We start from the raw sequence: 57,671 nt of genomic DNA, 5'->3' as shown, positions 1-57,671 counted from the left end.
TGGCTTCGATATGATCGATACTGCTATTGTCAGGCTCATCACGTAGATAGGTTTGGATATGGCTAATCGGTTGTTCTTTAATCCGTGCCCAACCGGTGACCAATAATCGCGCGACCTCTTCATTGGATAAATGCTCTTGCGCATTAGCTTCGGCTCGACGCGCCAAATCTTTAATATTGCGATGCAAGTACGTCTGCAATTTTTCATCAAGGTTTCTGTTCGTTGCTTTTTCAAATGAGCTGCGTCCAAGCTTCATCAGTTTGCCAACACCACCTGCTTTGTCTAGCGTATTTTCCATAAAATCGTTGATGGCGTGATATAGCGTCTGGGTCAACAAATCTGCAAATGTCTCGTTGCCAACCAATGTATGAATCAATATATTGCGCTGCTGCTCATGGCTGCCGACATAGTCCGCTAGCGTTGCAACTTGCGTATCATCGACAAGCTCTGATAACGGCACATTGTCATTGGCTGGGTGATAGATAAGGCTATGCAAGATATCGCGGATATCGGCACGCATTACCTCGCTGAGTGGATGGTCTAGTAGCCAATCGTTAAGCAGGCGTTGCAAATCATTGCTACTGATATATTTAGACAATGGCTGCGCACCAAGCCATTGCCAAGCCTCCATGCTGAGCGGTTCAGCTTGCTTACGTAACCAGTGCTGCACAAACGTGACTTGTGCCTCAATTAAGCTATCTATCGTTAGCATGGGCGTGTCTAGGTTTTGAATATCTTTTGGAGTCTGCATAAGTTTTGAGGTCATAGTAATCGACAATTTGTTATACTGTGTGGTTATGGGGCATAAAGTATTATGCCACGAACATCGTCTTTGTTTGTGATGAATATTGACTGCTGCTCAATAAATAATGAGAGGTTGTAATGACGGCTTTGAATATCGCCTTACTTACGCTTGATGAGCTGACGGTTCAGCGTGGTGAAACTCCTTTATGTGAAGGGCTTGCGCTCAATTTGTCTGAAGGTAGCATTTGCCATTTGATAGGTGCAAATGGTACTGGCAAGACGACGTTACTCATGCAGCTGGCTGGATTATTACCAGTGCTAACAGGTGAGGTTTATTATCAAGGGGTAGTCAGTTTACCGATGCAGCCTTTGTATGTCTCGCATCAATTGGGCATTCATCCCAATCTCACTGTCGCTCAAAACCTCACTTTTTTGCTTAATTTATATGGTATCACACCAAGCACTGCTGATATTGATGACGCCCTTGCTTGGGTAGGATTACAAGGATTTGAGACCATAAGCTCAAGCCATTTATCCGCTGGGCAAACCCGCCGTATCACTCTTGCACGATTATATTTATTGACGCCTGAAGTAACGCCATTATGGCTACTTGATGAGCCATTTACCGCGCTCGATGTCGATATGGTAGCGCGAATGGAAGACAGATTGCGCGATTTTGCCAATGAGGGCGGTGCGATATTAATGACCAGTCATCAAGCCGTTGAGGTTGCCAATCAGGTGCTCGATTTATCTGATTATATGGTATAAATAGCATCGATTTAAGTGCGATAAGCATCGATTTAAGTACGATAAGCATCAGGTGAAGAGCAAATAAATGATAGACACCAACAGTCCAGTACAAGCAGTGAATACACGCTCAAATGCTAATGCCTCTGCTGTGCGCGGTATCAGCTTTATGCAGCTGTGGCGCCGTGAATGGCAGGTTAAGCAGCAAGGGGCTGTGCAGTGGTTGTATCCGCTGGTGCTGTTTTTGGTGATTATTACCTTGTTTCCGCTAGCAGTTGGGAGTGAGCCTGCATTATTACAACGCCTTGGCGTATCAGCGGTATGGATTGCAGCTTTATTATCACTGGTGATGGGCGTCGATGGTTTATTTAAACCTGCCCTTGATAATGGCACCTTAGCACAATTGGTCGTCGCCAATGCCTCGCTACCGCTATGGGTGCTGATTCGTTTGGTGATTCACTGGATTTTTAGTAGTGGTATTGTGGCGGCATTAAGTTTGCTTGCTGTGCCTTTATTTCAGCTAAGTTGGTTTGAGGCTTGGATATTGATGGCGTCTATTGTCACTGGTAGTCCGATGCTGCTCATGCTATCAGCGGTTGCTAGCAGTTTGACGCTATCGCTCAAAAATGGCGCTGTACTGGTGCCTTTAATCGCTTTGCCGATGCAGTTGCCGGTATTGATTTTTGCCACCGGTGCGGTTGATTTATTTGCCACCGGTCTGAACGGGTTGCCTATTTTGGCGCTATTGCTGGCAGGTAGTATTATTTCAGTGTTGGTGATGCCATGGGTGATTGCCATGACGTTGAAAATGTCGTGGCTAAATTAAAAACTGATACTGGCAGGTTGTTCCTTCTGTTATTAAAGCGTTTTATATTAACAATTAAAGCGCTTTATATTAACAACATGATGAAAACGGGCAACTTTGCTATAATAGTCTATCAAACAAACACTCACGTGTAGATTCTATCCAGCGTTTAACGCCAGCAGGTTAGCGGGTAATTGTATGAATCATGCGTTTTACTCGATAATCACCAGCTGCGTAATAGGTTTATGTCCATGCCCAACCTAAATAATGTCTCATCTCCTAGCCTGTGGCAACGCATTTGGCAAATTTTCTTGACCACGGTAGGTACCAAGGAGTTCTTTCGCATCTTCTCGCCTTGGGTCAAGTGGCTTGCGATACTAGCAAGCCTTTGCCTGCTGATCGGCAGTATTTGGGGTCTTGCTTTTGCGCCGCCTGATTACTTGCAAGGCAATAGTTACCGTATTATCTTTATCCATGTACCAGCGGCCAGCCTTGCTATTTCCATCTATTTTTCCTTAGCGGTGCTCGGAGTGATTTATTTGGTCTGGAAAATTAAGACAGCAAGCCTTGTGGCGCAGGCACTTGCCCCTCTAGGGTTTTTATTATGCGTGATTAGTTTATTGACTGGCTCTATTTGGGCAAAACCCACGTGGGGCACCTACTGGGTTTGGGATGCACGCCTGACATCGATGCTGATTTTGGCGTTTTTATATGCAGGCGTGATGGCGTTATTTGCAGCCTTTGAACACACGGCAAATCGCGGTAAAGCGGCGGCTATTTTATCTATCGTTGGTGCGGTGAATCTACCGATTATCAAATATTCAGTACAGTGGTGGAATACCTTGCATCAAGGCTCGACCTTTACCTTGACTGCTGCACCTAAGATGTCAGCAGATATGTGGCTGCCATTATTATTGATGATTATCGGTAGTTATCTACTGGTTGCGACTTTAGCGATTTACCGTACTAATACCCTGATTTTGCATCGTGACCAAGGTAAAGCGTGGGTGAAAGAATACATTCGCGGACAAGCCAAATGAACGTCGTCAAACCAAATAACGACTAGGAAAATATGATGCAGCCTTACTTCTATAGTTTTTCTGAGTTTATCGCCATGGGTAAGCATGGGGTGTTTGTCTGGTCATGCTGGGCAATTACCGTTGGCATGATGCTGATTTTTGTCCTCTATAGCCGCCGGCAGCGACAAGCGCTTATCAAGCAACTGGCGATTCAGCAAGCTCGTCAGGCACAGCGCACGACCAAAATTCCAACACCTGTGACCAAAGATACTCATTAAAAATTATTTATATATTAGATCTTTAGTGTCTAAATTCGTCATATGTCACTGAGACATAATTGAGCCGATAAAAGGTTTTGGCCGTATTGAGTTATATGAAAAATGCTACCATATAGCTATTAGAAGAGTACGATTAGAAAGACATTTTTAGGACGTTTTTCTAATGGTAGTTTCTTTAATATTTTCTGTTTTACAGATAGATAGGATGTAAAACAGCGACTCATCAATGAGGTAGTAGTATGAACGCAGTTCGTCGCAAAAAACTAATGTGGGTTATGTTTACCCTTGCAGGAGCAGTGATAGCTGTGGCGTTGGTTATTTATGCTATTGGGAAACAAACCGATTACTATTTTGACGCGACCGCCATAGCGCAAGGTGAAGCACCACAAGACAAACGTATTCGTGCTGGTGGCATGGTGGTAGCAGGCAGTGTACAGCGCGCGCCAAACGACCCGTTGAGCGTTGAATTTGCCATCACAGACTTTCAATCGACCGTGCCGGTCACTTATCAAGGTATCTTGCCAGACTTATTCGCTGAAAACTCAGGGGTAGTGGCGACAGGTAAAATGCAAGGTGATATTTTTGTCGCAGGTGAGGTATTAGCAAAGCATGATGAAAATTATATGCCACCAGAGGTTGCAAAATCGATGAAAGAGAACAATCGCAGTGGCGCAGTACCGTCTTCTGAACAATATAATCCAGCTGAAAAGCTTCATGAGACTAAAACTTTGCAGCAGTAAGGATTGTTATATTTCAGGACGGGACAATTACTAAAATACAGACCAAAAAAAGCCCATTATTTAACAATAATGGGCTTTTTCTTCTCACTCAAAAAGATTCATTTAAATAAATGAATCGTATTAAAGCTATCAACTAGTAATGATTGTTTTTACTACTTAGCAGGCGCTTCTGCAGGTGTCGTATTTGCAGCATCAGTACCCCAAATTTTTGGATATTTGTAACCTGGGAAGCTGTCATGAGCATACTTTTTAAAGGCATCTGAGTTATAAGCGTTGGTCACGTCTTTCACCCATTTTTTGTCTTTATCAGCAGTCTTGATGGCTGACCAATTCACATAAGCAAAGCTTGGCTCTTGGAATAGTGCTTCAGTCAGTTTGATGCCAGAGTCTGTAGCGTAGTTACCATTGATAATGGCAAAATCTACTTCATCACGAGCACGCGGTAACTGCGCCGCTTCTAGTTCAACAATTTTGATGTCGTATTTGCTGTTATCAGCAATGTCAGTTTTTGAAGCGGTCAATGGATCGATATTGTCTTTTAGTGTAATCCAGCCAAGCTCATTCATCATTACTAATGCGCGAGCAAAGTTACTTGGATCATTAGGTGCAGAGACGCTCATGCCTTTATAGACTTCTTCGATTTTGGTTTTTTTACCTGCGTAAACACCTAATGGGGCAGTAGGTACTTGAAAGACTTCTACCAAATCAAGGTTGTTTTCTTTTTTGAAGGTATCTAGATATGGCTTATGTTGGAAGATGTTGATGTCTAAGTCGCCATCTGCCAAAGCAACGTTTGGACGCACGTAATCAGTAAAGGTTACCAGCTCAACTTCGTAGCCTTGTGCTTCTAACGAACCTTTTACTTGATTGCGAACCATATCGGCAAAGTCACCTTCGGTCGTACCGATGACGATTTTGCTGTGTTCAGGATCAATGTCACTGGTCGCAGTAGCTTCTGTATTCGTAGTTTCGGTTGCGCCTTCAGTGACTGGCTCTTTAGTGGCTTCTGGTGCTGATGAATTGTTGCAACCGACCAATACGAGACCTGATACGCCAACAGCAGCAAAGGCAGTCGCTACTTGACGGCTGATATCTGTTAATTTCATGGAATTTCCTTAATAAGGGTAGGGATCAAAGGATAAAATACTGAGACTAAAAACAGGATTAAAAAAACTGCATTAAAAAAGCAACATTATGAATAGTAATGCTGCTAAGTTAACGAGTGTTAAGATAGTATCAAAATTAACGGGAATCAGTTACAAAGTCAAGCATTTGCTTGGGGTGAATAAGCATTAGACCCTGAGCATTATTCATATCAAGCATTATTCAATCATCAATATCTCATTTCAATGAGCCAAGTGATCGCGGTTTTTTTAACGCTTATCCAATCGAGTCGCTACCCAATTGCCTAGGGCTTGAATACCGATGACCATGATTGATAGCATAATGACGATGAATACCATTACCTCAGTCTGATAACGGTAATAGCCATAACGAATCGCCAAATCGCCTAAACCGCCACCACCGATCATGCCAGCTGCTGCTGAAAAAGAGAGCAAGCTGATACAAAGGATGGTCACAGACAAGACCAAGCCAGATCGTGCTTCATTGAGCAGTACTTTGATGATGGTAAAGGGTCTTGCACCCATCGATTCGGTCGCTTCAATAATACCGCGAGGCACTTCACGCAAGTTTTGTTCAACCAAGCGCGCAAAGTAAAACGAGCCAGCAATCGCAAGCACCAATGAGGCTGCAATAGGACCAATACCAGTACCGACGATAGCTTTGGTAAAGGGACTCATGGCAATCATCAAAATCACGAATGGGAAAGCACGCATAAAGTTCGTGATGCCACCAAGTACAGCATAGAGCGTTTTATTTTGCAAAAACTGCCGATCACTGGATAAAAATAAGAAGATGCCAAACAGACCACCGATCAGGATGGCAACTGTCGTTGAAATACCAAGCATAATAAAAGTATCTAAAAACGCCTGCCAAATCTCTTTACGCAGCACGAGTAGCTTGTCTATCGAGGCGGATAATTCTGCACCGGTTATCATGTCTATTTCTCCTGCCTCATTAGTCTTCGTGGACTAAGCCTTTGCCAATTGGGGTGGTGGCCTGAATGAGACCGTCGCGGATGTCTGCGACCTCGAGCAATTGTCCTTGATGTAACAATGCAGCGCGGTCACATAGTCTGCGAATGACGCTCATCTCATGCGTCACAATGACGATAGTGACGCCAAGCTGCTCATTAATTTCACGTAAACAGGTTAATAAACTGCGTGTAGTTGCAGGGTCAAGCGCACTGGTCGGCTCATCAGCAAGGAGCACTTTGGGACTTGGTGCGATTGCACGGGCGATACCAACGCGCTGTTTTTGTCCGCCTGACAACTGCGCAGGATAGTGACCGGCGCGGTCAGTTAAGTCAACGATTTCTAGACAATCCATGACGCGCTTATGAATATCAGCGCGAGGGTAGCCTGCAACCGTTAAATTAAAGGCAACATTATCAAAGACGGTACGGTTAGACATCAGATTAAATTGCTGAAAAATCATACCGATATTGTGACGCGCAATACGCAAGTCACTGGCAGACAGAGAAGTCAGGTCTGTACCATCGATAATCACTTGACCTGAATCAGGACGCTCAAGCAAATTAATCAAGCGTAAAAGCGTTGACTTACCCGCACCTGAATAGCCCATCAAGCCAAAAATCTCACCTTGCTGGACAGTTAGTGACGTCGGCTCGACAGCAGTAAACCAATGTGGCTTGCCGTCTTTATCTTTTATAGACCGGTCACTTAAAAAACTTTTGGTCACATCGTTTAAGACAATCATGTCACTCATGGAAGGCTCAAAATTTAATAAATGTTTTAGTGGTTATGAAGTGGTCGTCGTCTCTCTGGCTGCTTAACAGCTGAGTTAAAAACAACATTCAATAACCCCATAATAAGGGGCGTTAATATAGCATATTATGCAAGATTTTGGATATGGTCATCCGTGATTGACTGACAACTCAGTTCAGTCGATATTAAGATGTGCAGAATGAAAATGGATAAGGCTTAAATTGTTAACACTAGCATGCGCTTTGCAGGGATACTATTTAAAAATAGCGTATAAAAGGTTATTCGCTACTCTTCGCTATAATATACCAATATTAGTTACAAGTTGTCATGATGATTATAGTGAGGATCAAGTTTGACAGGTAACACCACCAAAAATCGCGTATGACCATTAATAGTGTCAGTGGTGATTCTTCCTTGATGGGCGGTGACGATTTGTGAAACCAAGGACAAACCAAGACCTGAGCCTTTATTTTTTTGCTGTAAGCGTACAAAGGGGCTGAAAACTGCTTCACGTTTATTTTCAGGGATGCCATCACCCTCATCAATTACTACCAATACCACATACTTCGGAAGCGGACGTGTTGGCTCTGGTTTAGATTTTTTGATATGTTTGCTAAATAGGCTTTCTTTACGGGTAGTATTCGAAGTTTCAGGACTTTCTTTATTGATTTCTTTATTGATTGCTTTATCGCTTTCTTTTATCGCAACATCACTATTTTTATTAACTTTATTGGCATCCTCTTTATTACTATTTATAGCGTTGTTATCAAGAGTGTCTTCAGGAGTATAGTCGGAAGTTTCAGAGGACTGTTGCTTCTCAGGCACAGCTCGCCACATGACCTTCTTCAGCTTATCGGTTAAATCTGATGTAAAACTATGATAGTTAGCAAATAATGCGGAATTACTAACCTTTTCAAGTGTTTCGCTCGTATTGATAGGCTCTACTTGGTCTAAAGTGGCGCTATTGCTCTCTTGATTTACAATATTGTCAGAGTCATTATCAGGGCTAAGCTCAGCATCAACCACCACATTTTCACCATTTTGATAAATAGGCGGTGCCGGTAATGTAAATACAGAATCACTATTTGCTGCTTTTGGCTTTGGAGGCGCTGCGCTAATAGCATCATTTAGCTGTGATACCGTATCTTGCTTATGATCAAGCTGATTTAAGCGCTGAGATGCTTCATTAGAATAAAAGTCTGAGCTGTTATAGTCTACAAAGCTACTGCATAAAACTGTCTGCAATAAAAAATCAGGAATATCTTCAGCTTCTTCAAGGGTTTGCACGCCATATAGCAATACAGTTACCGGTGGTTTCCCATGCAGCATAGCATTGGTTAATAGGTTGCGAATTAAATGGGTGAGCATCGATGATTGACCGTCAATCACGATATGCTCGCCAATCAACGTTGCTTCAGGATAATGTTGGCGTTCTTGATTCACCAAATCGTATAAGTCTAAATGTTCAACTTGCTGTAACGCATGACCAGCATCCAAGCGGCTCACTAGTAAAATACTTTCGACCAAATCATTGAGCCCTGAGAGGTCACGATTGATGGCTTGAGCGCGCTTATCAAACTTGGCTTTGTTGTCACTTGGCAGTGGGCCTGTCAGCATGTCCATCATCTCAATCTGTAAGCGGATACGTGTGATGGGCGTACGCAGCTCATGAGAGGCATGTGCAAGTAATAAATTATTGGCATCAATAAGGTGCTCAATCTTTTGTGCCGCTTGGTTGAATCCACGTGCCAGTGAGGCGATTTCATCATTGCCACGCGCATTCACCCGTACTGTAAAGTCACCATCGCCGAGCTGAGTCATCTGTAGACTCATCTGATTGATACGCCAAGTAATAGTACGAGCAATCCACCAGAGGACGCCCGCCATAATGAGTAGCAATAAAAGCGTACCGGTAAATAAATTAAGCGCTGCAGAGAGTACCGGTTTTTTGGGTGGTAAGCGTGATTCATACAATAGCGTATAGCCGGTACTACTATAGACTTGTACTTGCTTGGTTGGCGACGTTTCTGCAAAAGACGGGAAAACACGCGAAAATAGAGAAGGCGGGGCAGGAAGCTCTAGCGGCAAATCGCTATTATCCGTTTGCATCAGCAGATGACCTTCGCTGTCATATAAGCCCATCTTTGCCTGCAATGACTCATCAAAAATTTCAAAGCTCTTTCTGATCACAGCCAACATAAAGCGTGATTGTAAGCGGTTTTCCTTGCTAACCGTGATATTTAGCTCATGCAAAAAAGGATCGATTTGTCCTAAAATTTGCGTTGCTAATACCTCTGAGCGAATGCCCGCATCCTTATCATGTACAAGCTGCGTCAATAATACCATCGCAACAGCAAACAAGATAAGTGCCAGCATGACACTGGCAAATAGCTTGGAAAATACGGAACGAAAACCCAATTGCTGCATCAAATTATCTCTATTATCAAATGCTTATGCCACTTTATATGGTCAAACATAAAAGGGGTTATCATACGTATGATACCCCTTTTAATGAACCGTTTTAAAGCATTTTGACGGTTTATTTACCAACAGTTTGCAACTGACTACACTTGGTCAGTGGCAAACTGATAACCAACGCCGCGCACTGTAATAATACGCTTTGGCTGACGTGGATTATCTTCAATTAAAGCACGCAGACGTGAAATGTGCACATCAATTGCGCGATCGATATTGTCTGAGCTGTCATCATTTGGCATGGCTTGCCACAATTGCTCGCGATTTAGTACTTTGCCAGAATGAGTGGCAAAATAATGCAACAATTGGAACTGATGTGTTGTCAAGCGTACGGGCAAATCATCGATAGTCACTTCATGACTGTCAGGGAACACGCTCAATCTACCGAAAGTTAAGCTGTCTGATTGACTGTCAGCTTGATTCGGCTGCTCATGGCGACGAATAACCGCACGAATACGGGCTAACAATTCACGCGGTTCAAACGGTTTGGCAATATAGTCATCAGCGCCCATCTCAAGACCTAATACACGGTCTGTAGTATCGCCTTTTGCCGTCAACATAATAATCGGCACTTTATTGGTCATATTGTTTTTATTGCCACGTATTTTTTGGCAAACCTGCATACCATCCATATCGGGTAGCATAAGGTCGAGTACTACCAAGTCAATATCACGCTCTTTAGTGTTCAATAAATCCAGACCTTCTTGACCAAGACCTGCATGATGTACATCATAATAATTCATGGTCAGATAATCACTGATTAACTCTGCTAAATCTGGATCATCTTCAATTAATAAAATCTGCTTACTCATAATGTTTCCTCTAGTTGTTGTTATAGTTTGTCTTAATGCACTTTCTAAATTTACAAAAGTGGCGTCTGCCCTTAGTTTTCAATTATCCCAAATGCTTATATTACAACCATCTAAGATACAAGCCATTTACAGCGATCTAAGATAGAAGCCATGCTTTACTGTTATTTAATAAAAGAATGCAATTCGTACTGTCCATAATACGCTATATTGCCTAAGCAGGATGTTATTAAACAAGGCGTGCTTTGTTAATGTTTCTACACAATGTAACTGCGTGACTTTGTGCTTAAGATACCACCACTTTTTTGCCTTTAGATTCAATGGGTAAGTTTGCCAAACAAATCAAACTGTCACTACTGATGCCAGCGATTAAATATTGTTTGGTCAGTGGATCGTATTCAATAACTTCAATAGGCTGGCGGGTTAAGCGCTGATCTTGTCCTATAATCCAAATATTGGCAGTCAAAGAACGCAGCGGTTTATAAGGCGGCACCTGTATTTGTGTCAAATCGACATTATGCAGGGCATTTTTAGGCACGATAGTACCCACTTCTATCTGCCCATAGTCAACCCGACCGGTGACTTGCATACCAGGCGCTAGCTGATTGCGACTGACTTCATTGTTGATTACATTCACATAAACCAAAAGTTGTATTGGTTGTTTTAGCGCCTGTACTTTACTGACCTGACCAGTAAACTTATCCACTCTATCTTCGGCGGTGAAGTTGACGGTTTGACCGACAGAGATTTGCGATTCGGCTTCAATCGGTAAGGTCGAGATGAAATGCAATTCAGTTGCATCACTTAGCTTCAATAACGCTGTTTGAGCCTCTATCTTTTGTCCGGCTTGCACCGACAGATTCTCTACGCGCCCTGAAAAACGGGCACGTAATGTTATCAAGTCAGAGGTCTGGCTGGTATTGTCCGAAGCGCTAGCCCTATCGATATTGCTGGCGGTTGTATTTAAACTGGCATCCACATCAGTTGCGGGGTCATCTGACATTGTCGGTTTGTTGAAAATTTCCTGACGTCGAACCGTGAGTAGCGGCGTACCTTTTTTCACCCATTGGTTTTCACTTACCAATACTTGCTCTACCGTCAGCGGCTGCCCAGCCACAAGGTTGATTTGTTTGATAGAATCGATACGACCTTGTAAGCCAAGGCTTGGCTGATAACGGGTTGGCTTTATACTTAAAATATGATCAGGTGTGATGGTGACACTATCCGCGCTAATAAGCGGCATATCAACCATCTCATTATTTTCGCTAGTTAAGGCTTCAGTGGGAGACGTTGGCTGGCAGGCAATAATAAGTAGGGCGCTCAATAAATAGGCGCTATTTTTTAACGGCGCAGTCCGTAAGCATATAAAACGCATGTCATGCAGCGAGCTCATAGAAAATATCATACCAATCACCATCATAAACGTCTTTTTATTATATAGTGAATTACGGGTATGGGAAATGGCTACACTGTATTGTATTTAACTGGCTTTTTATAAGTGCTATAGTCGGTGAAAAGTAATATCGATACAACACGTACTACTGGTGCAAATTTTTCTTGCTTGCTGTGCCTACGCAGACAGAGGCTGCAAAAAATTTACACCAGCAATACGGTAGCGACTTTAAAGTATTTCAACTATAGAGGGGCTGCATTTATAATGCCGCTCTTATATAGATAATATTCGTTAAGCGCCTGAATTTACAAAATTAATTTGAACATAATTTTACTAACTACTAACTACTAACTACTAACTACTAACTACTAACTACTAACTACTAACTACTAACTACTAACTACTAACTACTAACTACTAACTACTAACTACTAACTACTAACTACTAACTACTAACTACTAACTACTAACTACTAACTACTAACTACTAACTACTAACTACTAACTACTAACTACTAACTACTAACTACTAATTAATGGTTGGCAACTGTGCTAAAACAAATAGATAAAAATATATTGATATATTTTTATCACAAAGGTAAATTATTCGGTAAGATGATAGCTGGTTCTGTATAGTGGCTACGATTGAATAGACGACATTTACTAACGATGCTATGTATTTGCGACTTGGTTTATTTTATCGGTTTTCAGTATAATGGGTTTTTTGATGAGACTAAATATTTAACTGTTTTTATAGCAAGCGATATTGAGTAAGAGATGCTCGTTTATTGACAGAGCATTATGAGTAAACAGCACTACGCATAATACGCATAAATAGCATTGTGAACATACCGCATGGTGAATAAATAGTCGTTAAGAGGACAATGAGAATGCAAAATAATTTTGATGGTTTAAAAGTGATGGTTATTGATGATTCAAAAACCATTCGCCGTACCGCAGAAACCTTGCTGCAAAAAGCTGGCTGCGAAGTTGTAACTGCCATTGATGGGTTTGATGCCTTGGCTAAAATTGTCGATCATAATCCAGATATTATTTTTGTGGATATCATGATGCCGCGTTTGGATGGTTATCAGACGTGTGCTTTGATTAAGAATAATCCTGACTATGCCAGCAAGCCTGTCATTATGTTGTCATCTAAAGATGGTTTATTTGATAAAGCACGTGGACGCATTGTGGGTTCTGATGAGTATCTGACCAAACCGTTTAGTAAGGATGAGCTTTTTGAGGCGATTAATAAGTATCGTTAATCTTTGAAATAATCATAAAAATTGGTCAAGAATTTTTCATATAGCGATACATTTAACGATAAAGTATTTTTGTCACAATTAGCAATATACATTTAGTTCCGCATAAAAATATTACTTCAATCAGTTTGTTTTAACACTATATTCAAACAGATATCATTGAAAATAAAGGAAATAACCATGATTACTGTATTAGTCATTGAGGATTCATTATCAGAGATGGCGAAATTTCGTGACATGCTTTCTAAAAATAACTATCAAGTATTGGAAGCAACCAATGGTAAACAAGGTTGCCAGATGGCCATTGCTCATCTGCCAGACGTCATTTTGATGGATGTGGTCATGCCTGAAATGAATGGTTTTCAGGCAACTCGTAAAATTACTCGTGACGAGGTAACAGCACATATTCCTATCATTATGATCAGTACTAAAAATCAAGAAACCGATCGTGTATGGGGCAAGCGTCAAGGCGCAAAAGAGTATCTTACCAAGCCTGTTAATGAAAGCGATCTGGTCCAGACAATTTGTAAAGTAATGGAGTAGCTTGTGGCATCGAGAGGATTTGTTGAGCTTCTGCGTATAGCAGATATGGCACGTTCGCGTAAAAGTGGATCCCGCGGTGGACAAAAATTTGACTGGCAAGGAATAGTATTTGAGATTGGCGGTCAACGCTTGGTTGCGCCAATGGGTCAAGTAGCAGAAGTATTATCCATGCCAGAGTATACCAGCGTGCCCTTAGTAAAGCCTTGGATGCTTGGTATCGCCAATATTCGCGGGCGTTTACTGCCGTTGACCGATTTGTCTCGATTTTTACAAGTGCCCAGTCGGTTATCGCAAATGAGCCAGTGCAAAGTCATGGTCATCGACCATAATAATGTATTTTCAGGGTTGCTTGTTGATCAAGTGCTCGGTATCGAACAGTTTACTCAAGACCAATATCGTCCAGAAGCAATGGAGCCGAATTCGCCATTTGCGCCTTATAACCATGGCAAGTTTTTCAAAGATGAACAAGATTGGTATGTGTTTATGCCAAGCTTGCTGACACAGGATTTACAGTATACCGATGCTGCAATATAACTGTTTTTAATGACCCGTCATGTTTGATCATTAGGTGTTCATTAAAATGATGTCAGAAGAATTATAGCTGAGATGATCCGGTGGTGTGTCAGCATTCATACAGGCTTTGTCCATCACTGTTGTTTTTGATAACACTATGATTTCAGAGTCAATCACAATAAGACTTTGACGATTGTTTGAAAGGAATAAGTACGATGAGTGATGTTATAAAAAATCTTGTCGCTGGTGCAAATAAAACCACGACTGAGGAGAGTCGTAAATGGAAGCTCTTACTAGAGCTTTGTGTGCTGGTAAATGTCCTTTGTCTTTTTTGGCTGATTAGATCCTTATCAGTAATCGATCACGATCACTATATAAATGAGTTCAGCCAATTAATCGTAGTGCCAGTGCTTGTCTTTGTACTGAGTATATTGGGTATTTTATTTGCCTTATACCAAATACTACAGCAGCGCGCTGCCTCAGAGCGTTTACTGCTCGAAAAAGAGACATTGCGTCGTTGCCAAGAAGTGCAAGCCGAGTCTGAACGTGCGCGGAAAATTCAAGAAGAAAACTCACGTAACCAGATTGCTATTTTGCGCCTACTTGATGAGTTGGGTGATTTGGCAGACGGTGATTTGACGGTCAATGCGACGGTATCAGAAGATTTTACGGGTGCGATTGCCGACTCTGTTAACTTTGCCATTGACCACTTACGCCAATTAGTATTGGTTGTTAATAGTACCGCTGATCGCGTTTCGCAGTCATCACAGAAAACACAGATGGCTGCAGTTGAGCTGGCGGCAGCTTCTGAGCATCAAGCACAAGAAATCGCTGGTGTATCTGCGGCTATTAATGAGATGACGGTATCGATTGACCAAGTTTCTCATAACGCGGCAGAATCTGCAACGGTTGCTCAGCGTTCGGTTGTCATCGCTTATAATGGGGCAGAAGTTGTACAGCGCTCTATCGAAGGTATGAACGTTATCCGTGACCAGATTCAAGAGACATCAAAGCGCATCAAACGCCTTGGTGAGTCTTCGCAAGAGATTGGTGATATCGTTGGTTTGATTAACGATATTGCTGACCAGACCAATGTCCTAGCATTGAACGCGGCAATTCAGGCATCAATGGCAGGTGCAGCAGGACGAGGCTTTGCGGTTGTTGCTGATGAGGTTCAGCGTCTTGCTGAGCGTTCAGCAAATGCAACCAAGCAGATTGAAACGCTGGTAAAAACCATTCAGACAGATACCAGTGAAGCGGTTATGTCGATGGAATCAACGACTTCTGAAGTCGTACGTGGTGCGCGTTTGGCAAAAGATGCGGGTAAAGCACTAGAAGAGGTGCAAACCGTTTCTAATACACTGGCTGATCTGATTCAAAATATTTCAAATGCCGCCCTGCAACAGGCAGAATCGGCAGGTCATATCTCTCATACCATGAATATCATTCAAGATATTACCTCTCAAACGTCTTCTGGCACGATGGAGACAGCACGCTCTATTGGTAATCTTAATGGAGTAGCCATTGCACTACAGGAGTCGGTCGCCGGCTTTAAGGTATCTAGCGATGACGAGCAGTTGGATCATGAAAGCATGGACCATGAATATCTTGATATAGATGAGAGAGTCTCAGACAGTATGTAATAATTGTCGATAGCATTTATGATTTGTTCTATAAGAATGTTAAGCAAATTGCTGCTCTAAACAGATATTATAAAGTTTGCAGCAGCAACATTATTGGAGCAGAAACATTAATAGCAGGTCACATGAAGCATCATATTCAAAAAGACAGTAATATTATTCATATAATTGAAGCTGCAGCAATAGAAAGCTTCATGCAAGATAAGGTAAAAATGATACGGTATGACCATGATTTTGATGCCAGGCAATGGCAACGCTATATAGAGTGTGAGACTGGTTTTATTTTACCCAACATTCAATACAATTGGTTGGAAAACGCGGTCATTCAGACGGCATTGTCTTATGGATTGACTAGCGTCCAGTTGTGGCAGCAGTTGCCGTTTCATGATGAGCTACGCCAGCGTTTGCTTGATAAAGCATTGATTCATGAAAGCCGATTTTTTCGTCACTTGCCTTCTATAGATTTTGTCACAGAATGTGCAGAGCAGCATCAGCGGCGTAAGCTTACAACTGATGATACTAGTGAGATGTTTCGCATATGGAGTGTGGGCTGCGCGAGTGGAGAAGAGACGTGGTCACTGGCAATGAGTTTGGCCGCAAAGCAGTTGAGCAATTATACGATCTTGGGTACTGATGTGAGTCAACAAGTACTAGCAAAGGCGCGCTTGGGTCAATATGACGACGAACAGCAATCATTAATCCCACCATATTGTCAGCAGTTTGTGCAACCATTACAACCAGCAATCATAGATGACGAAGCGAGTGTTGGTAACGCGTATCTAAGCAGAATCAACGTAAGCAGAACCAATGTAAGTAGTAGCTATGCTTACTGGCAGATCACAGCCACGTTAAAATCGCAGGTTCGCTTTGCTTTACACAATATTATGGATGAAAAACCGCCTACCGCGCATTTACAACAAGTGATTGTTTGTCAAAACGTACTGTTATATTTTCGCAAGTTTGACCAGCGTGATATTTTGGCTCGATTATCAAAGCAATGCGCCTTAGGTGGTTATATTATATTGGCTCCAGGCGAGGCGTTATTTTGGCGTCCTTCAAATATGCGCCGTATTGCGCACCCACAGATCAATGCATGGCAAAAAATCAGTACCTAAATTAGCGCCTAAAAGAGTCAGGATGAATCTATGAAAAAACAGCCCCATGATATGGTGACGCTCGAGTGGTTATTGCCACTGTTTAATCAGCAATTATCACAGGTGGCTGATGGCTGGCAATTGGGGGTAGCGCACGCTAATGATGAGCAAATGGCACAGTGCTATCATGAGATTGCTGGTGCGCTGATCATGATTAATTTGCCTGTTCTGGCAAGTTTAGCGAATAAGCTCAGCCTATTATCAGGAGCCGCTGTTTTTGATGGTTTGAATAATAACAGCTTAGGCACCAATCTGGCTGCTGAGAGAGTTAGAATAGGGCAGATTGCTCATAGAGTATTACAGCGTGAGCTGGAACATTATGTGCGCACAGGTAGATATCATAGTGTTTTAATGAATAAAACACGGAATGATCTCGCTCAAGTCTTATCGCAGTTTGACATAGTAACGGAGCAGCTTGCAGATACGCCGTCATTTACTACAGTCAGTAATTTGGCTGGCTTATCGGATTATGATGATATTGACATAACCATACCCGTGAGTATGGCAGTGTCAGATTTAGATAGCCAACAGCATCAGCAATTACTGTTAGTCTGGCGCCAACAGACGCAAAAACTGCTGGCTGCTAATATGAATAAGCCCGCTATCTTGACTGTGCTAGAAAAGGTCAGCCACTATCTATGGCAAACGGCGCAAGAAGCTGATTTACAGCGTCTGTGGTATCTGGCTGAGCTGTGGCTACAAGATCTTGGGCAAAATGAACTACCGCTACCTAAGCATTATGCAGGGATATTAAGTCAGCTGGATCAATTGATAGATAATCGTCAACATCAGATTGAGCCATCTATAAGCGAGATTCAAAGTCTCATCAGTCATATTTATAGCGCATTAAGTAGTCTTATCAATAACAGTGATAATGCTCAATCTTTATTGAATGGTGGTGTGCAGACAGACGCTGAAGTACGTCTCTTACCCCGTATATTGAGTGAGATTGAGACGATTATTTTTGCGCTTGATAAGCCTCATACTTTGTTAAAGCCTTTAGCACAAATAAGTAAGCAGCTTGAAGGTCGTGGTTGGACATTGTTTGCCTCACAAATTGCTTCTATTGCGACTGATATAGAGCATAGCCTCTCATCAGACCAATATTTTTCTCAAGAACAATGGCAAATTGAGCGTCAGCTACAAGAGTTGTATAGCGCTGTTTATAATACAGAGCAAATGATTGCTATCAAGATTGGTGATGGAGCTGCATTCACTATTTTTTCTGGCATTGATAATGACTTACAACCAGAAAACAGCCTGTATGTTGGTTCTGATAATGCAGAGTTACGCGAGTTGCGTATTGCTGTTGAAGAAGTTAAGCAAGATTTTCATAACTATATACAGCGCCAACAGTTAGAGTTATTACCAGAGCAGACAAATTTTACGAGCATGAGCCATGCTTTTAATAGCATGGGACTGCCATCGATTGGTGAAGTAACCGATAAGATAGCCGATATATTTGTACAGATACATACTCATAAAATTGCAATATTGAGCTGGGATGTTACCCAAGCGCTGGCAGAGAGCTTGACCGCCGTTGAGCTATTACTGGATTATCTTGCGCAGCAGTTTTTTGATCAAGCACTACTAAAAAAAGCAAATACTTATACTGATACGGCAGCCAAGCTACTTAATGCGTATATCCATGCGCCTGAAACGATTAACGATACTTTCCTCACAAAAAAAATAGCAGCCACCGATGTACTGCGCTATGACGACAGCGGTGAGATTGTGCCTATTATTGAGCCCTCTTTTAGTACTGAGACGTTGACTGATTCAACAGTAAATAATAAAAATGTGATAAATATAGAAGATAGTGCAGCTTTATTGCAGATGCGTCAACAGCTCAAGCCTGATAACTTCGATATCGATGAAGACATTCGAGAAATATTCATTGCAGAAGTTGAAGAGGTGATTGCTGATTTAGAAGACTTTTTACCAATATGGCAGGAAGATGCGCAAGATTTAACGCCATTAACTGAGCTACGTCGTGGTTTCTATACCTTAAAGGGCTCAGGGCGTATGGTTGGTGCTGTTAGCATCAGCGAGATGGCATGGTCTATCGAAAATCTGCTCAATCGTTTGTTGGATAACACGCTACCGGTAACGGACGATGTGGTGACCTTAATAACAGAAACCACCAAACGCCTACCAGCGATGCTAATCGACTTTGCAGCACAGCAGCCACCAAGCTTTGATCCTGCTATCACTCTTTTGAAAAGCCACAACTTGATGACTCAGCAACCGCTGAATGCGGGTTTGGCAGCTGCTGCGCCTCCATCATCAACAGCTGATATTGAAGAATCGGACTATGTATCAGATCATTATATACTTGAGCATGATTTACACTCGCAAGCCATAAGCTCAGTCGCTGAGCCAACAGATACTTTGTGTGCATTGGCAGGTTTAGAGCTACCTTTAGTATTGCAGCCATTTATCCTGGAAGCAGAGTCGCTAGCCGCAGATGCAAACGCCGCTGATCCTGATATCAAAGAGATATTTATAGAAGAGGCCAATGAAGTCTTGGACGAAATCATCCCTTTATATGAACATTGGCAGATTTTACCTAGTGATTTGACTGAACTGACAGACATACGCCGTGGCTTTCATACCCTAAAGGGCTCTGGTCGTATGGTCGGCGCTCACTATAGCGCTGAGCTAGCATGGTCTATAGAAAACATGCTAAACCGTGTTTTAGATAGGAGTATTACTGCCTCAGCAGATATACAGCAACTTATTGGTGATGTTTTGGCTGTGTATCCTGAGTTATTGATGACCTTTGAGCATGAAAGCCAAGACTATCCTGCTATGGTGCCATTGTGGGTTGCCTGTGCCAATGCTTACTGCAAGCAGTTAGGTGATGAATTCAGCTACCGTGCATTATACAGTCAATGGTCACAGCATTTTGAGCAGGCGACACTCTACTCTGGTTTAGGCAGTTGTATTGAAGATGTGGAGAATAATGAAGCAATTGATTGCACTTTGCAGACGATTCATTCAGTCAATGAAAAGATGGCAGAAGCACCAGTTATTTTGATGCCTCAAAGTGAAGAAGAGCAGGCGTTCTTTGATATCTTTATTGAAGAGGCAGAAGAGTTGTTAGAAGGCATCAATGACTTTGTACATCATCATCAAAATGAGCCACATGTCGAGGTAAGTGACGAAATTGTGCGCGCATTCCATACCTTGCGAGCAGCTTCTGGCTCTAGTGCATTGACTGCCATTAGCGACGTGAGTGCGACGATAGAGCAAAGCTTAGAGCTTCTACAGCAGCATGATATACCGATGAATGCAAGTCATTTAACCGCATTGGCTCAATCTGTAACGCTTATTGATGGTTATCTTTATAACTATAAACAACATGCACAGCAGCAGGATATATCGGCAGAGCATATGCAAAGCGAGCAGGATATTGCATCGTTACAGGCGATGCTTGAAGAGCAAGATGATGATGGTGAGGCGAGCACTGAGGATAAACCAACGATTAGTGACTTGCTGGATGGAAATATTGATGAGTTATTAGATGCAGAGTGGCAATTAAATGAAGCGCTTAACAGCACTGATATGAATCAAATCCAAGCATATATCGCTGAGCAAATCTTACAAATTAAATATCTGACTGATAAAGCACAAGCCTTTCCAAAATTCGTCTCTATTCTTAACGCCTTACAATATGCTTATTGTTATTTGAGCCAGTATCCTAACGAAGCGGTAGATATTGATATCCAAGAAATTCTACTTGCGGGTCATGCGCAGTTAGTCGGTTTATTTGATGCCTTAGCAGGCAGTACTTCATTAAAAATTGATGAGCAAGTGCTTGAGCAGTTACAGAGTATTAAGCAAGACAATAATCAAAGTGATGAAAATATAGCCAAAGAAGAACAGGCTGCCGTGCAAAGTATTGCCGCACCTGAGCTAGCGTTTGAAACCATCGATACTGACATTGAGCTACTAGAAATCTTCTTAGAAGAAGCGCAAGAGCTTGATGATGCACTGGTCGATAGTTTTAGTAAGTGGCGTGCAGACATCACCCATATCAATACCCTAAAGGTACTCCAACGCCATCTGCATACCATCAAAGGTGGTGCGCGTATGGCAGGTATCCGCAGTATTGGCGACTTGACCCATGAAGCAGAAAGTGTTTATGAGGCGTTTGTAGAATCTAAACGCAAGCCAACCGCGCAGTGGCTTCAGATTATGCAAGTGGTTCAAGATACCTTATCGCTGCAGGTGGCATACAGTGTACGCTATAAAAAATCGTTTTTTGCTCCTGAGCTGATAGCGCAATTACAGCAGTTTTTAAAAGCACAAGCATTGCCAGAAACCGTTCAGCTTATTGTACCTATGCCACATAACCATGTGGCAGCTGAGCCTCAAATCTTTGCCAGTCAAGATGCTCAACCTGTAGCAAATGCGGCCGATACGTTAAGTTTGTATAGAATCATCCAGCAATCGTGGGCACATGGCTTACCTGACCCTGATATTTTAGAAGTGTTCTTAGAAGAAGCAGCGGCGCTCACCAATCGTAATGAATATCTACAGTTATTCTTCAGTGATGCTGGTGATATGGTGGCACTGCAAGCACTACAGCGTGACCTTTATACCCTAAAAGGTGGGGCTCGCATGATCACTGCTACGGGTATCGCTGACCTCGCTCATGAAATGGAGTCCGTTTATCAAGACTTTGTTGCTCACCGCCGCCCTGTGACCAAAAAGGTATTAGAGCTATTGACGGCTTGTCATGACTGGCTGGCAGATGCTCTGTTTATTCTCTCACAGCAAGTCAATCCGCCAACACCTAGTTTACTGATTGAGGCATTGCAGCAATTTAGTAAAAACCCTGATAGCTTAGAGCAGATACCAACAGAAACCCTGCAAGCTCAGCGTGAAGCGATTTTAACTGCTAAAGAAAAGCAAGAGACCACCTCTATCCAAAAAGATATTAGCGCCATGCCGCTGATGGCTAATGATGTGATTGAAGATGAGAAAAATACCAATAAGAATGAGATGATTCGTATCTCAGGCGATCTTATTGAGCATATGATTAATCTGTCAGGTGAATCAGCGATTAACCGTGGTCGTATCGATATGGGTATCAGTAGCTTGACCCAGAGTATTGAAGAGATGGGTACTACCATACAGCGTCTAGTGGGTCAATTACGCCGTATGGAGATTGAGTTTGAGATGCAGATTTTATCGCAGATTGATGAAGATGTGGTCAATCATGAAAGCTTTGATCCGCTAGAGATGGATCAGTACTCTTCTTTTAATCAGCTGTCAAAATCTTTGTCAGAGTCGGCATCGGATTTAGTGGATATCAACCATACTTTACTAGAAAAAACGCGTGACGGTGAAAGTCTATTGCTGCAGCTATCGCGGACGCAGACTGAAATACAAGATGGCTTGATGAACTCACGTATGGTGCCTTTCACGCGAATAACACCAAGGCTTGAGCGTATCGTGCGCCAAACGGCTAATGAGCTTAATAAGTCGGTTGAGCTCAAAATTATTAACGCTGATGATGAGATGGACAGAATCCTCCTAGAACGCATTACCTCACCGCTTGAGCACATATTACGCAACGCGGTCGATCATGGCATCGAAAGTGTGGCAGAAAGGCTTGCAGCAGGTAAAGAGCGCCGCGGTCAAATCACACTTGAAGTACTACGTGAAGGGGATGAAATTGTCATTTTGCTAAATGATGATGGGCAAGGTATTGACGTAGAAGCCGTACGTGAACAAGCCATCTCTCAAGGTTTGATTGACGCTAAAGATAGGAATATTAGCGACTTTGATATCATGCAATATATCTTTACTGCCGGTCTTAGTACCAGCAAACAAGTAACGCAGATATCGGGGCGCGGCGTCGGTATGGACGTTGTTATCAGTGAGATTCGTCAGCTAGGCGGTACCGTATCAGTGGTTTCAGATTTTGGCAAAGGAGCGAGATTTACCATACGTGTGCCATTAACGGTAGCTGTGTCTGATGCTTTGGTAGTTCGAGCAGCTGACCGTTACTACGCCATACCTTTGGTGCAAATTGAGCGTGTAGTGCGCGTTAATTCAGAAAAAGTTTACGACTATTATCAATCGGGCGAGGCAACCCTCAATTTTGAAGACACTGATTATCGTGTACGCTATTTAAATGAGATTTTATCCGGTAATAAGCTCAATGAGCTGGTCGTTAATACCAATACCAGCGTTCCGCTTATTATCATCAAAAAGCGCAGTGGTCAGAATATGGCTCTACAAGTCGATCAAATAGAAGGTTCACGTATCGAAGTGGTGGTAAAGCCTTTGGGACAACAGTTCTCAAGTTTATCCGGTATCTCAGCCGCCACCATTAGAGGCGACGGCTCGGTGATGCTTATTCTAGATTTGATAGTCTTGATGCGTAATACTGCTTTGATCAAAGACGTCACACATTCTAAAGTTGCTCAACCAAGAAACGTGAAATCTAATACCACTATTTTGGTCGTTGATGATTCAGTTACCGTCAGAAAAGTAACGTCACGATTCTTAGAGCGTCACGGGTTCAATGTTGTGCTTGCCAAAGATGGTATCGATGCGCTTGAAATACTACAAGAGATGACGCCCGACTTAATGCTACTCGATATTGAAATGCCGCGCATGGACGGTTTTGAAGTTGCCACTCAAGTCAGACTTAATGGGTGCTTGCAGCATCTGCCTATTATTATGATTACGTCACGGACGGGCGAAAGACATCGTGAGCGTGCTCTTAAGATTGGGGTAAACGACTATATCGGCAAACCTTTCCAAGAAAATCAGCTGCTTGATAAAATTCAAAGCTTATTGGATGAAAAGGTCCGTCTATATTGCTGATAAAGCGAAGAGCAACACTCCACATTCATTTATTGTGAGCGACTTATGAGACAGATGTTGAAACATTCATTTGAGGCAGTAAGCTTACTGAGCACCACTCATGGTATGCTCGATGTGACGATCATTCCAGCGCTTGATCAGCCTGATTGGATTGTTCCCAGCAGTTTGATTTTGAGTGTAGATGAGTACAGCGAATACACGCCATTTTATGAGTGGCAACAGCAAAAAATGGCTGTATTCCATATGTTACCGAGTGATCAAATGCCAGATAAGATGGTTGTATTGGAAGGCAATACATCAGCCCATCGTATTGCTTTGCAGACTTCAGGTGAGCTGCACCAACGACAGGTGCGTATCTCTGATATGAAAGATGTTGAGCTACCTGAGCATTTTATCAAACCAAATAGCAATATCAATACGGTTCATGAACGTGTGCAAGAAGAGGTTGTGCTATCCTATCTTTTTCAGACGGTGATGATTGATAATACCCTGTATTTGGTGCCGGATTTTGATAAAATCGCGCATCAATTGATGGATGTATAGTTGAAATACTTTAAAGTCGCTACCGTATTGCTGGTGTAAATTTTTTGCAGCCTCTGTCTGCGTAGGCACAGCAAGCAAGAAAAATTTGCACCAGTAGTACCTGTTGTATCGATATTACTTTTCACCGACTATATTCGCTGTTTATATCTATGCCTAAGTAGTTATTAATCAATCAGTCGCGACAGAGGTGACACAATAAATTTATGAATAATACCCATTCCAACCTGACAAAATGGTCCTTTGCTAGTCGATTTTTTCACTGGATTAGCGCGATTTTATTGCTGATTACGTGGACCATGATCTTTTTATATGACAACCTAGATAGTAATCTCTATATTGGTCTACATAAAGCCTTTGGGGTTAGCTTGTTGTTTTGGATGATAGCGCGAGTCATTAACCGTATCTTTACCAAAGCACCACCAGCGGTAGTGATGCCGAAATGGCAAATGTTATTATCACAACTGTCGCATTTTGCACTCTATGCTCTGCTGATTGCCATGCCAATAGCAGGACTACTGATGTCCTTGTATGGTGGTCGTCCGGTTGATATGTTTGGTGTATTTCAGATACCTGTATTTGTAACTCCAGATAGAGGGTTGGCTCGACTCTTTAATGACTGGCATACAGGTATCATCTGGTCGATGATTATTGCTTTTACTGTGCTTCATATCGCTGCAGCTTTGTATCATCAGTTTGTAAAGAAAGACAACCTCATAGCCCGTATCAAGTAATAGACTTTTCATGTCGTTACGACACGTCAAAATTGATGCCAACAGTACTTTTGTGTGAAGATATAGTTAAAATACTTTAAAGTCGCTACCGTATTGCTGGTGTAAATTTTTTGCAGCCTCTGTCTGCGTAGGCACAGCAAGCAAGAAAAATTTGCACCAGCAGTACGTGTTGTATCGATATTACTTTTCACCGACTATAGTTTCAATAGTGTAAAATACACCCGTAAAAAAGCCCTATGTGTTATACACAGGGCTTTTTTTGGTGTTCAAAATAGATGTTAGGGTGTCAATAAATCTACTTTTTATGCTCAGGTAAGTTAATATTCATCTCAAGCACGTCTAAGCTGTCCTCAGAACGATGATTGATATTGACATCATCAATCTGCACGCCGTTGACATACTTATTGACCACTTCCAGTATTTCACGTTTCATTTTTTCGATACGGTCGGCAGTCAAGCGATTGCTCAAGCGATTTTCGCTTGCAACAATAACTTTTAAACGCTCAGTGGCCATATTGGCGCTGCCGGTGTTGCTATTGTCATCCGTGCCGAATAAGCTGCTCCAAAATCCTTTTTTCTTACTCATTATTAACCCCCAAACCAGCGCTGTAATAGACTCTTTTTCTTCACATCAATATGACGTAACGGACGCTCTTCACCTAAGAATCGAGCGACAATATCATCATAACATTGACCAGCTATAGAGTCGGTATAGTGAATCACGGGCTCACCGTGGTTAGAGGCTTCCAGCACGGAATGGCTTTCAGGAACAACGCCAAGTAATGGTACTTTTAAGATGTCATTTGAGATGGTTTCAATATCCATCATCTCATTAGCCGCTGCGCGCTCTGCATTGTAGCGTGTGATAATCAGATGCTCACGTACAGAACCTTGGTTTTCAGCCACCTTTTTGGTCTGGCTTTGCAAGATACCAATGATACGATCTGAGTCACGTACTGATGAGATTTCAGGGTTGGTGACGATGATGGCTTCATCCGCATGATACATGGCCAGCTGCGCGCCGCGTTCGATACCTGCAGGTGAGTCGCAAATAATGTAATCGAATTGCTTGGAAAGCTCTTCCATAATCTCTGCCACACCTTCGTCTGTTAACGCATCTTTATCACGCGTTTGACTGGCAGGCAGGATGTAGAGATTTTCCAATTGCTTATCTTTGACAAGCGCTTGTGATAGGCGTGCGTTACCATTGATAACATCGACAAAGTCATAAACAATCCGATTTTCGCAGCCCATAATCAAGTCTAGATTACGCAAGCCTACATCAAAATCGATAACAACTGTCTTATAGCCACGTAATGCTAAACCGGCGGCAAAAGAAGCACTGGTCGTGGTTTTACCCACACCGCCTTTACCCGAAGTGATTACAACAATCTTCGCCACAATGGCACACTCCTATGAATTGATGAGATATTTATTATATAAAACCGCATATATATTATAAAAAAGTATATTTTCTGGTCGTCCATACACCGTATATATACGCTTTGCGAGCGTAAGCCTAGCATAAATATAGCAGAACTTATAGCAAGTCTCTATTAAAGCATACAAACGGCTAAGATATAAAATTAAGCGATTAGCTGACTGATATATAGTCGGTGCAAAGTAATATCGATACAACAGGTACTACTGGTGCAAATTTTTCTTGCTTGCTGTGCCTACGCAGACAGAGGCGGCAAAAAATTTACACCAGCAATACGGTAGCGACTTTAAAGTATTGCAACTATATACGCGCACAGGTGTGGTAGATAGTGGCAGAGCTACAAATTCATCATAGCGCAGTTTTGTTAAATAAACTTACTACAATATAAATTAGAACAGTTTTTGATACATTTACCTTTTAAACGTAACAATATCTATGGTCAGTAAAAAGTCATATCGATACATTATGTACTACTGGTATTAATTTTTCTTGCTTGCTGTGCCTACGCAGACAGAGGCAGCAAAAAATTTATACCAGCAGTACCGTGGCGTTTTTAGGGTATTTTGACTATAGATAAATAGTTATGCTTTGACGCCTTTATTGATTTGAGACTCATCCATCAAGGTGAACACCAAGCCCTGACTTTCTAAAAATCGCACCTCTACCGATTTATCAATCACATGCTCAGGCAGATTGTCGCGTAAACAATAGGTACCGGCGACTGACACAAGGGAGGGGTTAAAGATTTGGCAAAAAATGCGTGCGTCTTTATCGCCAGTAGCACCTGCGACCAAGCGCCCTTGAGCACGACCATAAACGTGCAAATTATTATCCGTGATGGCTTCAGCGCCACTATTGACACTGTTGGTCAAAATCAAATCGCCACCGACATGATTGAGGCTTTGTCCTGAACGCAGCATTTGATCATAGATAAGGCTGGTAATATGCTCAGCACTGATGAGGGTCTCTGCAGTTTCTACAGACAAATCGGCTTCGGTATCTGCGCTTGTTTGTAGCGCTTGATGAGCGTCCATGTTATCCGTTTTAGGCTTGCAATTATCAGTAGCAGCCGTTGTAGAGGTAGCGACTTGGCTTAGCTGCGTTACCACTTTTTTACTGGGTAAAATGCGCTCAATACGTTTGCCGTCTGCTGGGAATATTGCCAAGCGTAAGTCGCGTGCTTGCGCGTCAAGTAGACCTGTCACCACGCCGATAGGCTGCAAACCCCAAGACCACAGCAGCTCTACTAATTTTGATAGATCCTGTTCAACCTCGCTATCAATCAACACAGGAATATGACTGCTCTTATTACTCAGCGTGCTTTGCAATTGAGCAGCAATCGCCACGAAATCATCTGTATTAAACTGCACCCGTGAAAAGGTCAGCATTTTGCCATAAAAGGCTAAAGCAGGCGTGGCTGACGCCGTGTCGATATGGTTGTTATTGTCTGCAATGGTCATAATCTAAATCCTCAAAAATTGGTCATGATGCTGTATTCGTGGCGATGTTTTTCTTATTAAATCATTATTTTAAAGCTTTATAATTTAAGTAAATCTTGATGCTTCCACTGTTGAACTTTTATTTGCGCTTCAAATTCTGTCAGACCATCATCGATAATGCTAGCAATGAGATGGTCCAATGCCGGATTGTCTGTATTGATTTGAGCGATACCACTGGCGATAGCGACCATCAATGCATCAAGACGTTCAGCATCAAGTAGCCGCTCGTTGAGCGCATAAACCACGTTTTCACCAATATTATGACCCACATGTTGTAACTGTGATTCAATCAAGCTACCCGCAATAGGTATCATGCGCAGATAGCGGCGCAATTCCGGCGTGTTGGCAAGCCCTTCTTGGATCGCACTGCCCACTTCACTAGCGATGATAGCGCCGCCACCTGCTGACTTGGTCAGTGCTTGTAGCTTTGGCGTTAGCTCTTTACGCAGTAATGACAGTATGGCGGCTTCAATCTCAGTACGATTGCGCGAGATGGTGGAGTCGATAAACGATTTTTGTCTCTTAGGGTCTGTAAGCTCCTGCCGAAAGGTCTGAATGGTCGTTAAAATGACACGGTCAGACAACTCTTCCAATACTACATCGATATAGAAGTTGATTCTATTGATCCATGGCTGCGGCAATACTTGATAACCCAGCTGATATAGGCGTCGTCCAATAATCACAACGCGAAATAATCGCAGCGCACGCAATTGCGGAAAACAGCCCAATACCTCATACCAGTGTACAAAAGGGAAAAAGAACCAACGGTAATAGATTTTTTCTTTGATGGCAATTGCCCAGCGTAATAGCAGCTCTGCAATCAAAAACAAGGTAAAAAAGCCACCCACGGTACGTAATGAATCATGGATGTTACTTTGGTACCAGTGCAGCTGATTAGAAATTCCAAGCCAATTTGCCGCGTCGCTACTAAAAGTACTCATCAAAATAGCATCAGTACTGATTAGCAATAAATCAATACTGATGGCTATGATCATCACGATATCATAAGTGAGCTTTAAACGATTTGGCTTAGGACGCTTCGGTCTTACAGGCGGAGACTCTGGTAACCCTGTTGGTCGTTCGAAGCCTGCTGAGGACTGATTGAGCGTGGACGTTGACTCTATAGGCGGGCGAGTAGAAGAAGAGGCGGGCACAGTCAGTCCTTATAAGTAATAAATGGCAGCAGTCATAAGTGGTGTTACACCAATCACGACTAAATCAACAAAGCGTTCTAATGCTTATCCACATTATCAATGAATAACGCCAAAAAACAAGCCATCAACCATTATAATTTGGTATTTTGCCGTTTATCTTTTTTGACAAAATTCTGTCGTTTCAATTGCTCTGATAGTCAGATTTGGGATTGGTTTCAAACTCAGCCAACATGGTGCTGATACGCTGCTCTTTTTGTTGCCAAATGTGCGCTACCCAATCAAACATTTGTGCTTTAATCGCCTCATCGTTTTCGTAGCCAGCTTCTTTAATGCCAAAAAATAAATCATCAGGTATATCAAGATATAGTTGAAACGCGACTCTCAACTTAATATGGGCTATCGTAGGCTGGCGCTTTTAGCCCAGTCAATCGTAACAATTTGCACCAGTAGTACCTGTTGTATCGATGTTACTTTTCACCGACTATAGCGCACAAGCACGCTTTGCTTCTTCGATATTTTTGCCTTTTAATGCAGGGTTATTCCCTTTTTGGACTTTCGCACTGCCTGCCAACAAAACAGCGTTTGAGTCATAGAGTACTTACTTTTATTGTTGTAATATTGCTGAATGATTTTAGCAGAAAAGAATAGAGTGTACGGCTATAAACGTGACTTGCGATAGAAAATTATGAATGTAACAAAGCGCAATTTATAAACACTTATGCACTTCTCATACATAGATATGACAAAATATTACACAGAATTAGCATGAGATTGCCATAATACTTTCAGTGTCTATGAGTACCCAAAGAACACCCAAACAATATGGTTAATGGCTAATTTGTCATTAGCGTCTATCATAAAAGTACAATTATTTTTTTAACTTAATAAGAGGACATATTATGCGTAATACATTAATGGTTGCAGCAATCGCTTCAGGCTTGGTTCTTACTGGCTGTGTGACTGATCCTAGCACTGGACAACAACGTCTTAACAAAACTGCTATCGGCGCTTTAGCTGGTGCAGCTGGTGGCGCGACTATCTCAAAAGCCACTGGTGGTGAAAAAACTGGTCGTGATGCTGCTATTGGTGCTGCTATTGGCGCTGGCGTTGGTTACTACATGGAGCGTCAAGCAAAACAACTTGAGCAGCAAATGGCTGGTACTGGTGTAACGGTTACACCAAATGCCAATGGTAACATTGACCTAGTTATGCCAGGAAGCATCACGTTCTCGTTTGATGACGCGACTTTGAACAACTCATTTAAGCCGACGCTTGATAAACTTGCCGCGACGATGAATGAGTACAACCAAAACACCATCACTATTGCTGGTCATACAGACAGCAAGGGTACTGATGCTTATAACATGAAGTTATCACGTGACCGTGCTTATGCAGTAGCGAACTACTTAAGTGCACGTGGCGTAGCTTCTAACCGTATCAATGTAGTTGCTTATGGTGAATCTCGCCCTGTAGCAGATAACAACTCTGAATATGGTCGTCAACAAAACCGCCGTGTTGAGTTAACAGTTAACGCACCACAAAGCGTTCGTTAATTTTAAATGATTAGCTAATAATCAATATCAAAAAAAGGGTCAGCATAAAGCTGGCCTTTTTTTTCGCATAAATTCTGTCTTTTATTAAGAAGTTATATTTGATAATAGTTATCAATAACATTATAATTCCCATGCATTTATTTTGCGGATATCTATTTTTTCCAGTTTTTAATAGCAAACTGATAATTGCTAGTATCTATAATCAAGCTATATTTGAAATACTTTAAAGTCGCTACCGTATTGCTGGTGTAAATTTTTTGCAGCCTCTGTCTGCGTAGGCACAGCAAGCAAGAAAAATTTGCACCAGTAGTACGTGTTGTGTTGTGTTGTATCGATATTACTTTTCACCGACTACCGACTACCGACTATAGTACCGATGTGAAAGATTTATCTTATCTCTTCTTTATTTTGTTGTAGCCCATCAAGGACACCTATGAATATCACGACAGTGACAAGCCGTAAAATTTTACCGACTACTTTAGCTGCTGCACTGGCAGGGATATTGATGGTGTCAGGTTGTAGCAAACAGTCTGATGAAAAAGCGACCGCAGATACGCCAGTTGAAACCGCTGAAAAAACAGGTAGCAAAACCTCGTCAGCAGCTGGTCAAGCTCATATGGATCGCTTGCTGATTAGTTATGCCGATATGGCGCATGCCGCTTATAAGGATGCTTTAGAAACGGCAAAAATTTTACAGACAGCAGTCAATACTTATGTAGAAACTCCGACGCAAGCAAATTTGGATGCCGCAAAAGCCGCTTATAAAGCAGCGCGCCAACCCTACTCACAGACTGAAGTATTTAGATTTGATGAAGGTTTTGTGACTGCCAATGAGCAACGTAAAATTGCTAGCACTGACAGCTGGGAAGGGCAGGTAAATGCTTGGCCATTAGATGAAGCCTTGATCGATTACGTCAGCACGAATTATGAAGGTAAATATAACAGCCAAGACAATATCATCAACAGCGATAGCATTACGGTTGGTAGTATCAAGCAAGATACTAGCACCATCACGCCTGAGCTGCTCGCAGAGATGACTGAGATAGGTGGTAGTGAAGCCAATGTGACCACAGGCTACCATGCGATTGAGTTTATGTTATGGGGTCAAGATACCAACGGCGTTGCCGAAGGTGCCGGTAATCGTCCATTCAGTGATTACCTCACGACAGATGGTCAATGCACCAGTGGTGAGAGCAAAAATCCTGAGGCTAGCGTTTGTGAGCGCCGAGGTCAGTACTTAAAAGCGGCAACTCAGCTGTTGGTTGATGATTTGACTGCAATGGAAGCAGAATGGCAGCCTGACAGTGAAAACACCTTGCGTAGTGACATAATGGCCCGTAAGGACAAAAATAGCCTGCACCAAATCATGTATCAAATGGGTAGCTTAGCGCTTGGAGAGCTTGCCTCTGATCGTATACAAGTGGCATTTGTCACCGGTTCTACCGAAGATGAACATGAGTGCTTTAGTGACTTGACGCACTTAAGCTACGCCAATAACGCTCGCGGTATCCAGAATGTCTTTAATGGTGATTACAAAACAGTCGCGGGCAAAACAATAGGCGGTTATGGGCTGAAGAATTACCTTGTCGATACGGGCAATACAGAAGCGGCTGATAAATTGGCTGCTGATTTTGCAAAAGTAGAAGCTGCCTTTAATGTGATTGTTGAAAAAGGCGAAAAAGAAAATATCAAAATTGATCAAATGATTGCAACTGTGGGTCAGGGGATCAAACAAGGTGTGACTGCTGAAGAGCAAAACAAGCGTCGCGGCTGGATTGAAACCAGTATCACAAGTCTGCAAGAGCTGACAGCTGGTATTGAAAATGCCGCAAAAGCCGTCGGTATTGACAATTTAGATGCAGGTTCGCAGTTTTAACTTGTTATGAGATGACTGGCTTAACAGCGAGCATGACGTTGATCGATAATGCCTGATGAGTCGCTAACAGTGAATGAGAATTATTTTCATAAGAAAATAATGTAGGTATAATAAATATGTTGTCAATTTTGCTTGGCACCGTGTTTTTTTATAGCGTATTAAAATAGCCAGATAAGTCAGTGTGCCGCTGCGACTTATCGACTAGCAATAAAAAAATTATATAGTTGAAATACTTTAAAGTCGCTACCGTATTGCTGGTGTAAATTTTTTGCAGCCTCTGTCTGCGTAGGCACAGCAAGCAAGAAAAATTTGCACCAGTAGTACGTGTTGTATCGATATTATTTTTCACCGACTATAGCACGCGATTTTAATGGTTCTATAATGGAACTAAGGTACTCTATGCACATTCAGAAAGTTTTTAAAGCCAAGTCACTTCCCGCGTTTTGTTCTTCTTTTATATCCAAGTCTATAACAACGTCTACAACCATATCTGCGCCATTAAAACTATCGCTAGCGCTCGTATGTGCCCTGTCAATCATTGCCTGTAAGCCAACCAAAGACGTGACTGATAATGCTGCTGAAAATAACAGCAAAATTAAAGAACACTCACAATCTCAGGTATTGACTCCTGAGCGCGTTCAGACGATTGAAGCCCTAGCAGGCGTACCTATGCAGCAGCTTGTAAGTTTTGATCCGCAGGAAATCAAGCAAGGCGGTGATACGGGTATCAGCATTACCAGTAGTGAGAGCTACTCTAAACCTTCATCAAATATCACCGCATCTCGTAAAGGCTCATTCTTTATTGGTAATGCATTTTTCCGTCAGCCGTGGGTGATTGCTCCGGCGAGTACCGATAGCCGTGATGGTCTTGGGGCGTTATTTAACGTTGCCGCCTGCCAGTCATGTCATGTAAAAGATGGTCGTGGTCATGCTCCGATGAACGCTGATGACGATGCCGACAGTTTGCTCATTCGTTTGGCGATGCCAGCGACTACTGATGGGCAGCGTCAGCAGTTAAAGGACTCACTCATTGAGAAGGTTGCTCATCCTATGTACGGTGGTCAATTGCAAGACCGTGGTATTCAAGGCGTGCCGGCAGAAGCAAGGATAGCCGTGCAGTGGACAGACAAGCCGATTAGCTTTGCTGATGGGCATATCGAAACCTTGCGCGCGCCGACCTTTAACTTAACCAATCCAGGTTATGGTGCGTTTGATGAGGAGCTCATGGTATCGCCACGTGTTGCTTTACCTATGATTGGGCTTGGGCTGCTCGAACAAATACCTGATGCTGATATTAAAAAACAAGCGGCTAGCAATCATAAAAATAGCAATGATATCAAAGGTAAATTCAATTGGGTCATGGATCCGAAAACCGGAAAGGTAGGATTAGGTCGCTTTGGCTGGAAAGCAGGGCAAACAAAACTGATTGCCCAAAATCAGAGTGCCTTTAATGAAGATATGGGTTTAACCTCAAATATTCGTCCACATGAATCATGTATGCCAACACAAACCGCTTGTGTCAATGCGATAACAGGCGCTGATGAGCAAGGTAATGGTAAGCCTGCGGTTGAAGTCAATGATGAAGTGGCAAAATTTGTAGAGTTTTATACGCGCAATTTGGCAGTACCGCATCGCCGTAATGCTGATGATAAATTGGTATTAGCAGGCAAAAAACGTTTTTACGATATGGGCTGCCAAAGCTGCCATACGCCAAGATATCAGCTACCAAAAACGGCTGATGACCATCTTGAGCAGCATGGACAAGTAATTTATCCTTATACCGATTTATTGTTGCATGACATGGGTGATGACCTTGCGGATCGCACCATCGCTGGCAAACTGCCACCAAAAAACTTGCAGGTTGAGTTTTTAGCCAACTCTTATGAGTGGCGTACCCCCGCTTTATGGGGGATTGGACTTGCCCAAACCGTTGATCCACAAGCGACGTTTTTACATGATGGACGTGCCCGTACGCTGATGGAAGCGGTACTGTGGCATGGCGGTGAAGCAAAAAAACAGCAGCAAAAAGTGCTGATGCTTGATAAACAAGGGCGTGCTGAATTGAGTGCATTTTTACAGTCATTATAATAATTTTATTCCTTATTTTTAATGACTGAGTAACAGGTTGGTAAGGTTATCTGCCTTATCAGATGATAGACATAACGTACTAAATAATTATTGATAACATTACTGAGAAACCTATGAAAATAAACCATGTGTTAGCAATGGCACTGTCGGCATTAAGTGCGGGAATACTCATTAGTTGCGTCAAACCTGCTGATGACAATAACGCAGCAGAGGTAGACAGACAAGTTGCACAGGACAGTGCTGAGCCTAAAACTGGCGAAAATGCTGCGGCTGGTGATAGCAGCAGTACGAATAAAAATGCTGAAAAAATAGTCGCTGTTGATATCAGTGCTGAGACAGAAAAAACCTATTTAACCCATGTGGCTAATGATATGGTCATTCCAGCATATGCTGATGCGGCGAAACAAAGTGATTTATTGCATGATTTGGCACAAAAGCATTGTCAAAAAGCGCCAGTCAGCGGTGATGAATTACAAGCACTGCGTGATCAGTGGCTGGTATTAGCACAAGCATGGGCAAGTGCTGAGATGGTTAACTTCGGTCCTGCGACTGCCAGTATGAGCAATCTATATATCAACTATTATCCTGATGAGCGCGGTTTGGTACATGGCGGCGTCGCTGATCTTATCACTGCCAATCCAGCACTGACGGCTGAGCAACTTGCTAATGAAAGCGCCGTTGTCCAAGGCATCCCCGGTCTAGAGGAAGCACTCTATGCTAATGACAGCTTGGACGCCGGTCAGTGTGCTTATGTTATGAGTGCCAGTAGTGCGCTGGGTACACGTCTAAAGGATATTGAGAAAAACTGGCAGCAAAACGCCATTAAGCTGTTGGCTATTGATAAAACCGCCGAAAGCGATCAAGGCTTGAACCAATGGTTTAACTCTCTGCTTTCATTGGTAGAGACGATGAAGTCTAACGCCATTGAGCAGCCATTAGGCTTGAGCGGTAAAGCCAAAGGTCATCTACCTGCTGCGACTGCAGGGCAAAGTCGCGCGATTATCAATGCAAAATTAGCGACCTTAAATAAAGCCATGACCGATCCGGTATTGACTGCTATCTTGGGCAGCAATAATGAAAATACCGTAGCAGATACGCTATCAACCGCCCTTGCTGATACCACGGCGCTATTGGCACAAATGCCAGAAGATTTGGCTACTGCTGATAAAGCCACGCAGCAAGAGCTGTATGATCATCTCACCAACATCACGCGCTTGATTAAAAGCCAATTGATTCCAACGCTCGGTATCCGTGTGGGTTTTAATAGTACCGATGGCGATTAAATAATGGCGATTATCAAAGCGAGTACCGCAGCGTCCGTAGCTGAGTTAACTACGGACATTGATCAGCAGTTGCCTCAGCTAAAAGCAAAACCATTTAGCCATGAGTTGCTGACGACCTCAATACTGACAATGCTTGGCACAGCAGCCTTTGTCGGTATCCATCATCGCTATCGTAAGCAGCACTTAGCTGATGCCCGTGTGCAAGATTATGTGCGCGGCATTTATTCTCAAATGAATGCCTTACAGTCAGCCAGTCATTCAAGGTCAATGCTCAGGCATTTTCGCTATTCTTGCCAGCAGGCAGCGTCGACGTGGCAACAAGCGTATCGCCTGCCAATGAATGATAAGCAGTCTAATAGCAGTGGTTTGGCGACCAATAATTTTAGTGCAATGCATACGACTACTATGCTTGCTCGTCCTGTGTGCTGGGTCAGTGGTGTGGCTTCTATGCCAAAAGATATCTCACTGATAAATGAGGATAATGAAAACGATTTTGGTGTGGTCGGTATCGATGCCGATAGAGAGGTAGTGTGGCAAACCACCATGCCTGAGCGCGTCCATGATATTGTGGTGCAACCTGTGTTTAGGTATGAAGATAATACGGTCAGCAATCATCTCAATCATCGTCAAAGTCGTGACGTTGTAGTGATGGGTCGTCGCCCTAGTGAAAAATTCTGGGTGCTTGATACTGCGACAGGACAAGTAAGATTTGCGATTAATGCTGCAACCAATCGTCATTTTTATGGTCATGCTTGCTATAGCTTAGATGGTTCAAAGTTATATGTGACTGAAAATGACACGCTAAGTTTAGATGGCAAAATCGGTGCTTATGCTGTTGATAAAGGTTATCAAAAAATAGCAGAGTTTGACTCGTATGGTATTGGTCCACATGAGCTGATTATGCATCCAGATGGTGAGACTTTAATAATCGCTAATGGCGGTATCAAAACCGAACAAGCCTCTCGAGAGGAGCTGAACCTTGATACCATGCACCCCTCACTGGTGTATTTAAACCGCCATGATGGGTCATTGCTTGAGCAGATTACCCCTGAGCACAATCAGATGAGTGTACGTCATTTGGCCATGCACGATGATGGCACGGTGATGATTGGTATTCAGTTTCAAGGTGAGAAGCATATTAATGTGCCGTTGGTCTTGACCCATAAGCGTGGCGACATCAAGCTTACGCCTTTGACGATGCCCAATAATCAGTGGCAACGCTTTCATCAATATATCGCTAGTGTGGCGGTTGATAGTAAATGCAACCTGCTGTGTGTGACGACACCAATCGGTGGCTGTGCGGCAATATTTGATTTGACTACTCGAGCATTAATCAACTCTGTCAGTCTGCCAGATTGTGCAGGCGCCTCCATTTATAGTCGCAAGACAGGTAGTGGCAAAGGTAGTGTTGATGCAGAGCAAAAATCAGGCTTTATTGTTAGTGATGGACAAGGCCAACTGACCCGATTGAGTGTCAATGATTTAACCATACTAGATTCAGAACTAAACTCAGACGCTATCGCCAAAAATAACACTATCGGCACAGACATCAAATGCCATATGATGTCTTTTGATAATCATCTGCAAGCACTGTGATATGAATGTGCCACCTGAATACCATAGCCCTTTATTGCAAAGTACGATGCACTGTTTGTCAGAGGCAAGCATTGAACTACAGGTGAGAAAAAAGCGCGTCAAAAATATCAATTTTCGCTTAAAGCCTCATCTACTGATGGTATCAGTTCCTACATTTATTAGCCCTGCACAAATGGCAGAGTCTATTGCTAAGCGGGTGCCGTGGGCGATACAAAATCATGCACAAGTTTTAGAGCAATACCAACGTAAACAAAGCACCTCGTCCGATTCTTCAGTTGCTGACAGCCCTATTTTATTGTGGGGCATATCGCAATCCTTCAGCTTAAGCGATGATAAGAAACTAGCTTACTATCGACAAGAGCTTTCTAAAGTCATACCTTCTTTGTTTGATAAGTGGCAACCGATTGTCGGTGCTAGAGCCAATGAAATACGCCTAAAAAAGATGCACACGCGTTGGGGCAGTTGTAATACTCGCGCGCGCCGTATTTGGCTGTCTGTCTATTTGCCTGCTTATCCGATTGAGTGCACCGAATACGTCATCGTTCATGAGCTTTGTCATCTACATCATCCTAATCACAGTGCCGCGTTCTGGCAGACGGTGGCGACAGCGATGCCTGACTATCAGTATTGGCATAATCTGCTGGCAGGTAAAGATGGTCAGCTCGATTGAACATGGTGCATAAATAGTCTCAATAACGTCAATAAGCCTGATATGATTGGTAATAATGATACAAATTATGTCGTTTAATAATTATATTATATAAACGGCGTTAAGTAAGACAATTAGAGAGATAAGGATGCCATATGGGAAATGTCAATCAAGCTGAGTTCTGGCAACAGCGTTATGAGCAAGATAGTATCGGTTGGGATATGGGGCAGGTATCGCCGCCACTAAAAGTTTATATCGATCAGCTGCCTGAAGCGGCTAAAGAACAGGCTGTTTTAGTGCCAGGTGCAGGCAATGCTTATGAAGTCGGCTACTTGTATGAGCAAGGTTTTACCAATATTACTTTGGTTGATTTTGCGCCAGCACCAATTAAAGACTTTGCTGAGCGTTACCCTGATTTTCCAGCTGATAAGCTAATCTGCGCGGATTTTTTTGATTTATTACCTAAGCAACATCAGTTTGATTGGGTGCTTGAGCAGACGTTTTTTTGTGCGATCAACCCTGCTCGTCGAGATGAGTATGTGCAGCAGATGGCACGATTGCTTAAACCTAAGGGTCAGCTCGTTGGATTGCTATTCGACAAAGACTTTGGGCGAAACGAGCCGCCTTTTGGTGGTACGAAAGAGGAGTATCAACAGCGTTTCTCGACTCATTTTGACACTGAAATCATGGAGCAGAGCTATAACTCACACCCAGCACGGCAGGGCAGCGAGCTGTTTATTAAGATGCGCGTAAAAGACTGATTTCATGCTTGATATTGTCTCGAGTTTGCTCTTCTAAACGTGCATAATAATGCTCTGTCAAATGATATTCAGACCAAGGCGCACCTAAAATACTTAAATCCATATCCAAGAGATAATTCGCCATAGTTAACTTATCTACTTATAAACAATCATTATTCATGATGCTTTTGATTTTCTATCATCGAGGTCTTAGTCTTTGTTAGCATTATCTTCAAACGCCTGCTTAAACACTTTGCCAAGCAAATTGACATCATCGACACGGGCATAATTCAGACGGGTGACAAAGGCAATATGACGGTGCGGACCTTTTTCTGCCAGTGGTACTGCAACGGCGTTTTGGTTTTGCAAATGCAATTGATCGAGCGCCATCTCTGGCACCAACGTCGTACCCATATTGGCAAGTGCCATTTGAATAAGGGTGTTTAAGCTGGCATCTGAAAAGCTGGATTTCATCAGCGCACGGTCAAAATGACAGACAGATAGCGTTTGGTCAGTCAAGCAATGCCCTTCGCCAAGTAACATAAGGTTTGCCGTTGCCAGCTCATCAGCGTTGATGGTATCAAGCTTGGCATGTACATCATTTTTTGGAAAGACGGCAAAGAAGTCTTCGCTCCAAAACTCAAAACTATGTAAGCCATCTACCGCATAAGGTAGGGCAATAATAGCGGTATCAATATGACCGTAACGCACTTGTTCAAGTAAGCGTTCGGTTTGTTGCTCGACGATGGTCATGCGAAATTCTGGATAGTGCTCACGCAGCGCAGGCAATACTTTTGGTAGCAGATAAGGGGCAATCGTTGGAATGATACCCACGGTCATAGGGTAAGCAAGTGGCGATTGATGGCTATGCGCGCGCGTGGTCAAATCATTTACTTCTGAAAATACCCGTTGCGCCCGCACTAAAATATCTTCACCAATAGGGGTGATTAATACTTGCTTATTATTGCGCTCAAAAATCTGGGTGTCGAGCTGCTTTTCTAACTCTGCGATACCGAGGCTCAATGCAGACTGTGAGATATTACAATCTTCTGCTGCGCGCTTAAAATGACGGTGTTTAGCGACCGCCAAGGCAAACTCAAGTTGACGTAAAGTAATCATAAAACCTCTCTATTAATGGGTTTTTCATGCAATTTGTTTTACTTGTTTGTCTTGTGTACACTATCCATTATCGCTGATACACAGATAAAAAAGCAGATATAATAGTTTAACAAGTTTAATAAAACAAAACATCACATTAAAAACTTTTAACTGGATTAACCATAGAATTCGCGTATAGTTTGTCAGGTAGCCCAGATAGTAAAAGGGTTAATGGAAACAAACCTATAAATAATTTTCAATCAACTTAACTATAAAGGAGCCAATCATGGCGTCTATCATCAATCAAGAAATCCCAGAATTTTCAGCACAAGCGTTTGTAAACGGTGAATTCAAAACCATCACCTCTGAAGACGTAAAAGGCAGCTGGGCGATTTTCCTATTTTACCCAGCCGACTTTACCTTTGTTTGCCCAACTGAACTTGAAGACATGGCAGCTCATTACGAAGAGCTAAAAGGCTTAGGCGTAGAAGTGTACTCAGTATCAACGGATACGCATTTCACCCATAAAGCATGGCATGATTCTTCAGAAGCAATCGGTAAAGTTACTTACCCAATGATTGGTGATCCTACTGGTCGTATCACGCGTGGCTTTAACGTTATGATTGAAGAAGCTGGTCTTGCTGAGCGCGGTACATTCTTAGTAGATCCTGATGGCTTGATTCAAGTTGCTGAGATTCATGCTGGCGGTATTGGCCGTAGTGCAAAAGATATGCTGCGTAAAGTAAAAGCGGCACAGTATGTTCGTGAAAACGACGGCGAAGTTTGCCCAGCCGCTTGGGAAGCTGGTCAAGAGACTTTAAAACCAAGTCTTGATCTAGTAGGTAAAATCTAAGCAGTTATTGATTAGATAAAGATATGAGCATGATGAAAAGCAGTATTTGCTCATTTATGATGCTAAATCAAGTGTAAAAAAAAGACCCCATTAACTTATGCTAATGGGGTTTTTCCTTATCTAAATTTTTTGTAGCCTCTGTCTGCGTAGGCACAGCACGCCAGAAAAATTTGCACCAGTAGTACGTGTTGTATCGATATTACTTTTCACCGACTATAACTGTCTAAAACAGCCACTAATTAGGCATGAGACCCTAATTTATTTTTATCGATTATTTTATAGATCTCATCTTTTAGATGCAGCTTGCGCCGTTTCATCTGCTCGATTTCTTCTTCACGGCTTGCGTGCGTGACCATATCTTTATCAAGCTGATTGATTTGCTGGTCTAGCTGGGCATGTTCATCAAAAATAGTCGCAAAGTGACTGTCTTTTTGCTTAAGCTCAGCAATAATATCTTTGTTATCTTGCCATGTGTCTGTCTTTCTCATCTTGTCATCCTTGTTATGAAGCGCAAGCCTGCATAAGCATCCGCGCATGTTCGTTAAGATTGCTGTGATGAATTACTATGATTATGAGACTTAGGTTTTATGGAACCAAACCGTTATTTAACTCAATATAGTCGATTCCAAATAAAGTAGATACATCATGTTTTGACGCGGGACTGGTATAAATTTTTCTGGCGTGCTGTGCCTGCGCAGACAGAGGCTGCAAAAAATTCATTCCAGTCCCGCTGTATCATTTTTATACTGGGCTTACTATAGCGGTCAGGCTTAATACCAGCGAATATACTTTTAAAAAGTACGTTTAATAAACAGGTTTATCAAGTACTTATAAAAGTAAATCTGTCATAACACGCATAGAATTCTTCTACCTGCTTCATTCGATTGTAGCGAAAAAAATACCTAGATACCATAGTTAGTATTGATTATCGTTTAGAAGTAATTTAGAAATTAAATAAAAATAATGGTTTACGATAGGTTTTATAAAACATAAGGTTTGGGTTTATCCGCTTGCTCAAAACCCTCAAACCTTTGATAATAGACGTATCAAAGGTTATATTCCGCACATAAATAGCAGCATTGGCATATGACTCTTACCTAATTAAACGTGTAGCCTTGATGCTGACGTTACATATTCGATAATAATGAGGAACAATTATGATAGACCAAAGCTTATTAGATGCAGTAAAGAGCTATAGCGCAAACATGACCCGCCCAATCAGCTTTGTATTGGGTAGCGGCGAGCATAGCAAGCGTGCTGAGCTGGTTGACTTTTTGACCAAAATCGCTGGTACGACCGATAAGATTAATTTTGATGCACAAGCTAACGATGACACTTTACCAAGCCCAATCAGCTTTAAAGTAATCAATCATATCGATGGCGCTTTGATGGATACGGGTATTGTCTTTAGTGGTATTCCAGGCGGACATGAATTTACTTCATTGATATTGGCAATTTTGCAAGCCGGTGGTCATACGTTAAAGCTGGACGAAGGCATTCAAAAGCTCATTAAACGCTTTAATAAGCCGTTACAGTTTCAGACTTATGTCTCATTATCTTGCCACAGTTGCCCAGAAGTTGTGCAAGCGCTGAACCAATTTGCGCTGCTAAACGATGACATCAGTAATGAGATGATTGACGGTGCATTGTTCCAAGAGCAAGTAGAAGCCAATAATATTCAAGGTGTGCCAGCAGTATTTTTGAATGGTAAACCTTTTGCTAATGGTCTGATTGACACGGCTAAATTGATTGAGAAGTTGCAAGAGCAATTTCCTGACTTGTTAGCAGAAGCTGATGATGATGCTGAGCAGTTAGAGCAGCAAGATGTGACGATTATCGGTGCTGGTCCTGCTGGGGTTGCTGCGGCGATTTATACCGCGCGTAAAGGTCTAAAAGTGACGATGGTTGCTGACCGTATCGGTGGGCAGGTGAAAGATACGCAAGATATTGAGAATTTAATCTCGGTGCCTTTAACGACGGGTAGTGAGTTATCTGCCAATTTTGAAAAGCATTTGCGCGAATACAACATCACGCTTAAAGAGCATGTCAGTGTCAAAGAGATTAGTGAGACTGCTGATGAAAACTACAGCATCCATCTAAATACCGGTGAGACGTTTGAGACGCGCAGTATTATCTTAGCAACTGGTGCTCAGTGGCGTAAGCTAGGTGTCGCTGGCGAAGAAGAAAACATCGGTAAAGGCGTGGCTTTTTGTGCGCACTGTGACGGTCCATTCTTTAAAGGTAAAGATATTGCCGTCGTCGGTGGCGGTAACTCTGGTATCGAAGCGGCATTAGATCTTGCTGGTATCGTGAAGCATGTGACCGTGCTTGAGTTTGCTGATGATTTGAAAGCGGATCAGGTATTGATTAATAAAGCCAAAGAAAAGTCAAATATCGATATCATTACCAGTGCAGCAACCCAAGAAATTAAAGCGACTGATGGTAAAGTATCGTCTCTCGTTTATCAAGATCGCAATAGCAACGACAATAAAGAGCTTGATGTTGCAGGGGTGTTTGTACAGATTGGTTTGATACCCAATACTGAGTTCGTCAAAGGCTTCATCGATTTAAACCGCTTTGGTGAGATTGAGATTGATGAGCGCTGCCGCACAGATCGCAAAGGTATCTTTGCTTGTGGTGATGTAACGACTGTACCCTTTAAGCAGATTAATATTGCGATGGGTGAAGGTTCAAAAGCGGCATTATCAGCGTTTGAATATTTGGTCATGCAGTAAATTTAAAAAAAATAGTCAGTAATAAAAAACCCTCTCAGCTATCTAATAGTTGAGAGGGTTTTTTTATGCTTACTTACTCAATTCTTATTTCTAATAAGAAAAATAATGGGCAGCGCGATTACATATAGTCGGTGAAAAGTAATATCGATACAACACGTATTACTGGTGCAAATTTTTCTTGCTTGCTGTGCCTACGCAGACAGAGGCTGCAAAAAAATGACACCAGCAATACGGTAGCGACTGTAAAGTATTGCAACTATAGTCTTAAATATTATAAAAGCCCATATATTTATATGGGCTTCTCGGTTTATTGCTTTAAGTTATTGATGATGATATCAGTCGTCCAATAAGTCCATACGCTTAGCGGCTTCATAAATACCGGTCGAGCGACTGCCCGTACGGCAGAATATCAATATTGGTTGCGCAGCTTGATTAAAAAAGTCAGCAAACTCTTCGACATGAGTTTGATTGAGCTCACTGCCAGCAAAAGACACTTCTTTATAAGCAAGTCCTGCTTTTTCAGCGGCAGCAGCAATCTCAGCACTGGTTGGCTGGTTCGGTTCTTCACCATCTGGACGGTTATTAATAATGGTTTTAAAACCATTTTCGGCGATCATCGGTACTTGGTCAGGGGTAATTTGTCCGGTAATACTCACTTGATGGCTCATAAGAGCTCCTTTTATTTTTTATGTTAAAATGAAATAGAGGGTACGAGAATACAAAGCCTAAGCGCAATGGACAACTTTTTAAAGATAAAGTATGTAAGCTGTATTGCATTTTTATATCAACGCTTTTAAGTCAATACTTATAGCAGACCTTGCATCAACGCACTTTGATACAGCAGCTTGGCACGCGCGCCGGTACCACAAAACATCAATATGGGTTTGGGCATCGTACGATAAAAAGCAGCAAACTGCTCGACAGTTGCCATACTTAGACGTTCATCGTCAAATGGCAAATGATGATAGGTCAAATTGGCTTTGGCAGTCGCATGCGCTAAATCACAGCTATTAGGCTGCGTTTCGGTTTCGGCATCAGGGCGAATATTAAGCACAGAACAATACCCAAGCTCTGCAATTTTGATACATTGGCTTGGATAAATTTGCTTATAAATGGTTAAGTCATCAGTCATAAGTAATGTCAATAAAGGTTATGAAAGAGAGTAAAGGCTATAATCAGTTCAAAAAAGAGCGCTGCAGGCTAGTAGTTATTTTTTAGTAGCCTTAATAATTTAGCATAACACAGCTTTTATCATATCTATATGTTATAGCCAATAATTATTCTTAGCCTCATAAATAGCGCAAATGACGTTAATGAGTGTCTGTTAAGCCATTAACTGCATCCATGGTACTTAGATACACGCGCCCTGATAAATCAGTAATCACTGGTGTGTGCTCAATGATATCCATGACAGGTCCCTTAATAAAACTAAAACTTAAATGCTTTCTTTGGTTCAGCAGCTCTTGGTTTAGGCTAATCAGCATCTCTTGTCCGGTCAAATCGATATGATTGACTGCCGACATAATCAGAATAATCTCATGCGCCTCTGGATATTGACGCGTAGCTTGTACCACGTGGCGATGTACTGATTCACTGTTGCCAAAAAACAAACTCTCATCAATGCGCAGCATCAACAGATTATGAAAAGTCACCACGTCATGACGATTGATATTACGAAAATGACCTGTCCCTGCCAGCTGACCAACAATAGCGACGTGCGGTTTGCTTGACTGCCAAATTAGACTCGCAAACGACACCATAAGTCCAATCACCAATCCTGTATTCAATCCAAATATGAGCACACCGGCAAAAGCGGCGATAAAGCTCGCTGCATCTAAGCGGTCGCGGTGCCATGCTGACTTCAACGTCGCCATGTCAATAAGACCGATGATAGCTGCCATGATGGTCGCGCCTAAAATAGCATAGGGCAGCGGAGCAAGCATATAGCCAAATGCGATCAAAGCGGCAATCATAACCAATACCGTGACTAAGCTGGCTAAAGGTGTCTTGGCACCTGAATCAACATTGATAGCGGTACGCGAAAATCCGCCAGCGATGGGGAAGCTTTGAAAAAAGCTACCAGCCACATTAGCAAGTCCAAGCCCTGTAAGCTCACGATTAGCATCAAATAACTCACCACGTAAACGCGCATAAGTACTAGCGACCGAGCTACTAGATACAAACGCAATCAGCGCCATCAGTCCTGCAGTCGGTAATAAGTTGAGCGCTTCATGAAAGTCTGGCAGATACGGCGCTGTGAAATTTGGCAGACCTTGCGGCACATTACCAATAGTTGCTACGCCGCTTGTCGTCCAATGTAAAACGACACTCAAAACGATGGCGATAGTGAGCAGAATCAGTGGAAATAGTCGCTCTGCCCATTTCGCATAGGATGGGGATAACCAAGATTGCCAGACCCATTTTTTGCCATAGCGATTTAGCACCATGAGTATAAGGGCGCTCATGCCAATTATGAGCGTCAACGGATGCAGCTGGCTGGCATACATCTGCATACTTGATAGATAACCAATTAAGCCATTTCCAGCGATTGGTATACCGGTCAAATACTTAAGCTGGCTTATAAAAATGAGTACTGCTGCGCCACTGATAAATCCAGCAGAGACGCCGCGGCTAATAAATTGCATAATCCAGCCCAACTTCAGCTGTCCTGCAAGCCACAAAATAGCACCCATCATAAGTGCTAGCAAAGCTGCCATCAATACGTACTGCTCAACACCTTTATCCGCATAAGGATGCAGCACGCTTGCGGTCATAATGGCGGTCACAGCGGCGGGTCCAACAGCCTGTACATTACTAGAGCCTAGCCAGGAATATACCGCCACAGGCACGATAGCAGCGTATAAGCCATACACTGGCGGCAGCCCTGCCAATACCGCGTAGCCCAAGCTTTGCGGAATAACGAGCACACCAACCACTATCCCTGCAATGATATCGGTTGGCAAGGCGGACAGCTGGTATTGACGTAACCAAACAGGAATCAGTCGAGAGGCGATAGAGGGCATAGCAGTACGTCCTCACAATAAAAAATGTTCATGAAAACCAAAGTTTAGTCAACGAGGTTTAGCCAACTAGCTATACCTCGGCAGTGGCACAAAAGCGTTGATACAAAAGCTCTAGTACGGCTTTTGTATCATCACTAGCGATACTATAATAAATTTGCTTGCCTTCGCGGCGTGTCGTCACCAGCTCATCTTTACGTAAAATACCAAGTTGCTGCGATAAACTTGGCTGACCAACGCCCACTAAGCTTTCAAGCTCACTGACGCAATACTCTCCTTGGGTTAGCTGACAGAGGAGTAATAAGCGATCAGGATGTGATAGCGACTTTAGCAGTTGGCTGGCCTTCAGCGATGCTTGTTGCATTTTTTCAGCAATATCTTTTGGCGCAAAACCTTCATTATTTGTATCAGTTGTGCTCAATACTGAAGTAGAAGTAATCAGAGCGAGCTCCTTAGATAAGATATAAAAAACATAAATAGAAAACTTATAGATAACCGTATAGGGTTAATTATCAATGATATTATCATTTATAGCAAGTTATCATTATTTACATTATATAAATTGATATATTATAAAATAATTGCTATATTGACGTAAATAACCAATTAACAGACTTATTTTAAATACGATAGATATCGTCCTATTATACGTAACAATTTATCAAAAATTAAAACATTCCTATTATCAAAAATTAAAACATTCCTATAAAAATGGAGAGTAGCCATGCAAGTTCATTCATTCTTACATAGCGATACAGAAACCTATACTCATGTGCTCGCCGACGTTAAGCAGCAAGTGTGTGCGATTATTGATCCCGTACTGGATTTTGATGCCAAGTCAGGACGCACTCGCACGACGAGCGTCGATGAAGTGGTTGAATTTGTCAAAGATCATGGATGGGAGCTGGTCTATATTATCGAGACGCACGCCCATGCTGACCACATATCGGCAGCTATTCATGTCAAAGAGACGCTTGGCGGGCAGTTAGTGATCGGTCAACACATCACTGAAGTACAAAAAATATTTAAGCAGATTTTTAACTTTGATACCAGTTTTCGCACCGATGCCAGTCAGTTTGATATTTTGACCGATGATGGCGACACTTTAGCACTTGGCGGCATTACTATTACCGCTATGTATGTGCCAGGTCATACGCGTGCTGATATGGCTTATCTTGCCACTGACGATGAAAAAACCGTGGTGTTTGTCGGTGATACCTTGTTTGCTCCAGATGTGGGTACGGCGCGCTGTGATTTTCCAGGCGGGGATGCCAAAACTCTATACCAGTCGATTGCCAAACTGCTGGAGTTGCCCGAAGATACTATGATGTATCTGTGTCATGACTATCCAAGTAAAGGGCGTAAGTATTGTCCAACCACGACGGTTGCCGCGCAAAAATTAGGCAATATTCATGTAAAAGATGGTATAAATGAAGCAGAGTTTGTAGAGATGCGTGAGCGCCGTGATGCCAATCTTGAGATGCCAAGGCTCATTATTCCCGCAGTACAAGTCAATATCGATGCCGGTCATTTCCCGAAACCTGAGGATAATGGTACACGTTATCTAAAAGTACCTATCAATCTCCTTGGGGAATAAGCCACGTTTTAGTACAGTGCTATCTAATTCTTGCCGTTTTTTATGGCGAGTTGATGTATCTATTGAACGAATTATATGAGTTTTGAGTGTGCATTTTTGACTATGAATATCTAAAGTATGATAGTTTAAAATTATTCTCACTTCATATTTATTATAATTTAACGGAGCCTTATTATGAGTGAACAAAACTCTCATATAGTATGCCCACATTGCTATGCAACCAATCGCGTACCAGATGCACGGCTTAGTGCTGCGCCAAACTGCGGTAAATGTGCGAAACCTTTACTGACTGCAACGCCGCATGAATTGAATGCAAAAACGCTGAGTAATATCATTCAAAAAAACGAAGTACTGACGGTCGTGGACTTCTGGGCAAGCTGGTGCCAACCTTGTCTTATGATGGCGCCAGAGTTCAAGACAGCTGCCAGCCAGTTGCCACAAGTCGTTTTTGCAAAGATACAAACTGACAAATATGAGCAAGCGGCAGCACCTTATAATATTCGTAGCCTACCGACCATGGTGGCGTTTAAGAATGGTAAGGAAATTGCGCGACAGTCAGGTGCGCTACCAAGCCATCAAATTGTTCAATGGGTACAAAGCCTAAAGTAGTTGCGGTTGAGGTACATGCTCTTTGATAAGTCTGACTTTATTGAACCCAACAAAAAGCCAATACGTTTACCTGAACTGACCCCCAAATCTTGGACGGTTTACGTTTATTTCAAAGACTGAGTTCTGTACTGTACAGGACTCAGTCCTTTTAATTTAAGCTGAATACGTTCATGATTGTAGTAATGAATATACTCATGAATCTGTCTCTCTAAAGCTTCAATCGTTTTAGGCTTCTCAATATAGATAGTCTCACACTTTAGCGTACCGAAGAACCCCTCCATTAACGCATTATCCAAGCAGTTGCCTTTCCTGCTCATACTCTGTTTTATCTGATGCTTTTTAAGCATCTCCCTAAACGGCTTCATTTGATAATGCCATCCCTGATCAGAATGTAGCATTAACGTCTTATGACGATGTTTTCCAGTCTGGTCCAACGCCTTATCAAGCATTTGGCTTACCAAATCATAGGTTGGCCTTCTTGAGAGCGTATAACTGACTATCTCATTGTTATAACAATCGAGTATTGGCGATAAATATAACTTATGGTCACCTACCTTAAACTCAGTAATATCAGTGAGCCACCGCTTATGTGGTTTGCTTGCTTTAAACCGACGCTTTAAATAATTCTTTGCTATTTTACCCTGCTGTCCTTTATAGGAGCGGTACTTTTGTCTTCTTATCTTTGCACTGAGTGTCAACTGTTTCATGAGCTTGGCAATAAGCTTATGATTATGATGGACACCTAAATGCTTTAATGCGACAGTCATTCTGCGATAGCCATATCTGCCTTTATGCTTGTGGTATAGCGCCGTGATACGCTGTTTTAAGTCAGCGTATTTATCTTTATCCCCTAGCATGGTTCTATGGTAGTAGAAACTGCTTTTCGGCATGTCTGCTACTTTTAGTAAGTTGGATAAAAGATGCTGCTGTCTTAATCCTTCGATGAGCCTTGCTTTGTCGCAGCCTGTTCCCTTTCCCTGAGCAAGGCATCGAGCTTTTTTAGGTAGGCGTTCTCCGCACGCAGGTATGCCAGTTCACGCTTTAATTCAGCAGGTGTTTTGTCGTCATCTGGTTTGTTTGTGATCACGGGCTTGGTCATGGCGCCTCTACCTTGTCGTTTGGGAGTGAGTCCAGACATACCATACTGTCGATACGCTTTATGCCAATGGCTGATAAGAGCGGGTGCGCTGATGTTGAACTTTAGTGCCGTCTCAGGTTGACTTAAACCTTGCTTTAACAGGGTCGTTAGTACTTGGTGTTTAAAGTCAGCACTGTAGACAGCTTTACTGGTTTTAGGTCTGATCGCTTCTATACCACCGCTTTGGTATTGCTTTACCCATTTGCGTACAAATTGGGGGTTTACTGCAAACTTTTCACCTGTAGCAAGTCCGGTATGTCCTTGCTTGTAGTATGCGATGATTTTGATCTTAAAGTCTAGATTGTAACGCATAAAAATACCCCATAAGTTGTGTCCAACTTATGGGGGTCAGTTCATTACCACGTATTGGCTTTTTCATTATGCTTGATGAATTAAATTAATTTTAGCCTATTCACCATAAATCTTAATACCATTGGCAAAGCTACAACGCTGAATACGCGCTGATTGAATAATCGCATCACGTTCCCCGTACAGGCGCGATAATTTGGCATCACGAGCTTTGGTATTGTTGCTTTGTCCAACCCCAAAGCTGATGTTAGGGGAGATGCCCCAGCGCCCTGCAGATATCCCAACACCCACACCTGACGCTGATAAGGTTGATTGCTCGTTACGGGTAGCGTTTACGTAGCTATTAATACGGACATACTCTTGATTCAATGCTTGGCAATCATAGCTCTGATAGGTGCTTGGCGGGATATATTGCGGCGTAATATTACCCGTAGAAGCACAGCCTGAGAGAGCAAAAACCAGTAGTGTTGCGACAGTAAAAGTTTTCATAGCGGCTCCAGCAGGCTAATATTGCGTTTTTATTCATTTAAGATAGCAAAAATAATCTGATTAAGATATTGAAAATACATAGAATATTTTGTCATCTTTATTGCAGAAATATTTTTGCTTATCTAAGCACTCATTAAATCTAAGCACTCATTAAAACAAGTTACCCGGTTTGGTAAAGGCAAGTATCACAATACCTACATATGCCGCCCCAGCAATAAGAATACCAGTTTTTCTTTGACTCGGTGTTGCATTGCTATTAAAGGCTTTGATACTGGCACTGATAGCAGCAACGAGTAAGATGATTTTGGCAAATACCCACTGTATCGGTGCATTGGCACTCATCAATTGCATCAGCATTCCAACGCCCGAAAGAATGATAACGGCGTAGAGGATATGCGAAGATATCTTGACCACGCGCGGTGCTTGTTTATTTGAGCTTAATACCAGATAGCTTTGATATAAAAACAGCACAATTAAAAGTACAGCCATGAGCATATGTAAGTGTTTCATTAAATGTAGTTTCCTTTAAAATTGCATTTTGTTATCTATAGCGTCTAATGATTTATTAAAAATAAGCACCATTTAGCCTTTATTTTGTCCAGCACATAACGGGCTGTCAGGGTTTTGACCTTGCCACTCTGTAGGTGTATAGGCATGGATAGCCAACGCATGGATTTGACCGCCTTGTGAGGTCAATAAAGCATCTGCCAAATGATAAACCATTTGGTGACGTGCAACCAAGCGCTTGCCTGTAAAGGCTTCGCTGACCATGATAAGTTTAAAATGACTCTCTTTACCGTCAAAGTAACCGGCATGATTCATTGATTCATTAACCAGTTGTATATGCAGTGGTTGCAATTCTTGCAGCTGCTGACTAAGTGCATCGGCAGTAGGGGTGATATTGGCGGTAGGTGTAATGGTAGTCATAACAATCCTTTATTCTATTGAGCTTCATCATCGTTAGATAATATATTGTCACCATTATAGCAGACGCCGATATCGAGTCTGCATGGTATTAAGGGACTACATTCTATCAGTGACAGGTATAAAAAAGCAGAGCGCCACATGATGATATGGGCTCTGCTTGTCATGATTTATGATTATCTACTTCAAAAATTCTGCCTAAAAAACGCTATTAACGACGTGCTCTTTGATAGAGCGGCATTACTTTTGGCATCAATGACTGCAACTCAGCGATACGATTGCTACTAGATGGGTGAGTGCTTAAGAATTGTGGTGGCTCGCCTTGGCTGGCGCGCTGCATTTTTTGCCACAAGGTAATCGCGGCTTGTGGGTTGTAGCCTGCACGTGCCATTAGCTCAAGACCAATTTGATCCGCCTCAGCTTCTTGGGTGCGACTATGCGGACGGCTTAGACCTAAGTCTCCGGCAACGTTTGCAAGCTGAGCTTGTCCTTGTGATAGACCAAAAATACTGGCTGCGACACCGATACCAGTTTGAGTTGCATATTGACGCGATAGGCGCTCACGTGAATGCTCACGTAAGGCATGAGACATCTCATGACCCATAATCGCCGCGATTTCATCATCAGTTAAATTCAGACGATCGATAATGCCTGTGTAAAACATGATTTTACCACCTGGAAGTACAAAAGCATTCAAGTCGTTAGATTTAATCGTATGTACTTCCCATGGCCATTTTGCCGCATCAGGGCGATAGACGCCAACTTGACCGACCAAACGGTTAGAGATATTCTTCAAGCGATTTAGCTGAGCTGTGTTGGTATCTAACAAACCGCGCGCTCTTGCCTCTTGTACTGTCTTATTATAACTCTGCGCTGACAATTGCAAGACCTGTTCACTTGAAACAATTAGCAGCTGCTGACGATCAACGCCAACGGCGCCCGTACTGGTCGTGCTAGTACAACCTGTTAAAGTTAATGCCGACAATGAAGCTGCCATGACAGTTGTGGTAAGTAGTTTTTTCATAGTAAACGTCCTCGCTATAAGTAGGAAAATAAAAGTAAATAAAAGAAATATTGATACAGTAGAGGCAAGGGAAGCTTATTATTGACGTTCTACTTCCTGCTCCCAATCCACCAAAACAGTAGAATTCTACCTCAATTGTTCTTGTGCATAAGTATAATAATGTTAACTGTTGAAAACCAATAGAGCAAAAGTAACAATACAAGGTAGGATTGTAAGTGACATCCATGCATAAATCGCTGATAAGCTTGCTTGAATAACCATGAAAGACGTTAAAGAGAGCAGTAGAGTAATTATTTATAAAAATAATTGTATATTGACGGTTAAAAAAATAAACCATAAAATCAATTATATACGAGAATTATTGTCCTAATAAAAGCTTAAAAGCAGCAATAGCCATGAGCAAGTAAAAAAAACCTGTTGACAGGCTCAGAATATTTGCTAAAATAGCCAGCCTATCAAGACGTACTAGTTAACAACTTACCAATTGATTCAGCGGGAATAGCTCAGTGGTAGAGCATAACCTTGCCAAGGTTGGGGTCGAGAGTTCGAATCTCTTTTCCCGCTCCAAATATGGCTTGCAAAAGCACTAAAGCCTCACTTCTTATTATAAGGAGTGAGGCTTTTTTTTGTCTAATTTTCGAGGCTTGTAGCGATTTTTAGTGTTAGCTAATCAGTTTAATCATTAACTTTATCTAATATGTTAGAAGTCCAAAAATAAGCACCGTGACCATTTCGTGCCCACGCTATAAACACCGATTCTATAACTGAACCGCCCCGGAATTGTCGGAGACTCAACATTCTGAGAGAATACGACAATGAAAAGACAAACCTACACTCCCGAGATTAAAGAACGCGCCATTCGCATGCTGATTGAAGCATCAAGCGACTATTGACCCCTGCCGTCAAATCCATACAACTAAACTTGGGATATTTCAATTACGCAGCCTGATGATAAAAATCAAACCACATCTGCCTTGGCGATCTATAGCCTAAACTCTTTTGAATCCTAGGGCGTGTCCTCAATTCAATCGATGGACATCTAAGTGGGCTAAAAATGGCTAAATTTTGTCAAATAGCTGGGTAATATCCCGATATTAACAGCGCTATTTTCCTTGTTTGACTGCAATTTATCTCATTTTTATCTCCATTTTTTAAATGAGGACACGCCCTAATAATCTAAATCTTGAAACAACCTTATGCAAAAAAAAGACAACCCCTATTTTTGTTGAGAAATATTGAACTTTAGCTAATGATTTTCTGTACACCATCAGTGTGACCTAGATGACCACCATCGTATTTTTATGGTCAAAAGACAGTCAATATATGACGCTCAAAAAGTTACATAATATATTGTACTGATGAATATTTATTAGACTATAATCGATAATATAAAACACCCTCTAATTCGTAAGGGATTAAGAATCTCTGCATTTTCAATAACTTGTAACTCATCTACTATATGCTGTACCACACAAATTTCATCAAAAAATTTAAGATAGGATTACTTAGGCTTAAAACTCTTTTAAGCTCAACGCTTTTTAAGAAAATTAGCTACGTTGGCTAATTTATTTAGGGGAATTACATTGAATCAAAAAGTATGGCCGCTAGTAATACTGGCATTCAGTCAAAGTGTGTTAGCTGCTCAGCCACCAAGTGCTGGTAGCCAATTGCAACAAATTCCATCCTCGCCTATTCCAGAAAAACAACAACCCATAATTAGCCTTGTACCAAGTGACACCGCCGTAGCGCCACAATATGACACTGTCAAAATTAATGTTAAAAGCCTTAAAATCACCGGAATGCATGCTTACTCTGAAGCTGAATTGGTAAAATTAACCAACTTTAAACCCAATAGCGAACTCAGCCTGTCAGATCTGCGCGCAATGGCAGCAACCATTGCGAACCACTACCAAAAAAATGGTTATTTTGTAGCGCAAGCCTATTTACCCGCTCAAGACATTGAAAATGGTGTCGTAACTCTGGCAGTCATCGAAGGCGAATACGGCAAAGTTATTGTGCGTAATCAGACCAACCTATCCAATGGCTTAGTGGCCAGTCAGCTTAAGGGCATCAATAGCGGTGATGTGATCAGTAGTGCACCGCTTGAAAGTCGGCTGCTGCTGCTTTCTGATATTGCTGGGGTAAATGTCACATCGACATTAGCACCGGGTGCAACGGCAGGGACTTCGGATTTAATTGTTGATGTGAATCCTGCACAACGTATCACTGGCAGTATTGATGCTGACAATGCAGGCAATCGTTACACTGGTGAAAATCGCATTGGCGCGACAGTTAACGTGAACAATGTAGCGGGCCACGGCGATGTTGCTTCGCTGCGTGTGCTCACATCTGGTAAGGGCTTAAATTATGCCAAAGCCGCCTATCAAATGCAGTTTGCTAAAGCCACCGCTGGTGTTGCTTATAGCTGGCTAGAGTACGAGCTGGGTGAAGAGTTTAAAGCTTTAGACGCTAAGGGTGATGCAAAAATTGCCAGCGTATATGGCAGTTATCCGTTGATTCGTTCACGCAACAATAATTTGTACACTGATATTTTGTATGAAAATAAAACACTACAAGATCGAATCGACGCAACATCTGATGTTACCGATAAAAAGGTGAACGCCCTCACTGCTGCATTACGTGGTGACCATATCGATAATCTGGGTGGTGGTGGCTTAAATAGCTATTCATTGGCCGCAACCGTTGGTGATCTAAACATCCAAACCCCTGCTGCTTATGACTTTGACGCACGCACGGCGCGTAGTGATGGCAATTATAGTAAATTGGCACTCAGCGCCAATCGTCTCCAACGTGTGACTGACTCTGTTTCTCTCTATGCTGGATTTAATGGCCAATTGGCATCAAAGAACCTTGATAGCTCAGAGACAATGGAACTCGGTGGCATGAATGCCGTACGTGCCTATCCTGAAGGTGAAGCCTATGGTGATGAAGGCTATGTGCTGACATTGGAAGCCAGAAAAGATTTACCCAAATTTTCTAAGCGAATACCCGGTCAAATGCAATTGGTTGGCTTTATTGATACTGGCCGCGTAAATCTTAATAAGACGGCTTGGACCACTGAGGATAACACCAGAACTCTGAGTGGCGCAGGCGTTGGAATAAATTGGATGGACTACAACAACTTTGCGATGAGACTTGCTTATGCGCACAAATTAGGCAGTGAAAAGGCAACGTCAGAGCCTGATAAAAGCGATCAATTCTGGGTTCAGCTGGTTAAGTACTTTTAAGTTTTTGCTAAGAAAAAAAACAAATGGAATTGAATGAACCAATTAAAAAATAGAGGAACGACAGCATGAATCGCATATATAGATCGATTTGTAACCTAAGGACAGGTACATTTATAGCCGTGTCCGAGAATGCTCGTAGCGCAGGCAAAAAGTCATCGTTAGGTAACACGATGAGCACCAGTGGTGCCCATTTTGCATTAAAAACCTTGGCCGCGTCACTATTGGTGGCATGCGGTAGCAGTCTAGTGTATGCACAACCCGTGGGTGGTGTGGTATCGGCAGGAAACGCTAACATTAGCAGTATGCCGGGCAGTATGACCATCAACCAAACCTCACAGAATGTGGCGATCAACTGGCAAAGCTTCAACATACAGAGTGGCGAGTCTGTTAATTTTGTGCAACCCAATAGCAGCTCGGTCGCACTTAACCGCGTTTTGGGCTCAGATCCATCCAGTATTATGGGTAACCTATCAGCGAACGGTAAAGTATTTCTGGTCAATCCAAATGGTGTTTTATTTGGCAAGGACGCAACCGTCAATGTTGGTGGACTTGTGGCGTCTACGCTCAATATCACCGATGCTGATTTTATGGCAGATAACTATAAATTTTCTGGCACAGAAACGGGTACGGTACTCAATCAGGGTGCTATTAATGCTGCAGATGGTGGCTTTGTCGCATTATTAGGCGCCAACGTGAGTAACCAAGGCGTTATTGCCGCCAAACTTGGCACCGTTGCTCTGGCAGCAGGCAAAGCCATGACGCTGGATGTGGCAGGCGACAAGTTATTGAATGTGGTTGTCAACCAAGACGTGGTCAATGCTCTGGTTGAAAATGGTGGGCTCATTCAAGCCGATGGCGGTCAAGTATTAATGACCAGTCAAACAGCAGGAGGCCTACTCGCCAATGCAGTCAACAATACTGGGGTGATTCAAGCACAAACCATTCAAAATGTTAAAGGCACGATTAAACTGCTGGCAGGCATGCAAAATGGTAGCATGCTCGTTGCAGGAACCATTGACGCGAGTGCTCCAAATGGCGGAGATGGTGGTTTCATCGAAACTTCAGCGGCAACAGTGCGCATTAGCGATACTGCCAAGATTACCACCTTGGCACCTTTAGGCCAGACTGGCACTTGGTTAATCGACCCGCAAGATTTCAATGTCGGCGGTGATTCAACAGATAATATCTCAGGGGCAACCTTGTCAGCTTTACTGGTGACCAATAGTGTCATTATTAGTACCTTACCTGGCCCGGATTCTACCTCTGCTGGTACGCCACCGGTGACGAATCTTAATACTGACATATCGGGTAATGGTGACATCAACATCAAGCAAGCAGTGACGTGGTCAGCCAGTTCAAACCCTACCACACTGACATTACTTGCTGACCGCGACGTCAATATTAACCAAGCCGTTACGGCAACCAATGGTAACTTTGAAGTGTGCTGTGGACGCGACATCAACGTCAATGCGCCTATTACCACAGTTAATGGCAGTATTTCACTGGCTGCTGGTCGTGATATAAATATGAAAGCAGCGATTACGACTACTGATGGCAACATCACCTTCTGCGCAGACGAAGATATTAATATAAATGCAAAAATGACGCTAACCAGAGGGACAACCATCCCGGGTCAAAGCCTTGGCCTTCCTTT

50 protein-coding genes, 1 tRNA gene and 1 pseudogene (2 of these 52 cut by a window edge) are annotated in these 57,671 nt (G+C 42.4%); 27 read left to right on the top strand and 25 right to left on the bottom strand.

Annotated elements, in window-relative coordinates:
- Positions 1–751, bottom strand: partial view of a hypothetical protein gene (locus PSYC_RS09470; RefSeq protein WP_227500329.1) — the 5' portion only. The gene continues 287 nt to the left of window position 1, outside the view; the window shows 751 of its 1,038 coding nt (coding positions 1–751); the start codon lies at positions 749–751; its stop codon lies off the left edge, out of view.
- Between the two features lie 131 nt (positions 752–882).
- Here PSYC_RS09470 and ccmA point away from each other — a divergent pair, with 131 nt between their 5' ends.
- From ccmA to ccmE, 5 genes are all read left to right on the top strand, one after another.
- Entirely contained in the window at positions 883–1,512 is a 630-nt protein-coding gene (gene ccmA, locus PSYC_RS09465; RefSeq protein WP_011281088.1) for a heme ABC exporter ATP-binding protein CcmA, read from the top strand.
- 148 nt (positions 1,513–1,660) lie between these two features.
- Complete coding sequence (locus PSYC_RS09460; protein WP_041758057.1) at positions 1,661–2,317, top strand: heme exporter protein CcmB; 657 nt, start codon at positions 1,661–1,663, stop codon at positions 2,315–2,317.
- A gap of 230 nt (positions 2,318–2,547) precedes the next feature.
- Positions 2,548–3,336 (top strand): heme ABC transporter permease CcmC, encoded by a 789-nt coding sequence (ccmC, locus tag PSYC_RS09455; protein WP_011281086.1) that lies wholly within the window; start codon positions 2,548–2,550, stop codon positions 3,334–3,336.
- A gap of 35 nt (positions 3,337–3,371) precedes the next feature.
- Positions 3,372–3,593 (top strand): heme exporter protein CcmD, encoded by a 222-nt coding sequence (gene ccmD / locus PSYC_RS09450; protein ID WP_041757774.1) that lies wholly within the window; start codon positions 3,372–3,374, stop codon positions 3,591–3,593.
- A gap of 239 nt (positions 3,594–3,832) precedes the next feature.
- On the top strand, positions 3,833–4,333 hold the full coding sequence (gene ccmE / locus PSYC_RS09445; protein WP_011281084.1) for a cytochrome c maturation protein CcmE: 501 nt from the start codon (positions 3,833–3,835) through the stop codon (positions 4,331–4,333).
- Between the two features lie 152 nt (positions 4,334–4,485).
- Here the strand turns inward: ccmE and PSYC_RS09440 are convergent, their stop codons facing one another.
- The 6 genes from PSYC_RS09440 to PSYC_RS09415 form a co-directional block, all read right to left on the bottom strand.
- Entirely contained in the window at positions 4,486–5,439 is a 954-nt protein-coding gene (locus PSYC_RS09440; RefSeq protein WP_011281083.1) for a MetQ/NlpA family ABC transporter substrate-binding protein, read from the bottom strand.
- Between the two features lie 267 nt (positions 5,440–5,706).
- Positions 5,707–6,393, bottom strand: a complete 687-nt coding sequence (locus PSYC_RS09435) for a methionine ABC transporter permease (RefSeq protein WP_011281082.1) — start codon at positions 6,391–6,393, stop codon at positions 5,707–5,709.
- Between the two features lie 19 nt (positions 6,394–6,412).
- Positions 6,413–7,183: a methionine ABC transporter ATP-binding protein gene (locus PSYC_RS09430; protein ID WP_011281081.1), complete on the bottom strand. Its 771-nt coding sequence runs from the start codon at positions 7,181–7,183 to the stop codon at positions 6,413–6,415.
- A 314-nt stretch (positions 7,184–7,497) separates the two neighbouring features.
- Complete coding sequence (locus PSYC_RS09425; RefSeq protein WP_011281080.1) at positions 7,498–9,609, bottom strand: sensor histidine kinase; 2,112 nt, start codon at positions 9,607–9,609, stop codon at positions 7,498–7,500.
- Positions 9,610–9,746: 137 nt separating this feature from the next.
- Complete coding sequence (locus PSYC_RS09420; protein ID WP_011281079.1) at positions 9,747–10,469, bottom strand: response regulator transcription factor; 723 nt, start codon at positions 10,467–10,469, stop codon at positions 9,747–9,749.
- A 283-nt stretch (positions 10,470–10,752) separates the two neighbouring features.
- Entirely contained in the window at positions 10,753–11,871 is a 1,119-nt protein-coding gene (locus PSYC_RS09415) for an efflux RND transporter periplasmic adaptor subunit (protein WP_011281078.1), read from the bottom strand.
- Positions 11,872–12,749: 878 nt separating this feature from the next.
- Between PSYC_RS09415 and pilG the strand changes: the two genes are divergently transcribed.
- The 8 genes and pseudogenes from pilG (at position 12,750) to PSYC_RS09375 (ending at position 25,094) form a co-directional block, all read left to right on the top strand.
- On the top strand, positions 12,750–13,127 hold the full coding sequence (pilG, locus tag PSYC_RS09410; RefSeq protein WP_011281077.1) for a twitching motility response regulator PilG: 378 nt from the start codon (positions 12,750–12,752) through the stop codon (positions 13,125–13,127).
- 177 nt (positions 13,128–13,304) lie between these two features.
- Positions 13,305–13,667 carry a response regulator gene (locus tag PSYC_RS09405; protein WP_011281076.1) on the top strand — a complete coding sequence of 121 codons (363 nt, stop codon included), beginning with the start codon at positions 13,305–13,307 and terminating at the stop codon, positions 13,665–13,667.
- A 3-nt stretch (positions 13,668–13,670) separates the two neighbouring features.
- Positions 13,671–14,201, top strand: a complete 531-nt coding sequence (locus tag PSYC_RS09400) for a chemotaxis protein CheW (RefSeq protein ID WP_011281075.1) — start codon at positions 13,671–13,673, stop codon at positions 14,199–14,201.
- A 545-nt stretch (positions 14,202–14,746) separates the two neighbouring features.
- A pseudogene (locus tag PSYC_RS09395) lies at positions 14,747–15,739 on the top strand (methyl-accepting chemotaxis protein); the annotation flags it as partial.
- 206 nt (positions 15,740–15,945) lie between these two features.
- A complete protein-coding gene (locus PSYC_RS09390) occupies positions 15,946–16,935 on the top strand; it encodes a CheR family methyltransferase (protein ID WP_041757772.1) in 990 nt (329 codons plus the stop codon).
- Positions 16,936–16,965: 30 nt separating this feature from the next.
- Positions 16,966–23,820, top strand: coding sequence for an Hpt domain-containing protein (locus PSYC_RS09385; protein WP_011281072.1), 6,855 nt, complete (start codon positions 16,966–16,968; stop codon positions 23,818–23,820).
- 45 nt (positions 23,821–23,865) lie between these two features.
- Positions 23,866–24,363 carry a hypothetical protein gene (locus tag PSYC_RS09380; protein WP_011281071.1) on the top strand — a complete coding sequence of 166 codons (498 nt, stop codon included), beginning with the start codon at positions 23,866–23,868 and terminating at the stop codon, positions 24,361–24,363.
- Positions 24,364–24,566: 203 nt separating this feature from the next.
- The gene (locus PSYC_RS09375; protein WP_011281070.1) at positions 24,567–25,094 is read left to right on the top strand and encodes a cytochrome b; all 528 of its coding nucleotides are present in this window, start codon (positions 24,567–24,569) and stop codon (positions 25,092–25,094) included.
- Between the two features lie 295 nt (positions 25,095–25,389).
- On the opposite strand, the gene minE is transcribed toward PSYC_RS09375, so the two are convergent.
- The 5 genes from minE to PSYC_RS09350 form a co-directional block, all read right to left on the bottom strand.
- Entirely contained in the window at positions 25,390–25,680 is a 291-nt protein-coding gene (gene minE / locus PSYC_RS09370; RefSeq protein ID WP_011281069.1) for a cell division topological specificity factor MinE, read from the bottom strand.
- 2 nt (positions 25,681–25,682) lie between these two features.
- The gene (gene minD / locus PSYC_RS09365; RefSeq protein ID WP_011281068.1) at positions 25,683–26,495 is read right to left on the bottom strand and encodes a septum site-determining protein MinD; all 813 of its coding nucleotides are present in this window, start codon (positions 26,493–26,495) and stop codon (positions 25,683–25,685) included.
- A 621-nt stretch (positions 26,496–27,116) separates the two neighbouring features.
- On the bottom strand, positions 27,117–27,995 hold the full coding sequence (gene minC, locus PSYC_RS09360; RefSeq protein WP_011281067.1) for a septum site-determining protein MinC: 879 nt from the start codon (positions 27,993–27,995) through the stop codon (positions 27,117–27,119).
- A gap of 77 nt (positions 27,996–28,072) precedes the next feature.
- Positions 28,073–29,188, bottom strand: a complete 1,116-nt coding sequence (locus tag PSYC_RS09355; protein WP_011281066.1) for a hypothetical protein — start codon at positions 29,186–29,188, stop codon at positions 28,073–28,075.
- A gap of 181 nt (positions 29,189–29,369) precedes the next feature.
- Positions 29,370–29,573: a hypothetical protein gene (locus PSYC_RS09350; RefSeq protein WP_011281065.1), complete on the bottom strand. Its 204-nt coding sequence runs from the start codon at positions 29,571–29,573 to the stop codon at positions 29,370–29,372.
- 514 nt (positions 29,574–30,087) lie between these two features.
- On the opposite strand from PSYC_RS09350, the gene PSYC_RS11980 reads away from it, so the two are divergent.
- The 7 genes from PSYC_RS11980 (at position 30,088) to PSYC_RS09315 (ending at position 38,994) form a co-directional block, all read left to right on the top strand.
- On the top strand, positions 30,088–30,741 hold the full coding sequence (locus PSYC_RS11980) for an OmpA family protein (RefSeq protein ID WP_011281064.1): 654 nt from the start codon (positions 30,088–30,090) through the stop codon (positions 30,739–30,741).
- Between the two features lie 433 nt (positions 30,742–31,174).
- Positions 31,175–32,617: an imelysin family protein gene (locus tag PSYC_RS09340; protein WP_011281063.1), complete on the top strand. Its 1,443-nt coding sequence runs from the start codon at positions 31,175–31,177 to the stop codon at positions 32,615–32,617.
- Between the two features lie 399 nt (positions 32,618–33,016).
- Positions 33,017–34,705, top strand: coding sequence for a di-heme oxidoredictase family protein (locus tag PSYC_RS09335; protein ID WP_011281062.1), 1,689 nt, complete (start codon positions 33,017–33,019; stop codon positions 34,703–34,705).
- A gap of 113 nt (positions 34,706–34,818) precedes the next feature.
- Positions 34,819–35,988, top strand: coding sequence for an imelysin family protein (locus PSYC_RS09330; protein WP_011281061.1), 1,170 nt, complete (start codon positions 34,819–34,821; stop codon positions 35,986–35,988).
- A gap of 3 nt (positions 35,989–35,991) precedes the next feature.
- Positions 35,992–37,584, top strand: a complete 1,593-nt coding sequence (locus PSYC_RS09325) for a DUF1513 domain-containing protein (protein WP_011281060.1) — start codon at positions 35,992–35,994, stop codon at positions 37,582–37,584.
- A 1-nt stretch (position 37,585) separates the two neighbouring features.
- Positions 37,586–38,254: a M48 family metallopeptidase gene (locus PSYC_RS09320; RefSeq protein WP_011281059.1), complete on the top strand. Its 669-nt coding sequence runs from the start codon at positions 37,586–37,588 to the stop codon at positions 38,252–38,254.
- Between the two features lie 134 nt (positions 38,255–38,388).
- Entirely contained in the window at positions 38,389–38,994 is a 606-nt protein-coding gene (locus PSYC_RS09315; RefSeq protein ID WP_011281058.1) for a methyltransferase domain-containing protein, read from the top strand.
- Here the strand turns inward: PSYC_RS09315 and PSYC_RS11705 are convergent.
- Complete coding sequence (locus PSYC_RS11705; RefSeq protein WP_187147097.1) at positions 38,972–39,118, bottom strand: hypothetical protein; 147 nt, start codon at positions 39,116–39,118, stop codon at positions 38,972–38,974. The two genes, PSYC_RS09315 and PSYC_RS11705, sit on opposite strands and share 23 nt — an antisense overlap.
- Before the next feature lie 65 nt (positions 39,119–39,183).
- Positions 39,184–40,092, bottom strand: coding sequence for a hydrogen peroxide-inducible genes activator (locus PSYC_RS09310; RefSeq protein ID WP_011281057.1), 909 nt, complete (start codon positions 40,090–40,092; stop codon positions 39,184–39,186).
- A 265-nt stretch (positions 40,093–40,357) separates the two neighbouring features.
- Between PSYC_RS09310 and ahpC the strand changes: the two genes are divergently transcribed.
- Complete coding sequence (gene ahpC / locus PSYC_RS09305) at positions 40,358–40,924, top strand: alkyl hydroperoxide reductase subunit C (protein ID WP_011281056.1); 567 nt, start codon at positions 40,358–40,360, stop codon at positions 40,922–40,924.
- A 239-nt stretch (positions 40,925–41,163) separates the two neighbouring features.
- Here ahpC and PSYC_RS09300 read toward each other — a convergent pair whose 3' ends face one another.
- Positions 41,164–41,412, bottom strand: a complete 249-nt coding sequence (locus PSYC_RS09300) for a YdcH family protein (protein WP_011281055.1) — start codon at positions 41,410–41,412, stop codon at positions 41,164–41,166.
- A 669-nt stretch (positions 41,413–42,081) separates the two neighbouring features.
- On the opposite strand from PSYC_RS09300, the gene ahpF reads away from it, so the two are divergent.
- Positions 42,082–43,659 carry an alkyl hydroperoxide reductase subunit F gene (gene ahpF, locus PSYC_RS09295; RefSeq protein ID WP_011281054.1) on the top strand — a complete coding sequence of 526 codons (1,578 nt, stop codon included), beginning with the start codon at positions 42,082–42,084 and terminating at the stop codon, positions 43,657–43,659.
- 335 nt (positions 43,660–43,994) lie between these two features.
- Here the strand turns inward: ahpF and PSYC_RS09290 are convergent, their stop codons facing one another.
- From PSYC_RS09290 to PSYC_RS09275, 4 genes are all read right to left on the bottom strand, one after another.
- Entirely contained in the window at positions 43,995–44,327 is a 333-nt protein-coding gene (locus tag PSYC_RS09290) for a TIGR01244 family sulfur transferase (protein WP_011281053.1), read from the bottom strand.
- 137 nt (positions 44,328–44,464) lie between these two features.
- Entirely contained in the window at positions 44,465–44,791 is a 327-nt protein-coding gene (locus tag PSYC_RS09285; RefSeq protein ID WP_011281052.1) for a beta-lactamase hydrolase domain-containing protein, read from the bottom strand.
- A 178-nt stretch (positions 44,792–44,969) separates the two neighbouring features.
- A complete protein-coding gene (locus PSYC_RS09280) occupies positions 44,970–46,682 on the bottom strand; it encodes a SulP family inorganic anion transporter (protein WP_011281051.1) in 1,713 nt (570 codons plus the stop codon).
- 70 nt (positions 46,683–46,752) lie between these two features.
- Complete coding sequence (locus PSYC_RS09275; protein WP_011281050.1) at positions 46,753–47,043, bottom strand: ArsR/SmtB family transcription factor; 291 nt, start codon at positions 47,041–47,043, stop codon at positions 46,753–46,755.
- Positions 47,044–47,403: 360 nt separating this feature from the next.
- Between PSYC_RS09275 and PSYC_RS09270 the strand changes: the two genes are divergently transcribed.
- Both PSYC_RS09270 and trxA read left to right on the top strand, forming a co-directional pair.
- On the top strand, positions 47,404–48,276 hold the full coding sequence (locus PSYC_RS09270; RefSeq protein ID WP_011281049.1) for an MBL fold metallo-hydrolase: 873 nt from the start codon (positions 47,404–47,406) through the stop codon (positions 48,274–48,276).
- A 174-nt stretch (positions 48,277–48,450) separates the two neighbouring features.
- Entirely contained in the window at positions 48,451–48,885 is a 435-nt protein-coding gene (trxA, locus tag PSYC_RS09265; RefSeq protein WP_011281048.1) for a thioredoxin, read from the top strand.
- Between the two features lie 104 nt (positions 48,886–48,989).
- On the opposite strand, the gene PSYC_RS09260 is transcribed toward trxA, so the two are convergent.
- From PSYC_RS09260 to PSYC_RS09235, 6 genes are all read right to left on the bottom strand, one after another.
- Complete coding sequence (locus PSYC_RS09260; RefSeq protein WP_264622182.1) at positions 48,990–49,829, bottom strand: IS3 family transposase; 840 nt, start codon at positions 49,827–49,829, stop codon at positions 48,990–48,992.
- Positions 49,817–50,335: a helix-turn-helix domain-containing protein gene (locus PSYC_RS09255; RefSeq protein WP_011280724.1), complete on the bottom strand. Its 519-nt coding sequence runs from the start codon at positions 50,333–50,335 to the stop codon at positions 49,817–49,819. The genes PSYC_RS09260 and PSYC_RS09255 overlap by 13 nt, the downstream gene beginning before the upstream one ends.
- 96 nt (positions 50,336–50,431) lie before the next feature.
- On the bottom strand, positions 50,432–50,821 hold the full coding sequence (locus PSYC_RS09250) for a hypothetical protein (RefSeq protein WP_011281046.1): 390 nt from the start codon (positions 50,819–50,821) through the stop codon (positions 50,432–50,434).
- Between the two features lie 150 nt (positions 50,822–50,971).
- Complete coding sequence (locus tag PSYC_RS09245) at positions 50,972–51,331, bottom strand: SirB2 family protein (protein ID WP_011281045.1); 360 nt, start codon at positions 51,329–51,331, stop codon at positions 50,972–50,974.
- A 72-nt stretch (positions 51,332–51,403) separates the two neighbouring features.
- The gene (locus tag PSYC_RS09240) at positions 51,404–51,748 is read right to left on the bottom strand and encodes a BolA family protein (RefSeq protein ID WP_011281044.1); all 345 of its coding nucleotides are present in this window, start codon (positions 51,746–51,748) and stop codon (positions 51,404–51,406) included.
- 208 nt (positions 51,749–51,956) lie between these two features.
- Complete coding sequence (locus PSYC_RS09235; RefSeq protein ID WP_011281043.1) at positions 51,957–52,769, bottom strand: M48 family metallopeptidase; 813 nt, start codon at positions 52,767–52,769, stop codon at positions 51,957–51,959.
- Positions 52,770–53,261: 492 nt separating this feature from the next.
- Between PSYC_RS09235 and PSYC_RS09230 the strand changes: the two genes are divergently transcribed.
- The 3 genes from PSYC_RS09230 to PSYC_RS09220 all read left to right on the top strand — a co-directional run.
- Positions 53,262–53,336, top strand: a tRNA-Gly gene (locus PSYC_RS09230).
- A 1,016-nt stretch (positions 53,337–54,352) separates the two neighbouring features.
- Positions 54,353–56,017 carry a ShlB/FhaC/HecB family hemolysin secretion/activation protein gene (locus PSYC_RS09225; RefSeq protein ID WP_011281042.1) on the top strand — a complete coding sequence of 555 codons (1,665 nt, stop codon included), beginning with the start codon at positions 54,353–54,355 and terminating at the stop codon, positions 56,015–56,017.
- A gap of 65 nt (positions 56,018–56,082) precedes the next feature.
- A protein-coding gene (locus PSYC_RS09220; RefSeq protein WP_011281041.1) for a filamentous hemagglutinin N-terminal domain-containing protein crosses the window boundary here: on the top strand, positions 56,083–57,671 show its 5' portion. It continues 724 nt past the right edge of the window; 1,589 of the gene's 2,313 nt are visible here — the first part of the coding sequence; it begins with the start codon at positions 56,083–56,085; its stop codon lies off the right edge, out of view.

Origin of the sequence: Psychrobacter arcticus 273-4 (genome assembly GCF_000012305.1) — a bacterium.
Classification (GTDB): Bacteria; Pseudomonadota; Gammaproteobacteria; order Pseudomonadales; family Moraxellaceae; genus Psychrobacter; species Psychrobacter arcticus.
This window is presented reverse-complemented; position numbering and strand designations above follow the sequence as displayed.

Coding starts and splice junctions, on each gene's coding strand:
- ccmE (WP_011281084.1), top strand. CDS start 3,833: ATGAACGCAGTTCGTCGCAAAAAACTAATGTGGGTTATGTTTACCCTT.
- PSYC_RS09255 (WP_011280724.1), bottom strand. CDS start 50,335: ATGCGTTACAATCTAGACTTTAAGATCAAAATCATCGCATACTACAAG.
- trxA (WP_011281048.1), top strand. CDS start 48,451: ATGAGTGAACAAAACTCTCATATAGTATGCCCACATTGCTATGCAACC.
- PSYC_RS09290 (WP_011281053.1), bottom strand. CDS start 44,327: ATGAGCCATCAAGTGAGTATTACCGGACAAATTACCCCTGACCAAGTA.
- pilG (WP_011281077.1), top strand. CDS start 12,750: ATGCAAAATAATTTTGATGGTTTAAAAGTGATGGTTATTGATGATTCA.
- PSYC_RS09380 (WP_011281071.1), top strand. CDS start 23,866: ATGAGACAGATGTTGAAACATTCATTTGAGGCAGTAAGCTTACTGAGC.
- PSYC_RS09405 (WP_011281076.1), top strand. CDS start 13,305: ATGATTACTGTATTAGTCATTGAGGATTCATTATCAGAGATGGCGAAA.
- PSYC_RS09420 (WP_011281079.1), bottom strand. CDS start 10,469: ATGAGTAAGCAGATTTTATTAATTGAAGATGATCCAGATTTAGCAGAG.
- PSYC_RS09300 (WP_011281055.1), bottom strand. CDS start 41,412: ATGAGAAAGACAGACACATGGCAAGATAACAAAGATATTATTGCTGAG.
- ccmA (WP_011281088.1), top strand. CDS start 883: ATGACGGCTTTGAATATCGCCTTACTTACGCTTGATGAGCTGACGGTT.
- ccmC (WP_011281086.1), top strand. CDS start 2,548: ATGCCCAACCTAAATAATGTCTCATCTCCTAGCCTGTGGCAACGCATT.
- PSYC_RS09310 (WP_011281057.1), bottom strand. CDS start 40,092: ATGATTACTTTACGTCAACTTGAGTTTGCCTTGGCGGTCGCTAAACAC.
- minE (WP_011281069.1), bottom strand. CDS start 25,680: ATGAGTAAGAAAAAAGGATTTTGGAGCAGCTTATTCGGCACGGATGAC.
- PSYC_RS09275 (WP_011281050.1), bottom strand. CDS start 47,043: ATGCAACAAGCATCGCTGAAGGCCAGCCAACTGCTAAAGTCGCTATCA.
- PSYC_RS09330 (WP_011281061.1), top strand. CDS start 34,819: ATGAAAATAAACCATGTGTTAGCAATGGCACTGTCGGCATTAAGTGCG.
- PSYC_RS09320 (WP_011281059.1), top strand. CDS start 37,586: ATGAATGTGCCACCTGAATACCATAGCCCTTTATTGCAAAGTACGATG.
- PSYC_RS09240 (WP_011281044.1), bottom strand. CDS start 51,748: ATGACTACCATTACACCTACCGCCAATATCACCCCTACTGCCGATGCA.
- PSYC_RS09460 (WP_041758057.1), top strand. CDS start 1,661: ATGCAGCTGTGGCGCCGTGAATGGCAGGTTAAGCAGCAAGGGGCTGTG.
- PSYC_RS09435 (WP_011281082.1), bottom strand. CDS start 6,393: ATGATAACCGGTGCAGAATTATCCGCCTCGATAGACAAGCTACTCGTG.
- PSYC_RS09385 (WP_011281072.1), top strand. CDS start 16,966: ATGAAAAAACAGCCCCATGATATGGTGACGCTCGAGTGGTTATTGCCA.
- PSYC_RS11705 (WP_187147097.1), bottom strand. CDS start 39,118: ATGGCGAATTATCTCTTGGATATGGATTTAAGTATTTTAGGTGCGCCT.
- ahpF (WP_011281054.1), top strand. CDS start 42,082: ATGATAGACCAAAGCTTATTAGATGCAGTAAAGAGCTATAGCGCAAAC.
- PSYC_RS09250 (WP_011281046.1), bottom strand. CDS start 50,821: ATGAAAACTTTTACTGTCGCAACACTACTGGTTTTTGCTCTCTCAGGC.
- minC (WP_011281067.1), bottom strand. CDS start 27,995: ATGACCATTGCAGACAATAACAACCATATCGACACGGCGTCAGCCACG.
- PSYC_RS09315 (WP_011281058.1), top strand. CDS start 38,389: ATGGGAAATGTCAATCAAGCTGAGTTCTGGCAACAGCGTTATGAGCAA.
- PSYC_RS09415 (WP_011281078.1), bottom strand. CDS start 11,871: ATGATATTTTCTATGAGCTCGCTGCATGACATGCGTTTTATATGCTTA.
- PSYC_RS09375 (WP_011281070.1), top strand. CDS start 24,567: ATGAATAATACCCATTCCAACCTGACAAAATGGTCCTTTGCTAGTCGA.
- PSYC_RS09440 (WP_011281083.1), bottom strand. CDS start 5,439: ATGAAATTAACAGATATCAGCCGTCAAGTAGCGACTGCCTTTGCTGCT.
- PSYC_RS09325 (WP_011281060.1), top strand. CDS start 35,992: ATGGCGATTATCAAAGCGAGTACCGCAGCGTCCGTAGCTGAGTTAACT.
- PSYC_RS09280 (WP_011281051.1), bottom strand. CDS start 46,682: ATGCCCTCTATCGCCTCTCGACTGATTCCTGTTTGGTTACGTCAATAC.
- ahpC (WP_011281056.1), top strand. CDS start 40,358: ATGGCGTCTATCATCAATCAAGAAATCCCAGAATTTTCAGCACAAGCG.
- PSYC_RS09340 (WP_011281063.1), top strand. CDS start 31,175: ATGAATATCACGACAGTGACAAGCCGTAAAATTTTACCGACTACTTTA.
- PSYC_RS11980 (WP_011281064.1), top strand. CDS start 30,088: ATGCGTAATACATTAATGGTTGCAGCAATCGCTTCAGGCTTGGTTCTT.
- ccmD (WP_041757774.1), top strand. CDS start 3,372: ATGCAGCCTTACTTCTATAGTTTTTCTGAGTTTATCGCCATGGGTAAG.
- PSYC_RS09235 (WP_011281043.1), bottom strand. CDS start 52,769: ATGAAAAAACTACTTACCACAACTGTCATGGCAGCTTCATTGTCGGCA.
- PSYC_RS09430 (WP_011281081.1), bottom strand. CDS start 7,183: ATGAGTGACATGATTGTCTTAAACGATGTGACCAAAAGTTTTTTAAGT.
- PSYC_RS09270 (WP_011281049.1), top strand. CDS start 47,404: ATGCAAGTTCATTCATTCTTACATAGCGATACAGAAACCTATACTCAT.
- PSYC_RS09245 (WP_011281045.1), bottom strand. CDS start 51,331: ATGAAACACTTACATATGCTCATGGCTGTACTTTTAATTGTGCTGTTT.
- PSYC_RS09335 (WP_011281062.1), top strand. CDS start 33,017: ATGCACATTCAGAAAGTTTTTAAAGCCAAGTCACTTCCCGCGTTTTGT.
- PSYC_RS09425 (WP_011281080.1), bottom strand. CDS start 9,609: ATGCAGCAATTGGGTTTTCGTTCCGTATTTTCCAAGCTATTTGCCAGT.
- PSYC_RS09390 (WP_041757772.1), top strand. CDS start 15,946: ATGAAGCATCATATTCAAAAAGACAGTAATATTATTCATATAATTGAA.
- PSYC_RS09285 (WP_011281052.1), bottom strand. CDS start 44,791: ATGACTGATGACTTAACCATTTATAAGCAAATTTATCCAAGCCAATGT.